The sequence below is a fragment of the Streptomyces sp. NPDC055815 genome, assembly GCF_053616475.1.
The window spans coordinates 1-53,799 of the sequence record NZ_JBSHDU010000010.1 but is presented as its reverse complement, the minus strand read 5'-3'; the positions used below and the strand labels follow the sequence as shown (position 1 = coordinate 53,799).

Sequence of the window (53,799 nt, the reverse complement as noted above, 5' to 3'; positions counted from 1 at the left end):
CGACGTGCCCATCGAGCACGAGACGATCCTCGCCTCCCGGACGGTGCTCCTGGAGCACGCGCGCGCGGCCGCCCAGGAGCTCTCCCGGCTCTTCCGGGACGAGGTGTGGAGCCCGTACCGGGAGAGCGGGGAGGACCCGGACCACCTGAGCGCGATGAAGTCGCTCTCGGCGCACATGCAGCCGATGGTGGTCCAGGCCCTCCTCACCGCTTTTCAGCGCTCGCTGAGCGAGGAGCTGAGGACCGCCTTCAGGAGTCGGTGAAGGTCTCCCCGCGGTCGGCCTTCTCCACCAGGAGGGCCGGCGGGGCGAAGCGCTCGCCGTACGTCTCCGCCAGCTCGCGCGCGCGGGCGACGAAGCCGGCGACCCCGCCCTCGTAACCGTTGATGTACTGCAGGATGCCGCCGGTCCAGGCCGGGAAGCCGATGCCCATGATGGAGCCGATGTTGGCGTCGGCGACCGAGGTCAGGACGCCCTCCTCCAGGAGCCGGACGGTGTCCAGGGCCTCGGAGAACAGCATCCGCTCCTGCATGTCGCGGAACGGGATCTCGTACCCCGGCTTGGCGAAGTGCTCGCGCAGCCCCGGCCAGAGCTTGCCCCGCTTGCCGTCCTCGCCGTACTCGTAGAAGCCCGCGCCACCGCTGCGGCCGGGGCGGCCGAACTCGTCGACCATGCGGTCGATGACGGCCTCGCCCGGGTGCGTGACCCAGGTGCCGCCCTCCTCCTCGACCGCCTTCTTCGTCTCGTTGCGGATCTTGCGCGGGAGGGTGAGGGTCAGCTCGTCCATGAGGGAGAGGACCTTCGCCGGGTAACCGGCCTGGGCGGCGGCCTGCTCGATCGAGGCGGGCTCGATGCCCTCGCCGACCATGGCGACGCCCTCGTTGATGAAGTGGCCGATCACCCGGGAGGTGAAGAAGCCGCGCGAGTCGTTGACGACGATCGGCGTCTTGTTGATCTGCCGGACCAGGTCGAACGCGCGGGCCAGGGCCTCGTCGCCGGTCCGCTCGCCCTTGATGATCTCGACGAGCGGCATCTTGTCGACGGGCGAGAAGAAGTGCAGCCCGATGAAGTCGGTCTGCCGCTCGACGCCCTCGGCGAGGACGGAGATCGGGAGGGTGGAGGTGTTGGAGCAGAGCAGGGCGTCGGGGGCGACGACGTGCTGGATCTCCTGGAAGACCTTGTGCTTGAGCGCCGTGTCCTCGAAGACCGCCTCGATGACCGCGTCGCAGCCGGCCAGGTCCGCCACGTCGGCGGTGGGCGTGATGCGGGCGAGGAGGGCGTCGGCCTTCTCCTGCGTCGTACGGCCGCGGGAGACGGCCTTGGCGCAGAGCTTCTCGGAGTACGCCTTGCCCTTCGCGGCGGACTCGGCGGACACGTCCTTGAGGACGACCTCGATGCCGGCGCGGGCGCAGGAGTACGCGATGCCGGCGCCCATCATGCCGGCGCCGAGGACGGCGACCTTGCGGACCTGCTTCTTCTCCACGCCCTTCGGGCGGCTCGCGCCCGAGTTGACGGCCTGGAGGTCGAAGAAGAACGCCTGGATCATGTTCTTCGCGGTCTGGCCGATGACCAGCTCGGTGAAGTAGCGGGACTCGATGGTGAGCGCGGTCTCGAAGTCGACCTGGGAGCCCTCGACGGCGGCGGCCATGATGGCCTTCGGCGCCGGGTAGGGCGCGCCGTTCAGCTGCTTGCGCAGGTTGGCCGGGAAGGCGGGCAGGTTGGCGGCGAACTTCGGGTTCGACGGGGTGCCGCCGGGGATCCGGTAGCCCGGGACGTCCCAGGGCTGGTGGGACTCGGGGTGCGCGTCGATGAAGGCGATGGCCTTGGCCATCATCTCCTCGGCGGTGGCGGCCACCTCGTGCACGAGGCCGTTGTCCAGGGCGCGCTTCGGGGCGTACTGGGTGCCCTGGAGCAGCACCTTGAGGAGGGCGTCGGTGATGCCCATGAGGCGGACGGTGCGGGCGACGCCGCCACCGCCCGGCAGCAGGCCGAGGGTGACCTCGGGCAGGCCGATCTTGGAGCCGGGGGCGTCGAGGGCGACGCGGTGGTGGGAGGCGAGGGCGATCTCGTAGCCGCCGCCGAGCGCGGCGCCGTTGATCGCGGCGACGACGGGCTTGCCGAGGGTCTCGATCCGGCGCAGCGCGTTCTTGATCTCGATGGCGCTGTCGAAGATGGCCTGGGCGTGTTCGGGGCCCGCCTTGATCATGTCCTTGAGGTCGCCGCCGGCGAAGAAGGTCTTCTTCGCGGAGGTGTAGATGATGCCGCGGATGGAGTCCTTCTCGGCCTCCACGCGGTCGGCGATCGCCTTGATCGAGGCCCGGAAGGCCTGGTTCATGGTGTTGGCGGACTGGTTGGGGTCGTCGAGGACGAGGGTGACGATCCCGGTCTCGTCCTGCTCCCAGCGGATGGTGGTGCTCTCGCTCATGACTGCTGCTTCTCCGTAAGAGGGGTGCGGACGGGACGGTCAGACGCGCTCGACGACGGTGGCGATGCCCATGCCGCCGCCCACGCAGAGGGTGGCGAGGCCGTAGCGCTTGTCCTGGCGCTCCAGCTCGTCGACGAGGGTGCCGAGGATCATCGCGCCGGTGGCGCCGAGCGGGTGGCCGAGCGCGATGGCGCCGCCGTTGACGTTGACCTTGTCCAGGGAGATGCCCATGTCCTTGACGAAGCGCAGGACGACGGCGGCGAAGGCCTCGTTGATCTCGACCAGGTCGATGTCGTCGATGGTGAGGCCGGCCTTGGCGAGGGCCTTGCGGGTGGCCGGGGCGGGACCGGTGAGCATGATGGTCGGCTCGGAGCCGGAGACCGCGGCCGAGACGATCCGGGCGCGGGGCGTGAGCCCGTACCGCTCGCCGACCTCCTTGGAGCCGATGGCGACGAGGGAGGCGCCGTCGACGATGCCGGAGGAGTTGCCCGCGTGGTGGACGTGGTCGATCTCCTCGACCCAGTGGTACTTCTGCAGGGCGACCGCGTCGAAGCCGCCGAGCTCGCCGATGTCCTTGAAGGAGGGCTTGAGGCGGGCGAGGGTGTCGGCGGTGGTGCCGGGGCGCAGGAACTCGTCGTGGTCGAGGACGGTGAGTCCGGCGCGGTCCCTGACGGGGACGATCGAGCGGTCGAAGCGGCCGTCCTTGACGGCGGCGGCGGCGCGCTCCTGGGAGAGGGCGGCGTACTCGTCGACGTCGCGGCGGCTGAAGCCCTCGATGGTGGCGATGAGGTCGGCGCCGATGCCCTGGGGGACGAAGTTGGTCGCCAGGTTGGTCATCGGGTCGGCGAACCAGGCACCGCCGTCGGAGGCCATCGGGACGCGGGACATGGACTCGACGCCGCCGGCGAGGACGAGGTCCTCCCAGCCGGAGCGGACCTTCATGGCGGCCATGTTGACCGCTTCGAGGCCGGAGGCGCAGAAGCGGTTCTCCTGGACGCCGGCGACGGTGTCGGGGAGTCCGGCGGCGATGGCGGCGATCCGGGCGATGTCGGAGCCCTGGTCGCCGACCGGGCCGACGACGCCGAGGACGATGTCGTCGATGGCGGCCGGGTCGAGTCCGGGGTGGCGGGCCTGGATCTCCCGGATGAGTCCGACGACCAGGTCGATGGGCTTGGTGCCGTGCAGGGAGCCGTTGGCCTTGCCGCGTCCGCGCGGGGTGCGGATCGCGTCGTACACGTACGCTTCGGTGCTCACGGGAAGCCTTTCGCGGTGAGGGTTCTTCGAGGGGTGCGGGACGGGGTCAGCCGAGGAGGGAGCGGCCGATGATCTCCTTCATGATCTCGGTCGTCCCGCCGTAGATGGTCTGGATCCGGCCGTCGGTGAAGGCACGGGCGACCGGGAATTCGCTCATGTAGCCGTACCCGCCGTGCAGTTGCAGACAGCGGTCGGCGACCCGCTTCTGGAGTTCGGTCGCCCACCACTTGGCCATGGAGGCGTTGACGGGGTCGAGCCCGAGGCCGGTCGGGTCGGCGTGCTCGGCGATGCAGCGGTCGACAAAGGTACGCGTGACGGCGCACTCGGTGGCCATCTCCGCGATCTCGAAGCGCACGTGCTGGAGCTTGGCGAGCGGCCGGCCGAAGGCCTCGCGCTCCTTGACGTAGGCGGTGGTGAGCTCCAGGAGGTGCTCGGCCCCGGCGATGCCGGCGACGGCGATGGCGAGGCGCTCCTGCGCGAGGTTGGTCATGAGGTGGACGAAGGCGCCGTTGAGCTCGCCGAGCAGGTTCTCCTTGGGGACGCGGACGTCCGTGAAGAAGAGTTCGGCGGTGTCCTGGGACTTCTGGCCGATCTTGTCGAGGTTGCGGCCGCGCTCGAAGCCCGCCATGCCGCGCTCCACGACGAGGAGGGAGAGGCCGTGGGCGCCGCCCTCGGGGGTGGTCTTCGCGACGACGATCACCAGGTCGGCGAGGATGCCGTTGGAGATGAAGGTCTTGGAGCCGTTGAGAATCCAGTGGTCGCCGTGGTCCTCGGCGGTGGTGCGGATGCCCTGGAGGTCGGAGCCGGCGCCGGGTTCGGTCATGGCGATGGCGGTGATGATCTCGCCGGAGCAGAAGCCGGGCAGCCAGCGGCGGCGCTGCTCGTCGGTGGCGAGCTTGGTGAGGTACGGGCCGATGATGTCGTTGTGCAGGCCGATGGCGAGTCCGGGGGCGGCCGCCCTGGTGAACTCCTCGGCGAGGACGGAGGCGTACCGGAAGTCGGGGTTGCCGCCGCCTCCGTACTCCTCCTCGACGGCGAGCCCGAGCAGCCCCTGCCGGCCGGCGGCGAGCCAGGCCTCGCGGGAGACGATGCCGTCCTTCTCCCACTGCGCGTAGTGGGGCAGCACCTCCTTCTCCAGGAAGGTGCGGACGACCGCCCGGAAGGCCTCGTGGTCCTCGGTGTAGAGCTGGCGCTTCATGCTTCGGGCTCCTGGGTCTTCAGGGTGGGTACGGCCCAGTCGCGGGCGACCTCTGCGGTGTCGGCACCGGGCAGGGCGGGGCCCGTGCGGAGGGTGCCGGGGGTGACGGAGAAGCGGGGCGCCGGGGCGGGCTGGGCGATCCCGTCCCGCTCGGCGAAGGTGGCGCGGGCCACGAGGTGCGGGTGGGCGGGTGCCTCACGGAGAGAGAGGACAGGAGCGACACAGGCGTCGGAGCCCTCGAAGACGGACCTCCACTCCTCGCGGGTACGGCTCCGGAAGCGGTCGGCGACGGCCTTGCGCAGCTCGGGCCAGCGGGCGAGGTCACGGCGGGCGGGGGCCACGTCCTCGACGCCGAGGAGGCGGACGAACTCCGCGTAGAACTGCTCCTCCAGGGCGCCGACCGCCATGTGGCCGCCGTCGGAGGTCTCGTACACGCCGTAGAAGGGGCAGCCGCCGTCGAGCAGGTTCACACCCCGGCGGTCCTGCCAGCCGCCGGCCGCGAGCATGCCGTGGATCATGGTGGTGAGGTGGGCGGTGCCGTCGACGATGGCGGCGTCGACGACCTGGCCCTCGCCGTGCGTCCGGGCGTGCTGGAGGGCGGCGAGGACGCCGATGACGAGGTAGAGGGAGCCGCCCGCGTAGTCGCCGACGAGGTTGGCGGGGATCGTCGGCGGGCCGTCCGGGTCGGGGCCGATCATGCCGAGGGCACCGGTGATCGCGATGTACCCGATGTCGTGTCCCGCGGTGGGGGCGAGCGGCCCGTCCTGGCCCCAGCCGGTCATCCGGCCGTAGACGAGGCGCGGGTTCCGGGCGAGGCAGGCCTCGGGGCCGACGCCGAGGCGTTCGGCGACGCCGGGCCGGTAGCCCTCGACCAGGATGTCGGCCCGCTCGACGAGGTCGAGCACGGTGGCGGGGCCGTCCTCGGCCTTGAGGTCGACGAGGACGGAGCGCTTGTTCCGGTTGGTGAGGTCGCGGGCGGGGTCGATGCCGAGGCCGGCGCCGCCGGGGCGGTCGACGCGGACGACGTCGGCGCCGAGGTCGGCGAGGAGCATGGCGGCGAAGGGGCCGGGGCCGATCCCGGCGAGTTCGACCACGCGCACGCCCGTCAGCGGGCCGTTGCGGGCGGTGTGCGTCGTGCTCATCGAGCCCCCAGGAGTGTGTGACACCAATGATGTAACACCGGAGATGCTAGGAACGTGTTCCACTCGGCACAAGCCCCCCGGCCGAGCAAGCGCTTGGAAAATGCGCGGGGGCGGACTTCCGCTATCCTCCGCCGACGACAACCGCGCGCGGCGGCGCGGTACGGCCGAGACGAGGGGCTTGATGGAGACAGGGGCGGGCGTGGGACGCGAGACCGGGGCCAGACCGTACGACGTGGTGCTCTTCGGGGCGACCGGCTTCGTGGGCGAGCTCACCGCGGAGTACCTGGCGGAGCACGCCCCGGCGGACTGCCGCTGGGCGCTCGCCGGGCGCAGCCCCGGCAAGCTGGAGGCCCTGCGGAAGCGGCTCGCCGCCGGCCGGCCGCACCTCGCCGAGCTTCCTCTGGTCGTCGCGGACTCGGACGACCCCGGCTCGCTGCGCGCACTGGCCGAATCCGCGCGAGTGGTGGCCACGACCGTCGGCCCGTACGTCTGGTACGGCGAGGGTCTGGTCGCGGCCTGCGCGGAGGCGGGCACGGACTATCTGGACCTGACGGGCGAGGCCGAGTTCGTGGACCTCATGTTCGTACGGCACGACGCGCGGGCCCGCGAGACCGGCGCCCGCATCGTGCACGCCTGCGGCTTCGACTCCGTCCCGCACGACCTGGGCGTGTACTTCACCGTCCGCCAGCTGCCGGAGGACGTACCGCTGCGCGTCGACGGCTTCGTCCGGGCCGGGGCCGCCTTCTCCGGCGGCACCTTCGCCTCGGCGCTGACCGCGTTCGGCCGGGGCCGTCAGATACTGCGGGCCGCGCACGAACGGCGGCTGCACGAACCGCGGTTGGTGGGCCGCCGGGCCCGCGCGCCGCTCGGCGGGCCCCGGTTCAGCCGGGAGACGGGCACCTGGGCCCTGCCGCTGCCGACGCTCGACCCGCAGGTCGTGGCCCGCTCGGCGGCGGCCCTCGAACGCTACGGGCCGGACTTCCGCTACCGGCACTACGCCTCCGTGAAGACCCTCCCGATGGCACTCGGGGGCACGGCCGTCGTCGGCGCGGGCGTCGCCGCGGCCCAACTCCCGCCGGTCCGCTCCTGGCTGATGGAGCGTTGCTCCGCGGGCGAGGGCCCGTCGGCCGAGCGGCGCGCCCGCAGCTGGTTCTCGGTCCGCTTCGTCGGCGAGGGCGGCGGACGGCGGGTCTTCACCGAGGTGTCGGGCGGCGACCCGGGCTACGACGAGACGGCGAGGATGCTCGCCGAGTCAGCCCTCTGCCTCGCCTTCGACCCCCTGCCGAAGACGGCGGGCCAGGTGACGACGGCGGCGGCGATGGGCGACGCCCTGACGAAGCGCCTGCAGGCGGCGGGCATCCGCTTCCGGGTGGCGCACCGGGGCTAGGCGTCAACAGGCTTGAGCAATCCCGATCTGCGGGCCATGGGCGCGCATTTATTGCAATGGACCTGTCGGTGAATGCAATCGTGCACGGCAAACGGCGCGCGTTTCCGGGCTGTGCATTCACCGGCATTCCCATTGCAGCAATTCAATGGCTCCGACCTGGGGATTCGGCCCATTGCGGCCTCGACTTGATTGACCCCTACATGAGCGAAACATAGCCTTCCCCACGTCAAGACGGCGGGTGGTGCAGTCGAGAAGCGGCTCCTCACCCCCGCGCGTCCACCTTTGTGGCGGCCGCAGCACCCTGCCGCGTCACCTACAGACCAGGGGTTTTCGTGATTGTTGTGACGGGTGCAACCGGGAATGTCGGCAAGGAACTCGTACGGATCCTCGTCGGAGCCGGCGAGCGGGTGACGGCGGTCTCCCGTCGCCGGGCCCAACTGCCGGACGGTGTACGTCATGTGGCGGCGGACCTCGCCGATCCGCCGAGCCTTGCCTCCGCCCTCGAAGGGGCCGAGGCGCTGTTCCTGCTCGTCGCGGGAGAGGACCCGGAGGGCATCCTCGGCCTCGCCGAGGCGGCCGGAGTGCGGCGCGTCGTCCTGCTGTCCTCCCAGGGGGCCGGGACGCGGCCGGGGGTCTACCGACACCCCGTGGCGTTCGAGGACGCCGTGCGCCGCTCGGGCCTCGAATGGACGGTTCTGCGCTCCGGAGGGCTGAACTCGAACGCCTTCGCCTGGGCCGAGTCCATCCGTGCGGAGCGCACGGCCGCGGCGCCGTTCGGCGAAGTCGGGCTGCCCACCGTCGACCCGGCGGACGTCGCCGAGGTCGCGGCCGTGGTCCTGCGCGAGGGCGGCCACGCGGGCCGTACGTACGACCTCACCGGACCGGCCCCGGTCACCCCGCGCGAGCGGGCCGAGGCGATCGGCGACGCCCTGGGCGCCGCGGTGCGGTTCGTCGAGCAGACCCGCGAGGAGGCCCGCGCGCAGATGCTGGCCTTCATGCCCGAGCCGGTGGTGGAGGGCACCCTCGCCATCCTCGGCGAGCCACTGCCCGCCGAACAGGGGACGAGCCCCGACGTCGAGCGCGTCCTCGGCCGGGCGCCGCGCGCCTTCGCCGACTGGGCCGCCCGCACCGCCCCCGCGTTCCGGTGAACTCCCGCCGGCATTCGCACCTGTGGCGGGACGTCCTCCCCGCCGTCGGCGAACCGGGCCGGCTGCTGGCCCCGGACCTGATCGGCATGGGCGAGTCGGGTTCGAAGACCCCGAGACTGCTGCGAGGAGAAAACTCATGACCGCACAGCGCAAGATCACGACCGGGCTGTTCATCTCGCTGGACGGCGTCGTGGAGGCGCCCGACACCTGGCACTTCCCGTACCTGAACGACGAGATGGAAGCCGCCGTCGGTGAGATGTTCGCCGGGGCCGACACGCTGCTGCTGGGCCGGAGGACCTACGAGTCGTTCGCCGCGGTCTGGCCGCAGCGGAGCGGCGAGATGGCCGATGCCATCAACGGCATCCGCAAGCTGGTCGCCTCCACCACACTGACCCGGACCGACTGGAACAACTCCACCCTCATCGAGGGCGATGTCGTCACCGCGGTCAAGGACCTCAAGCAGCAGCCGGGCGGCACCATCAGCCTGAGCGGCAGCATCGCCCTGACCCGCACCCTGCTGGTGGCCGGGCTCGTCGACGAACTGCGGCTGCTGGTCCACCCGATCGTGCTCGGCACCGGGCTGCGCCTGTTCCCGGAAGGTACCGCCCGGGTGCCGCTCCGGCTCGCCCGCTCGGCCACCTTCTCCACCGGCGTACTGGACCTCACCTACCAGCCGGCCTGACTCCCCTGGAGAGGGCCCTCCGAAGAAGACCTGACCGACTGCGAGGAAGCGTGCGAGACGCGATAGCCGGACCGGGCGATGCCCGGATCCGTTGGGTGGAGATCGGCGGAGAGGAACCGGCCCGGGTGTGCGTCCACGGCGCCGGCGGACAGGCGGCGGCGTACTTCACCCATGCGATGACCCTGCCCCCGCTGGCCGGACGGCGCACGCTGATGACGGATCTCCTGGGGTTCGGGCTCAGTGACCGGCCCGCGGACTTCGGCTACCGGCTGGAGGACCACGCCGACGCCCTGGCCCGCGCGCTGGACGCGGCCGGTGTCGTGGGCGCCGAGGTCGTCGCCCACAGCATGGGCGGCGCCGTGGCGATCGTGCTGGCCGGCCGGCGGCCGGACCTGGTCTCCCGGCTGGTCCTGGCCGAGCCCGCCCTCGATCCGGTCCCCCCGCCGGCGCGCGGCACCGTCGGTGTCACGACCTTCACCGAAGCCGAGTTCGCCGACGGCGGGATGGCCCGATTCCTGGAGCGGGTCGAGCCGTTGTGGGCGGCGACGATGCGTCTGGCCGACCCCGTCGCGTTGCACCGCAGCGCGTTCGGTCTGCGCGCGGGGGCGACCCCGTCGGCCCGCACCCTGCTCGCGGAGCTGACGATCCCGCGGACGCTGCTCATCGGGGCGCACTCGCAGCCGCCGACGGGTACGGCGGAGCTGGCAGCCGCCGGCGTCCGGGTCGTCACCGTCCCGGACGCCGGACACAACATCATGCTCGACAACCCGCAGGCGTTCGCCGAGCACGTCGCCTCCGCCTGAACCAGCACCCGGCCGACGGACCGCCGCCCCGCAGGGGGTTGACGGTCCGTCGGCCAGAGTCGTGCTGTTCAGGGGCGCGGCACTCAGGCGAACAGCTCGGCGAGCAGCTCGGGGCCGAGGGCGATGGGGGCGGGGCGGTAGGCCGGGGGCTGGGTGCCCATCAGCTCGCGGACCAGGAAGTCCCAGCTGCGCTTGCGGACGTAGGCGATGCAGTCGATGAGCGTGTGCTCGGCGCCGGGGACGAGGAGCAGCTCGAAGTCCTTGTCGGCGGCGACGAGGCGGTCGGCCAGCCGCAGGGTGTGGTGCGGGTGGACCTGGTCGTCCATCTCGCCGTGGACGAGCAGCAGCTTGCCCTCGAGCCGGTCCGCGAGGTCCACGTTGGACGTGCGGGCCCATGCCTCGGGGTTGTCCGCCCCGTCGTAGGTCTCCACGAAGCCGAGGTTGAAGTGGGGGGCGTCGTGCGAGCCGGAGAGGGCGACGCCGGCCTTGAACACCTCGGGGAAGTCCAGCATCGCCCGCGCCGCGGCGAACCCGCCGCCGGAGTGGCCGAACACGCCGGTCCGGTCCAGGTCCATCCACGGCCGGGTCTCGGCCAGTTGCCGCAGCGCCGCGACGTGGTCGGCCAGGTTGCCCGCGTCGGCCAGGTGGCCGTAGGAGGCGTCGTGGAAGGCCTTGCTCCGTCCCGGGGTGCCGCGGCCGTCCAGCGCCACCACCACGAAGCCAAGGGCCGCGAGGGGTTCGGCGTCCATGCCCATGCCGCCGGGGTCGAAGCACGGGGCGACCCGGTTGACCTGGGGGCCGGGGTAGACGTTGTCCACCACGGCGTAGCGGTGGGCGGGGTCGAACCCGCGCGGCCGGTACAGCACGCCGTAGATGTCCGTCACCCCGTCGGCCGCCTTGACGCGGAACCGCTCCGGCGGCGTCCAGCCGGTGGCGGTGAGCTTGTCGATGTCGGCGCGCTCCAGCTCGACGAGCACGCGCCCGGTCCAGTCGCGGACGCGGGTCACCGGCGGGGTGTCGACGGTGGACGCGGAGTCGATGAAGTACTCCTGGCCGTCCGCCGGGGTGACGACGTGGTCCAGCTCGTCGTCCGTCAGCTTGGCGAAGCCGGCGCCGTCCAGGCCGACCCGGCACACCGTGCGGCGGTACGGGTCCTCGTCGACCAGCCCGGAGGCGGTGAAGTACACGACCCGCTCGGCCTCGTCGACGCGCAGGATCTGCCGCACCGCCCACGGCCCGGAGGTGACCTGCCCGAGCAGCTCTCCGGTGTGCAGGTCGTACCGGTAGAGGTGGCCCCAGCCGTCCCGCTGTGAATACCAGAGCACCTCGTCGGCGAGCACCCGGACGATCGGCGGCTCGTACAGCCACTGGTTGGGCTCGACCCGGGTGTCGCCGCTCTCGCTGAGCACGGTGGTGACCTCGCCGGTCGCCGGGTCGAGGCGGTGCAGGGAGAGCGTGCGCAGGTCGCGGGGGCGGGCCAGGTAGTACACCGCCGAGCCGTCCTGGGCCCACCACGCCCACTTGATGGCGATCGGCGACATCTGCGGCATGAGCAGCGGCTCGGCCTGCGCGCGGACCACCCTGCCCGAGGCGACGTCCAGCACGACCAGTTCGGCCTGCGGCATGGTCTCGTCCCCGGCGTAGGCGTACCGCTGGGTGTGCAGCACGGGGGCCGTGCCGTCGGCGGGCCGCGCCTCCACCAGGTGGGTCTCCCGGACTTCGCGCTCGTCGGTCCGGTGCGCCAGCACCTTCGTCGAGTCGGGCGACCAGGCCACCGCGGGCGGCATGTGCGGCAGGCCGATCTTCCGGAGCAGGGTGCCGTTCGCCGTGCAGTCCGGGCCGGTGCCGTACTGGTGGTCGGGCGCGCCGTCGGTGGTCAGCGCCCACTCGCGGCCGTCGGACAGTGAGCGCGCCCACAGGTCGTGTCCCCGCCGGGAGACCGCGACCTTGCCGTCGGGAGACGGCACCTCCAGCGGGCTGCCCGGCGGTGTGAACTCGGCCGGCTCACAGGTGTAGTCGTCGAGGCTGCAGCGCCAGTACGCACCGAGGGCGGCGAACTCCACGGCGTTCGCGGTCGGTTCGATGGCCATGAGCGGCAGGGCCTCGGGGTCGACCTGCTGCCCGGAGGCGGTGGCCAGTGCCGCGGCGAGCCTGGCGTGGTCGAAGGCCGGCTCGCGCGTGCCCGCCGCCGGGTCGACCAGGACGAACCGTCTGCCGACGCCGTTGCTCACCGCGTACCAGAACCGGGCGCCGCCGTCGATCCACTGCGGCCTGACCTTGTCGCCGACGACGAGCTCGCCGGGGCGGGCGGGACGGTGGAGGAGCTGCTCCGCCGCCTGGTAGTCCTGGGTGGTGCTCATTCTTGTTGTCCTTCCTGGGTGCCGTTTCCGGGTGTGGCGACGCCACGGTGGAGCCGGTGCGGCGGGGGGTGAGGGGGCGATGAGGGCCTGGGGTAGACGCCGGTCGCCCGGCGAGCCGTGCGCGGACGTGATGGGGCGTCAGAGGCTGCGGGCGGTGATGTCGCCGTGGGCGGTGGTGGCGTGGATGGTCAGGGCGGGGGTGCCGTCGGCGTTCTGAAGGGTGTTGTGGATCCGGCCCAGCGTGGTGCCGGCGTCGAGGGCGGCGGAGACTCCGTGGGCGGCGCCGATGGTCAGGTCGCCGGACACGGTGCGCAGCGTCACCACGCCGTGCACGGCTTCGGTGACGTGGATGTCGCCCTTCTCGGTGCTGATCTCGCCGGGGCCGCCGAGGCGACCGACCCTGATGTCGCCGGCGAGGAGGGTGAGGTGGGCGCTCGCGGTCTCGTCGAGCTTGACGGCGCCGTTCGCGCTCTCGAAGGTGACGTCGCCGAGCCGTCCGTCGCCGAGGAGTTCGGCGTCGGCCGCCGTCGCCCGGACGCTGGAGCCGGCGGGCAGCTGGACGGTCACCTCGACCGAACCGGAGCTGCCGAGGACCCGGTTCTTCGCCTCCGGCGCCTCGATCCGCAGGACGCCGTCGGCGTAGGCGATCTCGGTCTGCTCCGCCGCCTTCACGTCGCGGCTCTTCGAGGCGTCCAGGGGCAGGACCTCGACCGTGGTGTCGGTGCGGTCGGCGGCGGTGAACCGGAGCCGCCCGGCGGGGATGTCGAGGATGACGGAGACCGGGGCGGGGGTGTCGAACTTCTGCATGGTGCTCTCCTGTGCGTCGTTGTTTCTGATGACAGAAACGCTACGTTGCCTTTACTGATTCCGCAATATCAAGTTTGCCAACTAGGCATATCTCTGCAGGTAGATGCCCATTATTCGTTGCAACGGATTGAAACCTAATGCAACGAAGGCAGTGCCGCTCGTTGCATTGAGTGGACAGTGAACGCTAGGTTCGATGCCTCAGGGAACGTGAAGGGAGACCCCGGTGCCAGGAGGCAGGCTCACTCAGCAGGAACGTCGGCGGATCGCGCTGGGGCTGGCCGACGGCCTCGCCTACGCGGAGATCGCCAGGCGTCTCGACCGTCCGGCCTCGACCATCACGCGGGAGGTGATGCGCAACGGTGGTCCCACCGCCTACCGCGCCGACCTGGCCCACCGCGCCACCGAACGCCGGGCCAGCCGCCGAAGGCGGAGCACTCCCCGAGGCCCGCAGGCGCGCCCGCCCGCCCGCGGAGGCGACATCGACGCCGTGCGGGAGTACGAGGAGACGCTCACCGGCGTCCTCGTGGCCACGGGCCTGCCCGCGATGATGGCCCGCGTCATGGCCTGCCTCACCCTCGCCGAGGCCGGCAGCCTCACCGCAGCCGAACTCGCCCGACACCTCCAGGTCAGCCCGGCATCCGTCTCCAAGGCGGTCGCGTTCCTCGACAGCCAGGGCCTCATCCGCCGGGAACGTGGTGAACGCGGCCGCGAGCGCTACACCGTCGACGACGAGGTCTGGTACCGGACGATGATGGCGGCCGCCCGCTCCACCGCCCATCTCGTCGAGACCGCGCGGCAGGGCATCGGTGTCCTCGGGCCCCACAGCGCCGCCGCCGCGCGCCTCGGGAACATCGTTCGCGTCCTCGACTTCGTCTCCGAGTGCGGGCGGACCGCGATGCAGGCCCGTGAGATCCTCCGCGCGCATACCGAAGCGATCTCGGGCGGCACGTGACGATCGGCGCCACGGAACGACCGCGCGACGGAAGGTCAGGTGCCGGCGGGGGGAATCCACTCCGCGAGCTGGATCACGATGCCGTTGGGGTCGGTGAGCTCCAACAGGTGCTCGCCCCAGGGCTCGTGGTGCAGCGGGGCGGTGATGTGGGCGCCTTCCCGCCGCAGCCGCTCGTACTCGGCGGCGACGTCGGTCACGGAGAAGGACACCAGCACCCCGACCGGCCCGGGGCCGGGAGGCAGTTCGAGGTCGCGCTGCCGTAACAGCACGTCCGGCGCCGCGTCGTCGCGGCCGAGGACCACGTACTCCTCGTCCGCCAGCACCTCCCGGTAACCGAGGTGCGTGGTGAAGAAGCGACCGGAGGCGGCCGGATCCGCGACGCTCAGCGTCACGGTGGAAGCGACGATGTTCATCGCGGTCGGTACTCCCCGACGGTGGGAACGGGCATGTCGGCGTTGCTCTTTCGCCTGCTTGCTCTGGGAACGGATCAAGCTTCACGTCACCGTGACGAGGGATCAACAGCCGAACGTGCAACGGTTGTTAACCCAGGAGTTGACGAACCCGCCCTCAGGGCAGCCCTCCGAACTGGGAACCTCTCGCCACAACGGCGTCCCACGAAGATCGTTTTCGCATTGCGAGGGGTGCCCTGGTGTGCCACGCTGACTGCCGCTCGGACGGGGCCGAGCCGCTGGTCAACGGGGTGGGGACGCGTGGAACTGCGGGACATCGAGATATTCCTGACGCTCGCCGAGGAGCTCCACTTCGGCCGTACGGCCGAGCGGCTGCGCGTCTCGGTGGCCCGGGTCAGCCAGGCCATCAAGAAGCAGGAGCGCGGCATCGGCGCGGAGCTGTTCCTGCGCGACAGTCGCAACGTACAGCTCACGTCCGCCGGCGCCCAGCTGCGGATGGACCTCGCTCCGATCTACCGGGGACTGCAGGAGAGTTTGGAGCGCGCCAGGCTCGCGGCCCAGGGCAAGATCGACGTGCTGCGGATCGGCATGATCCCCGGCAACGCCTACGACCTCCGCCCCTACTGGGAGACCTTCCGCAGCCGCCACCCGCAGTGGGGGCTGAGAATCCGTCACGCGCCGTTCTACGAGCCCTTCGCCGGCCTGCGCCGGGGTGACATGGACATCCTGGTCGCCTGGCTCCCCGTCCTGGAACCCGACCTGGTCGCCGGCCCCGCGTTGTTCACCGACACCAGGTTGCTGGCCGTCGGGCTCGACCACGAACTCGCCGGACGGTCCTCGGCGGTCCTGGAGATGCTCGGCGACTTCCCGCACGTCATGGCCCCCGACCTCCCCGACTACTGGGCCGACGCCTACACCCCGCCGCACACTCCCAAGGGGCGCACCATCGTGCGCGCCCCCGAGGTCGAAACCACCGACGACATCTTCGGGGTGGTCACCAGCGGCGAGGCGGTCATCGCCTTCCCCGCCCACGTGCGCCGCTTCTGGGCCCGCCCGGACGTCTCGTGGCTGCCCATCCCCGACATGCACGCGCTGACCTACGGCCTCGTCTGGCGCGGCGAGACCGAGAACGACATGATCCGCGCCTTCGCCACCGTCGTCCGCGATCTCGGCGAGTTCCGGCAGGAAGCACCTTGACCACCGGGATCCACCTCGCCGCGGACAGGGGGTCCGGGCAGGCCCCGGCCCCACCGGTCCCGCCGGTCCGCCGGTCCCGCCGGTCCCGCTGTTCCGCCGGCCCCACCGGTCCCGCCGTTCCGCCGACCGCGCCGGTCCCGCTGTTCCGCCGACCGCGCCGGTCAGGGCCGTACGAGCCTGAACGGGTGGCCCGCCGGGTCCGCGTAGACGCGCCAGAGGGCCTCGCCGGTCTCCCCGTCGAGCGGTACGGCTCCGAGGGCGACGACGGCCTCGTGCGCGGCGGCCAGGTCGTCGACCCGCACGTCGAGGAGGAACTGCTGCTCGGGCGCTCCCCACACGGGCGGACGGTGGTCGGCGACGCCCTGGAAGGCGAGGACCGGGCCGTCCGCGCCGCGCAGGACGGCGGAGCCTTCGCCGACGGCCCAGCGGGGATCGGGGCTCTCGACCTCGCCGCCGATCAACTTCCGGTAGAACGCGGCGAGTTCGAGGGCGTCGGGGCAGTCGAGGACGACGCACCGCAGCCGCCCGATCACCCGAGCGTCCAGCTGGTGAGGACGTACAGGATGGCGCAGGTCCAGGCCAGGGCGAGCACTCCGGCGGTGGCGAGGACCAGGGTCAGGCCGCGCCCGGTCGAACGCGGCGGAGCGGAAAGGGGAGTTGTCATGAACCCCACTCTGCCGGGCCGGGCGGCGAACGGGAATCCGTACGCGTACTCAGACGGACCCGAGTGCCTCCTTGAGTGCCCGGCGGCAGAGCGAGTCGGCGTGCCGGGTGGTCTCCGGGATCCGGTAGCGCGGCGCGAGGTGGAGGGTGTGGGCGCAGGCGTTGGCGAGGGAGACGCGATGGCCGACCGACACGAACACCGGCTTCACCCGGGACTGGGTGCGCAGGGCCCGGCCCACCTCCTCTCCCCCGGCCAGGAGCGGGGCGGCGTCGCCGCGGGTGGGGCCGGGCTGCTCGTAGGTGAAGGTGAAGGGGTTCTTGGCGACGCCGATGGACGCCCGTCCGGTGAGCACCCCGAGGTGGCTGGCGAGTCCGAAGCGGCGGGGGTGGGCGAGGCCGTAGCCGTCGCAGACGAGGAGGCCCGGGTCGGCGGTGAGGGTGTCGAGCGCGGCGAGCACGGTCGGGATCTCGCGGAAGGCGAGGAGCCCGGGGACGTACGGGAAGGAGACCCGGCCGACCGCCGTGGCCTCCTCCACCACGTCCAGGGTTCGCGCGTCGAGCACGACGGCCGCGGCGGCGACGAGGTCCCGCTCGTCGTCGTAGGCCACGTCGAGGCCGGTGACATGGCCCTCGCCGACCGCGGGCCCCTCCTCGTCGCGCACGAGCCGCCCGCGCAGCTCCTGCTGGACGGCGCGCGCGGCAGCTTCGTCTGCGGGCCAGCCCGCCGGAATCTCGATGATCGTCATGATGCGGGTCACCCTAGGACCTCTTCCGGTCCCGCATCACGGGGAGGCCTGGGGTCACCGGCCTCCAGGGCCTCCTGTCGGACCCCGCTGTTACGTTGAGGCGAGGATCTTGGCCTCGACCTCTGGAGAGGACGCATGGACGACGCACGGCTCGCCGAGTTCTCCCGCGAGCGGCTGGACGGCCGACCGATACCCGACGATCTGCGCGTGCTGCTGGTGGCCCAGTGGGAAGGCCGCACCGACTTCACCCGCCTCCTCGGCCTCGAATTCTTCGAGGCGGGAGAGGTCCACCCGCTCCTGGACACCAGCTGTCTGAGCGAAGAGGAACTCGCGGACCCGGAGATGCAGGCGGTGAACGCCGGAGCCGCGGAGATGGCCAGGCACGTCAAGCTCGTGGCGAAGGGCGGAAAGGGGTGGATCGGCTACTGGCTGCACCCCGACGAACCCTCGGAGCGCGCCTGGCGCCTCATAGAACTGGACACCGAGTTCACGTTCTGGGGCATGGCCGGCCGCACCCTGGCCGAGGGGGCCGCCGCCGAGCGGGCGAGGTACGAGGACGAGCGCGACGCGTTCGGACGGCTCGCCGCCGAACTCGCCGCGCTCGGCCTGCCACTGGGCGCCCGGGACCACGACTCCCTCGATGACACCGCGTACACGGTGGACCCGGAGGACCTCATGGAGGAACTGGTCGAGGCCGAACGCGAGAAGCGTGGTCTTCGCTGAGCGAAGCCCCTGACACCCCCGGACGGGAGGTGGTGGCCGCCCTGGCCACCCCGTGGGTCAGTGGCTGATGGCCGCGATGCCCGCCGCCGCGTACTGCTCGTCCAAGAGGCCGCTCGGGGCTCCCGCGACGCCGATGCCGGCGATCGGGGCGCCGTGGTAGTGGATCGGGAGGCCGCCGGCGAGGAAGAGGGTGCCCGGGATGTCGGCCAGGGTCGGGTTCTGCTGGAGGCGGCCGACCAGGACGGAGGTCGGGGCGTTGAAGGAGGCGGCGGTGTACGCCTTGCGCCGGGCCGACTCGAAGGTGTGCGGGCCCGAGCCGTCGCCGCGCAGGTGGACGATGGTGTTGCCGTCGCGGTCCACGACGGCGACGCTGACGTGCTGACCGTCGCCCTCGGCCGCGGCGAGCGCGACCCGGGCGGCCTTGAGGGCGGCCTCTTCGGTGAGGTGCGCGGTCTGGACGACGTTCTTGTCCTTCACCTCGCCCGGACCCGACACCGCGGTCGCGGGCGCGGCCGTGGCCGCGCCCAGGCCGAGGACGATCAGGGAGGCGCCGACGACGACGCGCGTGCGCAGGGAGGAGGAACGCTTCACAGGGGCTCCTGGGCAGGAGGGGGCCCCGGGGGATCCGGAGCGCCGGTGCCGCTCATTGGAACAGCGTCGTCGGGGGTTCCCGGGGCGGCGGCGCGCCCGGTCGCCCGATACGGGAACAGTCGTACGCCGAACGGGCGCCCGGGGTGGCGGCGGGTAGCCTGGCGATCATGTTCGTACTGGAATTGACCTACACCGCGCCCGTCGAGCGGGTGGACGCCCTGATGGACGCGCACGTCGAGTGGCTGGACGCGCGCTACGCCGAGGGCGTGTTCCTGGCGTCGGGCCGTAAGAACCCGCGGGACGGCGGGGTCATCCTGGCCGCCGGGGTCGACCGCGCGGAGATCGAGAGGATCACGGCGGCCGACCCGTTCAGCGTCGAGGGCGTGTGCGCGTACCGGATCACGGAGTTCTACGCGACCAAGACGGCCGACGGAATCGCCGCGTACCGGGAGCAGCTGCCCTCCTAGGCGCTGAGCGCGGACGGCCGGTGCCGCCCAGACAGCAGCAGCCCTCACGATCCGGCTCCGCCCATGGCCGGCCGGAGGGGTTTCAGGCGGCCACCTGGAGGACGATCTTGCCCTGCAGGTGGCCCTGTTCGGCGCGTGTGTGGGCCTGCGCCGCCGCGCTCAGCGGGAAGACGCTGTCGATGCCGACTCGTAGCCGGCCGACATCGATCAAGCGTGCCAGCTCGGCCAGGTGCTCCCCGTGGGAGCGCACCTGCCATCCACCCACCGTGATGCCGAGCTGCGCGGCGCGCTCGCGGTGGTACTCCCCGAGGTAGACGGGGGCGATGAAGCCGCCCTGCCGCACCACCGGCAGGAAGCGGTGGCCGTCCGGGCCGCCGACGGTGTCGATCAGTACGTCCACCTCCCGTACGACGTCCTCGACCGCGGCCCGGGTGTAGTCCACGAACCGGTCGGCGCCCAAGTCCTTCAGAAACGCCTCGTGACGTCCAGAGGCCACGGCGATCACCTGCGCGGCGCCCGCGGCCTTGGCCAACTGCACGGCGAAGTGGCCCACTCCTCCACCCGCGCCGTTGACCAGGACCGTGCTGCCCGGTGTGAGGCGCAGGTGCTCGACGATGAACTGGTAGGCGGTGAGACCTGCCATCGGTACGGCCGCGGCCTCCACATGCCCCAGCGCGGCCGGCTTGCGCGCGAGGTGCGCGGCGGGCGAGGTCGTGAACTCGGCGTACCCCGAGGCCCGGCCGGGGAAGTTCACCAGTCCGAACACCTCGTCGCCGACCTGCCACTCCGTGACCCCTGCGCCCACGCCCGCGATCACACCGGAGATGTCGGAGCCCGGTGTGAACGGCAGCGGCCACACCGGACGCATCGCCTCCGGGATGTTCGCGAAGCCCCGGCGCGCGTACCAGTCGGGCGGGTTGACGCCGGCCGCATGGACCCGTACCAGCACCTCGCCCGGCCCTGCCACAGGCCGCGGCACCTCCTCGTACACCAACTGCCCGGGCTCGCCGAAGGCGTGCACCCGCACGGCCCACATCGTCGCTGTCCCCATGCCGTTCCCCCAGACGCCGAATGACGCACCCCGTCCAGATAGAATCCGGAGCACTGCTCCGCATAGTAACCGGAGCAGTGCTCCGGTTGTCAATGTCAGGAATTCCCATGCCAGATGGACCCGCCCCGCAGGGGCAGCGCGCCGACGCACACCGCAACCGCGAGCGCATCCTCAAAGCCGCAGGTGAGGTCGTCAGCGAAGAGGGCACCCAGGCCTCGCTACGGGACGTCGCCCGCAGGGCCGGGGTCGGACTGGGCACGCTCTACCGGCACTTCCCGACCCGCGACGCCCTGCTGGAAACCCTGCTGCGCACCGGCTTCGACCAGCTGACCGAGGAGGCCGGCCGACTGCTTGACGCGTCCCCGCCGCCGGAGCGGGCACTGGCCGAATGGCTCGGCGAGTTCACCTTCCGCGCCGGCGCCTTCCGAGGACTGCCGGCTTCGCTGATGGCCACGCTCGACGACCCGGACTCGGCCCTGCACGCCTCGTGCGTGGCCATGCGCGAGGCCGGCGGCCGACTGCTGCGGGCGGCCCAGCAAACCGGGCGGATCCGCCCCGATGTGGACGGCACCGACCTGTTCGCCCTGGCCAACGCCCTCAGCTGGATCGCCGACCAGGCGCCTTCGATCGCCGCCCGCCGCGACCACCTGCTCACCCTGATCATGGACGGGCTCGCGCACCCCGGCGCCAGGTGACCCGTGCCAGGTCCTGTCCGGGCCCACCTGGATCGCCCGGACAGGACCCAGTGCCCTTAGGGGGTCAGTCGGGCGATGCGGCCCTTCTCGCCGGAGGCCCAGCAGGAGCCGTCCGGGGTGCAGTCGACCGTGTCGTACGAGCCGGTGTCGACCGTGCGCCAGGTGCGGCCGCCGTCGGTGGTGAGGTCGGTGCCGGTCGGGCCGACGGCGAGCGCGGCGGTCCTGCTGTGCGGGAGCCAGGCGACGCCGGAGCGGTAGGCGGGCGGCGGCGTGGCCGAGGCGAGCCAGCTCCGGCCGCCGTCGGCGGAGACCGCGCCGGCCTGCGGGGACGGCTGGTCCTTGCGGTAGTCACCGCCGACGGCGATGCCGTGGGTACGGTCACGGAAGGCGAGCCCGAAGACGCCGCGGGCCGGGTCTCCGGCCGGGATCGGCGTGTCCGTGGCGGTCCAGGTCAGTCCGCGGTCCGCGGAGTGGAGCACGCGCGCGGTGGCCCCGCCGCCCGTCGCGAGCCACACGTCGCGCGGTCCGGCCGACACGAGGCACTGGCCGCTCGCGGCGAAGCCGGCCTCGCCGGGCAGCGCGTCGGGCATCCCGGCGGTCGGCAGGACCTGCCAGGAGCGGCCGCCGTCGCGGGTGGACAGGATGCGGTACTTGCCGTCGACCGGATCGCTCATCGCGAGCCCGTGCCGGTGGTCGAAGAAGGTCATGCAGTCGTAGAAGGCCCGCGCGTCGGTGTTGCGGAAGGACTCGGTCCAGGTGGCGCCGCCGTCCTCGGTGCGCAGCACCCGGGAAGCCTCGCCCTCCCCGATGGCGAGGACGACGGCCCGGCGGGCGTCGAAGGCCTCGACGTCGCGGAACTCCAGGTCGCCCGCGCCGGCCGGCGACACGTTGCGCCAGCTGCGGCCGCCGTCGGTGGTGCGCAGCACCGTGCCCTTCGAGCCGGCGGCCCACGCGGTCCTGCGGTCGACCGGCGCGAGGCCCCGGAAGCGGGCGTCGGTACCGGTCGGTGTCAGCTGCCAGCCGGCCGCTGCCGTGGGGGTCTCCCCGGCCCGCGCCGGGGCGGCCAGGGTCAGCGCGAGCGCCGCCCCGATCAGCCCCACCGACATCATTCGTCTCGTCTTCCCCATGGACGTCATGGCGCCGGAAGCTAGTGCCCCGGGCCGCTCCCCGTCCAGGGTGCGTCCCGGGCCGGTGGTTCCTAGGCTGGGTCGCATGACGGAAGGTGAAGGGACGACGGAGGAACGGCCCCGCCTCAAGGAGTACGAGGGCGAGGGCATCACCGTCACGTTCGAGCCGCGGCGCTGCCTCCACGCGGCCGAGTGCGTCCACGGCCTGCCGGAGGTCTTCGACCTGTCGCGGCGCCCGTGGGTGCTGCCCGACGCCGCCGAGGCGGACCGGGTCGCCGAGGTCGTCCGGCGCTGCCCCTCCGGGGCGCTCCAGTACCACCACCGCCCCGAGGACGCCGTGCCCGAGCCCCCGGACTCCCCCACCACGGTCCGCCGCACGCCCTCCGGCCAGCTGGTGGTCCGGGGCGACCTGGTCGTGACCGGCGCCCACGGCGACCGCCACGAGACCCGGGTGATGCTCTGTGGTTGCGGGGCCTCGGGGAACCAGCCGTACTGCGACCACTCGGGCCCCTGCGCGGAACCGGACGACGACGACGTCCCCGAACAACGCTGACCCCGGCCCCACCACGAACACGCACCAACCCCACCCCAGCCACACGCGCAAACACGCCCGACGGCACCAGCCGAAGACCACCCTCGCGCCGGACGACCCAAGAGACCGCGCCGGACGACCCAAGAGACCGCGCCGGACGCGATTCAGAGACCCCGGTGACGCAGGTCACGTGGGGGCCGAGTGCACGTTCCCGGCGCTTCGCTCGTCTAGAGGGGTGTCAGGTGCCCTGGTGTCGGGGAGACGCACAGGATCCGAAGCCCGCGTGAGAGGAGCCGGTCTTGTCCGCCGTCATCGAGCAGGCCGTGCAAGCCCGTCTGGTCGCATCCGCTCCCCGGATGGAGACCGTCCCCGCCACCCTCCGGTACGACCGGGAGGATCCGTACGCCGTGAGCATGGCCTTCCCGCCGCCCGCGACCCTGGAGGGCGTCGAGGTCTCCTGGGCCTTCGCGCGCGAGCTCCTCGTCCAGGGGGTCGAGCGCCCGGCCGGCGTCGGGGACGTGCGCCTGCGTCCGTACGGCTACGACCGCACCGTCGTCGAGTTCCACGCCCCGGAAGGCGTCGCGATGGTCCACGTCCGGACCTCAGAGCTGCGCCGTTTCCTGGAGCGCTCGCAGCACCTCGTCCCGGCCGGGCGCGAGCACCAGTACCTGGACTGGGACCAGGACCTGGCGGAGCTGTTCCGCGAACGCCCCTGACCGGGGCCGCGTTAAATCGATTGCCGCCCCTCCGCTCCCCGGCGTACGGTCGGTCCTGACCTTGTCGTCACCCGATCGGAGAAGGACGTTGCTCGTCTGAGGTTGCGAGACACCGAGCCGCGCGTGCCCCCTGTGCCGCGTGTGCCGTTCTCGACCTCGGCGTACGAGCCGTTCTCCACACTGCCCGCGCCCCGGTGTCTCTCGCGTTGCCCCCTTTTCCCTGCGTACGCGACCGGGAGGCCTCCATGGCGCATCACCCCACTTTCCTCACCTGCACCTCGCTCTCCTTCTCCTGGCCGGACGGCACCGAGGTCTTCGACGACTTCCGGCTCACCGTCGGCCCCGGCCGCACCGGCCTCGTCGGGCTCAACGGCTCCGGCAAGTCCACGCTCCTGAGGCTGCTCGCGGGCGAGCTGACACCGCAGGACGGCACCGTCCGGGCCAACGGCGAGCTCGGCTACCTCCCGCAGAACCTGGTCCTGGACACCGGGCGCCGGGTGGACGAGATCCTCGGCATCGCCGACAGGCGGGCCGCCCTGCACGCCATCGAGGCGGGCGACCCCGCCGAGGAGCACTTCACGACGATCGGCGACGACTGGGACGTGGAGGAGCGGGCCCGGGCCGTCCTCGACCAGCTCGGGCTCGACCACGTCGGCCTGGACCGGACCGTGGGCGAGATCTCGGGCGGCGAGTCCGTGCTGCTGCGCCTCGCCGCGCTGCTGCTCGCCCGACCTGACGTACTCCTGCTCGACGAGCCCACCAACAATCTGGATCTGCACGCCCGCGCCCGGCTGTACGAGGCGGTGGAGAAGTGGTCCGGGGTCCTGGTCGTGGTCAGCCACGACCGTGAACTCCTGGAGCGCGTCGACCAGATCGCCGATCTCCGGGACGGAGAGGTCGCCTGGTACGGCGGCAACTGGTCCGCCTACGAGACGGCGCTCGCCGCCGAACAGGAGGCGGCGGAGCGGATGGTGCGGGTCGCCGAGGCCGACGTACAGCGTCAGAAGCGCGAACTGTCCGAGACGCACATGAAGTTGGCGCGTCGCAGGCGGTACGGGCAGAAGAGCTTCGAGAACAAGGTCGTCCCCAAGATCGTGGCGAACGGCCGCAAGCGTGACGCCCAGGTCTCGGCCGGCAAGCAGCGCACGCTGCACGCGGAGCGCCTCTCGGAGGCGAAGGAGCGGCTCGACGCGGCCGTGGAGGCGGTACGGGACGACGACGAGATCAGGGTCGAGCTGCCGCGCACCTCGGTGCCGCCGGGCCGCGAGGTGCTGCACCTGCGGGATCTCGAGCTGCGGTACGGGGCCAGGGTCGGCGGCGCGTTCGAGCTGCGCGGCCCGGAGCGGATCGCGCTGGTCGGCCGGAACGGCGCCGGGAAGACGACGCTGCTCCGGACGATCGCCGGTGAGCTGGAGCCGCTGGCGGGCGAGACGGACGCGCGGGTGCCGCTCCGCTTCCTGCCGCAGCGGCTCGACGTGCTCGACGACGGGCTGAGCGTGGTGGAGAACGTGGCCCGCTTCGCGCCGACGGCGACGCCGAACACGATCAGGGCCCGGCTCGCGCGGTTCCTGTTCCGGGGGGCGCGGGCGGATCAGCCCGTCGGCACCCTGTCGGGCGGGGAGCGGTTCCGGGCGACGCTGGCCGCGCTGCTCCTCGCGGATCCGGCTCCGCAGCTGCTGATGCTGGACGAGCCGACGAACAATCTGGACATGGCGTCGGTGCGGAAGCTGACGGCGGCCCTCGACGCCTACGAGGGGGCGCTGATCGTGGCGAGCCACGACGTGGCGTTCCTGGAGTCCCTGGGGATCACGCGCTGGCTGCTGCTCGACGGTGAGCTGCGGCCGACGACGGCGGAGGAGGTCAGGGGGACGGCCCCGAGCCCTCGCCGGAGTGATGCCGGAGTCTAGGTGTCTGGTTCTAGCGGTGGAGTAAGGCCCAGGACTTGGTGCCTCCGCCGGGTGTGAGGACGGGGGCGAGTCCCCAGTCCCCGCCGTGCGCGTCGACCGCCGCGGCCAGCAGCCACATGCTGCGGCTGCGGCGGTCGCGGCATTCCTCGGCCGCGTGCGGTGAGGCATGGGCAGGGTGCTGGTCGTAGAGGACGATCCGCAGCGCCTCGAACTGCCAGCGGACGCGCAGGACCATCTCCCGGTCGGGGGTGAACCGGTAGGCGGCGGAGACGAGTTCGGAGGCGGCGAGGGTGGCGGTCTCGCAGAGTTCGGACAGACCGTGCCGGGTGAGGAGCGAGCGGACCGCCTCCCGCGCGAGTCCCGCGCAGTAGGCGCCGCCGGGGAGCAGCATCGAGTAGCTGAGGTTCTCCGTGGCGGGAGGTATGGGCCCGGCCGGGACGGCGGTCGGGAGGCAACGCAGGGCGCCCTTCATCGGTTTGCTCACATTTCCTGGTGCATGGGGGGTACACGCACACGGGAACGGTAGCCCCGTGTGAGACTTGCGCTACCGACCGTAGCGCACGACCGGAGCACGGTGCTACTACTTGCGGGTAGTCGTTCCATTCCGGCCGAAATGGACGCCCCACCCGCGCCGCGGCGTCACGGAACGAAAGGGAGTCAGAGCGTGCCACCCAGGAGCAGTCCGACCGCGCGACAGCAGCGCCTCGGGAGCGAACTGCGCAGGCTGCGCGAACAGTCGGGGATGTCGGCCCAGCAGGCCGCCGCCCTCCTGGGCGTCGACCGCACCCGCATCCCGAACATCGAGTCGGGCCGCTTCGGGATCAGCGCCGAGCGCGTCCGCACCCTCGCCTTCAACTACGGCTGCCCGGACACCGGACTCGTCGACCTCCTCGCCGGCATGGCCCAGGAGCGGGACCGGGGCTGGTGGGAGGAGCACCGCGGACTGCTGCCGCCCGCCCTCCTCGACATCGCCGAACTGGAGTTCCACGCCTCCGAGTTGGAGACCTCCGTCACCACGCACATCCCGGGCCTCCTGCAGACCGAGGAGCACGCCCGGGCGGTCTTCGACACCGCCGTCCCCCCGCTGCCGGAACCCGACCTGGAGGCCCGGCTCGCCCTGCGGCTGCGCCGCCAGGAGGTCCTGGACCGGGACCGGCCGGTGCGGTACGAGGCGGTGATCCACGAGGCGGCGCTGCGCATGCAGTTCGGCGGACCGAAGGTCGCGCGGGCCCAGCTGGAGCACATCCTGAACCACACCGAGCGGGACACCGTCTCCGTACGCGTGATCCCTTTCGCCGCAGGGGGTTTCCCGGGGGCGGGCCAGTCGTTCACCTACGTGGCCGCGCCGGTGCCGCAGCTCGACACCGTGCAGCTCGACTCCTCCCACGGGTCGCTCCTGCTGGACACCGACATGCAACTCCGTCGGTACCGCGGCCTGCTGGACCGGCTGCGCGGGCTCGCGCTGTCCGCGACCGAATCGCGCGCCTTCGTCCGCGCCATATCCCAGGATCTGTGAAGGACCTCCACACCATGAACGTCACGACCCCCGCCCCCGCCGCCCCCGCCGCCGCCGCGATCGACTGGAACGAGGCCTTCTGCAGCGAGGGCGCCAACTGCTTCCGCTTCGGCCTCGACGGCGCCGGGCGGGCCTACATCGGCTCGACGCTCTCCCCCGACGCGTACGTCAGCGACTCCGTCGAGGCGCTGCGGGCGCTCATCTCGGCGGTGAAGGCCGGCGCGGCCGATCATCTGCTCTGAGCCCGCCGATCATCTGCTTCGAGCCCGCCGGGGCACCTGCGCCGAGCCGCCGGGACGTCTGCGCCGAGCCGCCGAGCGCGTCTGCTCCGAGCCGCCGATCATCTGCTCTGAGCCGCCGGGCGTCTGCGCTGCGTAGTCGGCCACGGGACCCCCGAAGGCCGATCCGGACGTGACCTGCGTCTCCGGCACCCCGCCGGAGCAGCGTACATAACGGAACGTAACCGGACATCGCCGGGACGGGCTTGGCCGACGCCTTACGGAGGCTTAACCTACGGTCTCGTAACCTACGAATCCGTAGGTATGCCCGTATGCCCCCCTCTCCGTCCCCAGGAGTTCCCGTGACGCTCACCTCTCCCTCCCTCGGCAGCTCGGCAGGGTGGACCGACGCACGGCTGCTCTACGCGCTGGAAGAGGTCGTGGAGAAGGAGCTCAACCGGCACCTGAAGGTCACCAAGGACTGGATGCCGCACGAGTACGTGCCCTGGTCCGACGGCCGCAACTTCCCCGGCTTCTTCGAGGACGGCGAGGCCTGGGAGCCGTCGCAGTCCAAGGTCACCGACATCGGCAAGATCGCCCTCGTCGTCAACCTGCTCACCGAGGACAACCTCCCGAGCTACCACCACGAGATCGCCAGCCTCTTCGGCCGCGACGGCGCCTGGGGCACCTGGGTGCACCGCTGGACCGCCGAGGAGGGCCGCCACGGCATCGTGATGCGCGACTACCTGCTGGCCTCGCGCGCCGTCGACCCGGACAAGCTGGAGCAGTTCCGGATGGCGCACATGAGCGAGGGCTTCGAGTCCGACAACCGGCACTCGATGCTGCACTCCGTCGCGTACGTGGCCTTCCAGGAGCTCGCCACCCGCATCTCGCACCGCAACACCGGCCACCAGTCCGGCGACCCGGTCTGCGACCGGATGCTGAGCCGCATCGCGCTCGACGAGAACCTGCACATGATCTTCTACCGCAACCTGCTCGGCGCGGCCTTCGAGATCGCCCCCGACCTGACCATGCAGGCGGTGCGGGACGTCGTGGTCAACTTCCGGATGCCCGGACACGGCATGCCGGGCTTCGAGCGGGCGGCCGCGCAGATGGCGATCGGCGAGATCTACAACATGCGCATCCACCACGACGACGTCCTCCAGCCCGTCCTGCGCTTCCTCAAGGTCCTCCAGATCGAGGGCCTCGGCCCGGACGGCCTGCGCGCCCAGGAGGAGCTGGGGCTCTACATGAACGGCCTGGACAGCGAGGCCAGCAAGTTCGACGAGAAGCTCGCGGCCCGCAAGGCCCGGATGGCCTCCCGCGCCGCCGGCTGAGCGAGGCCCCTCGCGGGGGTGGCTCAGCGGCCCTGCCGCTTGAGCCGCCCCCGCTCCTTCTCGGAGAGCCCGCCCCACACCCCGAACCTCTCGTCGTGGGTCAACGCGTACTCCAGGCACGCCAGGCGCCCCTCGCACGCGCCGCACAACTGCTTCGCCTCCCGCGTCGAGGAGCCGGGGGCCGGGAAGAAGAACTCCGGTCCGGCCTGGGCGCACAGGGCGTTCTCGCGCCAGGAGAGGTCGGGGGCGGTCAGCACGTCGGTATCCGTCTGCATGACCGACAGCTTGCCGGGGCACCGTAAACACGCCATCAACGTTCGATCAATGGCGGATACCCAGCGCCGGGAGCACCGTCTCGGCCACCCGGTACGCCTCCTCCAGGAGCGGGTTCCCGGACAGGATGAACGTGTCCACTCCGAGCTCCTGGTACTCCTTGAGCCGCTCCACGACCTGGGCCGTGGAGCCCACGACCGCCGTGCCGGGGCCGGGCCGGAAGAGGCTCATGCCGGGCCACAGGTTCGGGTGGGTCTCCAGTTCACGGGCCCGGGCAGGGACCCGGCCGCCGTGCTGGCGGAACTGGCGCTGCCAGCCGACGCCGTCCTCGCCCGCGCGCTCCCCGAGCTGCCGGGCGTACGTCGCCTCGCTGGTGACGTCAAGGAGCCGGTCGGCCGCGGCCCAGGCCTCGTCCTCGGTGTCCCGGACGATCAGGTGGAGCCGCAGCCCGATGCGGAGGGTACGGCCGTGGGCGGCGGCCCGCGCCCGTACGTGATCCAGTTTCTCCTTCAGCAGCTCCGGGGGTTCGCCCCAGGTGAGGTAGACGTCGACGTGCTCGGCGGCCATCTCGATGCCGGGCGCCGAGGAGCCGCCGAACCAGAGCGGGACGTGCGGCGCCTGCACGGGGCGCAGGTCACGGAAGGACGCTCCGGCGTTCCTGAGGTCGTAGAACCTCCCCTTGTGGTCGAAGACCTCGCCGGCCGTGAGCCGCTTCACGATCGACCAGTACTCGGCGCTCAGTTCGTACCGCTCGTCGTGCTCGACGTGCAGTCCGTACTCCCGCAGCGCGTTCGTCGACCCGTTGACGACGTTGAACCGGAGCCTGCCGCCGAAGAGGTTGTCGAAGCTCAGCGCCATCTTGGCCAGCAGAGTGGGGGAGATCAGCCCCGGGTGGACGGCGAGCAGCGGCTTGAACCGGGTGCTGGTGGAGGCCGCGAGCGCGGAGCCGAGCGGCCACACGTCGTACAGGTCGGTGGCGAGCAGCGCGCCGGTGAAACCGAGGCGTTCGACCGTCCCGGCGAGCCGGGTGAGATAGCCGAGGTCGACGGGCCGGCGGCCCTCCGGCTCCCACGGGTAGGCGCCTTCGCGCGGGATGATGTACCAGAGGACCTCGGGGGCGGGGGTCGTCATCGGCTCAGGCCTTCCGGGGCAGGGCGTCGGCGACGGTGATCGCGCGGTCGACGAAGCCGGTGCGGTGGAAGATGTCCGCCGCCCGCTGCTGCTCGGCGATGAACTCCTCGCCGACCTCCTCGATCGTCCAGGGCAGGGCGCGCAGCGCGGTCTCCCAGTCCTCGACCGTGCCGCCCTGGTCGGCGGCGGCGATCTCGGCGGCCTCGCGCGGGTGCGCGGCGGCCCACGCGTCGGCCCGCCGCAGCGCGCGGGTGAGCGCCTCGACGAGCTCGGGCCGCTGCTCGGCCAGGTCGCGGCGGGTGAAGAAGACGGACCGGTCGCTGATGACCTCGCCGGTACGGATCAGGGTGCGCAGACCGCCCCTGCGGCGGGCCGCCGCGAGCTCGGCCCCCTGCGCGACCCAGGCGGTGATCTCGCCGGCCCGCAGCTTCGCCTCGCTGCCGGAGTCGCCGCGTACGGGGGTGATGTCGGTGGCGTACGAGAGTCCGGCGTCGTCCAGGGCCTTGGCCACGAGATGCGTCTGCCAGGAGCCGACGGCGAGGTGCACGGTGCCGCCCTTGAGGTCGGCGACGGTACGGACCGGGCTGTCCTCGGGGACGAGGAGGGCGCCGTGGTCGGGGCGGGGCGCGGAGACCGCCGTGTAGACGATGTCGTGCCCGGCGGCCTGCGCGGTGACCGGCGGGGTGGAGCCGGTGCCGCCGAAGTCGATGGTGCCGTCGGCGAGGTGGGCGCCGGTGCGGACCCCGTCGGTGTACGGGTGCCAGGTCACGGTCTCGCCGAGAGCGGCGAGCTCCTCCTCCGCGTAGCCGAGGCGGGAGAGGTGGTAGAGGGAGGGGTTGCTGCGGTGGACGCCGATGACGACGGTCATGCGGAGACTCCTTCGAGAGATCCTTCGAGAGGGGAGGCGGTGGGTGCTTCCTCGGGCGTGTGGACGCCGAGGTCGGCGAGGAGGCGGCGGCGCAGGGCCACGAAGGCCGGGTCGCCGGGGTCGCGGGGGCGGGGGACGGTCACGGGCTCGTCGGTGACGAGCCGGCCGTCGCGCAGGACGGCGACCCGGTCGGCGAGGCGTACGGCCTCGTCGACGTCGTGGGTGACGAGCAGGACGGCCGGCCGGTGGATCCGGCGCAGTTCGCCCACCAGGTCCTGCATGCGGAGCCGGGTCAGCGCGTCGAGCGCGGCGAACGGCTCGTCGAGCAGGAGGAGTTCGGGCTCGCGGACCAGCGCCCTGGCCAGGGCGACGCGCTGGGCCTCGCCGCCGGACAGGGTGGCCGGCCAGGCGTCGGCGTGCCGCTCCAGACCGACCTCCGCGAGCGCCCGCAGTCCCGTCGTCCGGGTCTCCGCGCCGCGCGGCAGCCCGACGGTGACGTTGGCGAGGACCTTCTTGGAGGGGATGAGGCGCGGCTCCTGGAACACGATGGTGCGGGCGGCCGGCACGAGGGCCTCTCCCCCGTCGGCTCCGTCGAGGGCGCCGAGGATGCGCAGCAGCGTGGTCTTGCCGCTGCCGCTGGCACCGAGCAGGGCGACGAACTCGCCGCGCCCGATGGTGAGGTCGAGGCCGTCGATGACGGCACGGTCGCCGAAGACCCGGCGCAGTCCCCTGACCCGTACGGCGGTCATGTCGTCCCTCCCGGTCCGGCGGTGCGCCAGGGCATGAGCGTCCGCTCCAGGCCGCGGACGAACACGTCGGCGGCGAGGCCGAGGAGTCCGTAGACGAGGATGCAGACGGCGAGGATGTCGGTGCGGGCGTAGCTCTGGGCCTGGGACATCAGATAGCCGATGCCCTCGGTGGCGTTGATCTCCTCGGCGGCGATCAGCGCGATGACGCTCAGTGTCATGGAGAGCCGCAGTCCGGCGAGGAGCGGGGGCAGCGCGCCGGGGAGCACGACCTGGCGGACGATCGCGAGCCGGCCGAGCCCGAAGCTGCGCATGGCCTCGACGAGTTTGCGGTCGGTGTTGCGGACGCCGCCGGTGGTGGAGACGTACATCGGGAAGGTGGTGGCGACGGCGATGAGCAGGATCTTCGCGGTCTCGTTGATCCCGAACCAGACCATGAAGAGGGGGACGAGGGAGAGGAAGGGGATGGTGCGGAGGGTCTGCAGGGAGGAGTCGAGGAGTTCGTCGCCGAGCCGGGTGAAGCCGGTGGTGATGCCGAGGGTCAGTCCGGCGGCGAGGCCGATGACCAGGCCGAGGCCCGAGCGGGTGAGGGAGGTGGCGAGCGCGTCGGGCAGCTGCCCGTTCCCCCACAACTCCGCTACGGCATCGATGACTTGGGTGGGAGAGGCGAGGACGTCGGGGGTGAGGAGGCCGGTGGCGGAGGAGACCCACCAGAGGGCGAGCAGGGCGAACGGGCCGAGCGCGCGGACGATGACGGCGTAGGGGCGGGAGCGGGCACGGCGGACGGGCGGACGCGGCGCGACGAGCCCTTCCGTCCGCTCCTGCTCCTGCTCCTGCTCCTGCTCCTGCTCCTGCTCCTCGGTGACGGCCGTCATGACAGCTTCTCGACGTCGAGGAGGTGGGCGGCGATGTCGACCTTGTGCGGGGTGACCTTCTGGTCGGCGTAGAACCGCGCCACGGTCTCGAAGCGCTTGATGTCCTCGGGGCCGATCGGGTCGACCGTGCCGCCCTTCGCGGTGAAGGCGATCTGGACGTCCTTGGCCTTGCCGTTGACGGCCGTGGGGCCGGCGTCGGTGAAGACGTTGACGTAGGCGCTGGGGTCCTTCTTCTCCTTGGCGCTGTGCTCGTGGAGGTAGGCGTAGAGCGCCTTGACGATCTCGGGGTGCTGCTTGGCGAAGTCCGAACGGACGGCGTTGAGGCTGTAGTTGTCGGAGCCGATGGCGGCTCCGTCCGCGACGAAGTGGGCCTTGCCGGTGCCGATCTCGGCGACGGCGTACGTGGACCAGACGGCCCAGGCGTCGACCTGTCCGGCATTGAAGACGGCGGCGGTCTGGTCGGGGCGGAGATAGACGCGCTCGACCTTGTCGGCGGGGATCCCGGCCTTGGCGAGGGCCTTGAGGAGCAGGTACTCGCCGGTGCCGCCCTTGTTGACGGCGACCTTGCGCCCGACGAGGTCCTGGACGGAGGTGATGTCCGAGCCCTCACGGACGAGGATGCCCTCGCCGACGGGGTCGGGGTCGGTGGCCGTGAAGAAGGCGAAGCCGGGGCTCTGCGCGAGGGAGGTGATGCCGGAGGTGATGGAGCCGGTCGCGATGTCCAGCTGGTCGGCGTTCATCGCCTGGGCGGCCGGGGCGAAGGGTCCGGCGCTGCCGGTCCAGGCGACCTTGGCGCCGACGGCGGCGAGGGCCTTGTCGAGGCTGCCGTCCTTCTTGCCGCGGGCGAGGACGCCGGCGTTGCCGGGGTCGGGGATGCGCACGGTGACCGTCGCCTCCCCGCCCTTCTTCCCCTTCGCGTCGCCGCCGTCGTCCGCGGCGCCGCAGGCGGTGACGGTGGAGAGGACGGCGAGGGCCGCCAGGGCGGCGAGGGGGGTGAGTGGGCGCATGACGGACTTCCTTCGGGGCGGGGGCGGGTGGGGCGGGGGGTGTGGGGCGGGTGTTACGGGACGGGGTGGGCGGTCCGTGGCGGCGCGGCCGGTTCCGGGGTGGCCGCCGCGATCCGGTGGGCACGGCGCAGGGGTTCCGGGTCGGCCCAGGCCCGTACGTCCACGGCCTCGGGCAGGAAGCCGTGGGCGCGCAGGGCCTCCTCCTGCCGGGCGAGCAGGTCGAGCCGGGTGCCGGACAGGTCCGGGTGGAGGGTGCGGTGGGTGCCGGGCCGGTAGGCGCCCGCGACGCCCTCGGCGCCCGCCCCGGTCTCGGCGCCGAGGATGCGGGCGACCTCGTCGGGCTCGCCCGCGGCCCAGTCGGCGGCGCGGAGCAGTACGGCGAGAAAGCGCGCCACGAGCTCGGGGTGTTCGTCCAGGAGGTCCTGGTGGACGGTGAGCGGGCGCGGGGTGCCGTTGTTGACGCGGTGCGCGGGGTCGGGCAGTTCGTCGAGCTCGACGGCCACCTCGGCGCCGGCGCGGCGGGCCGCCTCGACGGCGAGGGCGCCCTTCACGTAGACGGCGTCGACCTCGCCCCGGCGCAGCGCGTCGAGCTCCGCGGCCCACTGGCCCTGATGGCCGTCGGCCGGTACGTCGACGAGGACGGCGTCACCGAGTCCGTACCCCGCCGATTCGAGCACGCCCTCGAAGCCGCGCAGGGCCATCGCCCGCCAGAAGTCGATGGGCACGGAGTGGCGCGGCACGGCGAGCCGCAGTCCCCGCAGGGCGGCGGCCCCGCGCACCGGGGAGCCGGGGGCGACCAGCACCACCTGGCGCTCCTCGATCCAGGTGAGCCCGACGAGCCGGGTGCGCTCGCCGCGCGAACGGGCCCACAGCGCGGGCACGTTGCCGCCTTCGCGGAAGAGGCCGGGCAGGGCGTGGGTGAAGTGGGCGGCGCGGTCGGCGCCGGGTTCGGTGTCCTGGAGCGAGCGGACGGCGATGCCGTCGGGGGCGAACTCCCCGGCCAGCCAGCCGCGGTCGGCGGCGACGCCGGTGGCGGTGGGGACGGGGCAGCGGGTGAACCAGAGCGTGTCGGGCACGCGGGCGTACGTCATGGAGGGCATCCCGGGGTGTGGTGGATCGGGAGAGTCGGGCGGGGCACGGCCGGGGGTTCTTCCGAGGAGGCGGGCGGCCACGTCCTGTGGACCGGCTGGACGCCGGCGGACGTGGGCACGCGGTGCCCTCGGCGTGTTCGGCCCCTACGGCATGGCTCGAACGCCACGGCCCGACGCGCGGGCGATGACGGCGAGCCGGCCAGGGCCGGACGTCAGGCCAGGCAGGACGTCAGGTCAGGCAGGACGTCAGGTCAGGCAGGACGTCAGGGCAGGCAGGACGTCAGGCCAGGGCTGGTGTCGAGCGGGAGCCGGGGATCGAGCCGGAGCCGAGATCGAGCTGGAACCAGGTCGGGCTGGAGCCGAGATCCAGCCGGAGCCAGGGTGCGGCTGGACGCCGGGTTCGGCTGGGCGCCGGGTCCGGCCGGGGCGGGTGTCAGCGACAGCCTGTGCCGGTGACGCGTGCCAGGTCGATGTGGCGGCGCCGGGTGAGGGCGAGCGGTACGTGTCGTGCGTTCATCGCGGGCCTGCTCCTTCCGGCTCGGTGCCGCCGTGGTGTGTTGGCCGGAACCTTGCCACGGTTGTTCCGCCGCCCACAACTCGTCTCCCACGATGTGGGATTGCGTATGAACGGAGTGTTTCCGACCTCGCCCGGGGCCTGATTCGGCTCCCGCCATGTGGGAGCGTGGGAGCCCGATCACCCACGGGGAGCGAACCCTATGACGACCGAGGCCGGCATCGTCCGACCCCCGGCGGGCGCCCAGGCGGTCCGCCGCGCACTGGACGTGCTGCACTGTTTCCACGACAACGGGCCCGACCTGAGCGCCTCCGACCTCGCGCGCCGGCTCGGGCTCTCCACCTCGACGGCGCACCGGCTGGCCCGCACCCTGCTCGGCGCGGGCTTCCTGGAGCAGGACGCCCGGACCGCGCGCTACCGTCTCGGTCCGGCGATGACCGAGCTGGGCCGCCTCTCGTACCACCAGCGGGGACTGCACCTGGCCGCGCCCGAGCTGTCGGATCTGGCCGAACGGACGGGTGCGACGGCCGACTTGGCGCTGCGGAGCGGTCCGCATGCCGTGATCGTGGCGGGCGGTTCGGTGACGCCGAAGGTGGGTCTGCGTCGGCCGCTGCACTCGACGGCGCTCGGGAAGGTGCTCCTCGCCTGGCCCCGGGCGGGCGAGGCCGGCCCGCGCTCGCTGCCGCCGCTGTACGCGTTCACGGAGCGGACGATCGTCGAACCGCCCGCGCTGGCGGCCGAGTTGGCGCGCGTACGGGAGGCGGGGTACGCCCTCAACGACGGCGAGTCGGCCCACGGGGTGCGGACGGTGGCCGTGCCGGTCCTGGAGCGCACGGGTCACGCCCGGTTCGCGCTCGCGGTCCGCGCGACGCCCGAGCTGATCACCGACGCGCGGCTCGACTGGTACCTGGCGCAGGCGCGGGCCTGCGCGCGGGCCCTGGAGGTGCTGCTGCTCGCCCCGGCGGAGCGGCGGGACCCGGGCGAGCGGGCGGGGTAGCCCCCGGAGCGCGGAGATTTCCGCACGGTCGTGCGTTCAGTACGATGGGGTCATGAGCGGCAGCACCGGAAGCGGCACCGGCACCAAGCCCGACGGACGCGTCGAGCGGGGCAACCAGACCCGGCGGCTCGTCCTCGGCCGGACGATGGACATCGCCTCGGTCGAGGGCCTCGAAGGCCTGTCCCTGGGACGCATCGCGACCGAGCTGGAGCTGAGCAAGAGCGGTGTCTTCGCCCTCTTCGGCTCCAAGGAGGAGCTTCAGCTGGCGACCGTGAGGGCCGCCGTCGCCGTCTTCGCCGACCGGGTCGTCACGCCGCTGAAGGACCTGCCGCCGGGCGCGCGCCGGGTCCGCGAGCTGTGCCGGAACTGGCTCGCGTACTCCTCGGAGCGGGTCTTCGCGGGCGGCTGCTTCTTCTACGCGGTCTCGGCCGAGTTCGACGCCCGTACGGGCCCGGTCCACGACGCCGTCGCCGGGACCCGCCGCGACTGGACCGCGTACATGGAGGGGGCCCTGACGGAGGCGCGTGCCGTCGGGGACTTCACCGAGGACGTGGACGTGGAGCAGCTGGCCTTCGAGGTGATCGCCCTCATGGAGGCGGCCAACGCGCAGTCCGTCCTGTTCGGCGACCCCGGCTCGTACGCCCGCGCCGAACGCGGCATCACGGCCCGGCTGCTCGCCTCGGCGACGGACCGGGGCCGGGCGGCGCTCACCGCGGAGGCCTGAGCCGAGCGGGGCCCGCAAGGCCGACCCGAGCCCGTGACGCCGAGCCCACCAGGCCGACCCGGGCCCGTGACGCCGAGCCCACCAGGCCGATCCGATCCGGTCCCGTCGCGCCAGGCCCGCCACGCCGAGCCCGCGTGCCCGACCCGACCCGACCGGCGCCGGGCCAAGGCTCCTTCCTCTCACGTCCCCGTGCCCGCCGCACGCCGGGCCGCCCGCCCGGCTACGGCGCACTCGCTGATCGAGTGAAGGCCAGGTGTCGCTCGTCCGCACGCTCCCGGGCGCGCCCGCATGGTGAGCGGGTCGGCCGGAACCGCCGGCACTCCCGCCCGCGGTCCGGTCCGCCTGCTGAGAGGAGCGCGCATGTCCGTTCCGCACACCCTGCCCGGCGCCCGCCGCAGACCACGCCCGCGAAGACGGCTCGCCGTCGTGGCCGCCCTGGCCGCCGCCCTGCTGCTGCCCGGCCCCGGCCTGTCCGCCCCGTCCCCCGCGTACGCCGACAGCGCGGGGGCGCGGGACATCCGTACGGCCCCGCCGGGCACCGTCCTCACCTGGGGGAGCAACCTGCGGGGCGAGCTCGGCGACGGCAGCACCACGGGTGCGCAACTCGTCCCCGGGCGCGCCTGCGGGAACGCCGTCTGCACCACGCCGCTCGACCGGATCGTGCAGGTCGCGGGCGCCGACGGGCACAGCATCGCCCTGCGCGAGGACGGCACGGTCGTCGCCTGGGGGGCCAATTCCGGCGGTCAGCTCGGCGACGGCACCAGGACCGACCGGGACACCCCCGTCCAGGTCTGCGCCGTCGGCGAGCCCGCGCCGTGCGCGTCCTTCCTGAAGGGTGTCGCCGCCGTCGCCGCCGGCGACCACCACAGCATCGCCCTGCTCGCCGACGGGACGGTCGTGGCCTGGGGCACGGGCGGCCTGCTCGGCGACGGCACGGTCGCGGACGGGCTGACGCCCGTCCGGGTCTGCGCCGTGGGGAGCGCCGCTCCCTGCACCTCGTACCTGACGGGCATCACCCGCATCGCCGCCGGCTATCAGCACACCCTCGCGCTGCGCTCCGACGGCTACATCATCGCCTGGGGCCACAACGGCAACGGCCAGCTCGGCGACGGCACGACCACACCGCGCCCCGCCCCGGTGTTCGTCAACGGCGTGTTCGACGCCGTCTCGGTGGCGGCCGGGATCTACCACAGCGTCGCGGCGCTCTCCACCGGCTCGGTCATGGCCTGGGGCTACGGCGACGCGCTCGGCAACGGCACCGGCGGCCAGGCCACCGGCCCCGCGCCGGTCTGCGCGATCGGTCAGACCGCGCCGTGCACCTCGTACCTGACGGGCGTGACGTCCGTGGCCGCGGGCGCGTTCCACACCCTGGCCGTCCGCACCGACGGCACCGCCCTGGCCTGGGGCAACAACATCTACGGCCAGCTCGGCGACGGCACCACCACCGACCGGCGGGCCCCGGTCCGGGTCTGCGCGCCGGGCGGCTGCTCGGGCTACCTGTCCGGGGTCTCCGCCGTCGTCGGCGGCGTCTCGGGCTACCACAGCCTCGCGCTGCGCACCGACGGCTCCGTCCGCGCCTGGGGTGCCAACCACTACGGCCAGCTCGGCGACGGCACCAAGCTGACGCGCCACACGCCCTTCCGGGTCTGCGCCGTCGGCCAGAGCTCACCCTGCCTCCGGTACCTCGAAGGCGTCACGTCGCTCTCCTCCGGCGAAGCGCACAGCATCGCCGTGTCCCGGCCGCTCGCCGATCTGGCCACGTCCCTCGCGGCGAGCCCGGAGCCGGTGTCCAACGGCGGCACGCTCACCTACACGATCCGTGTCCGCAACCACGGCCCGACCGCGGCGGAGGACGTGGTCCTCACCGACAACCTCCCCGCCACCGTCCGCTTCACCTCGGCCACCCCGTCCTCGGGCACGTGCGACACCCCGGCGGTGGGCAGTACGGACACGGTGACCTGCCGTTTCGACACCCTGGCCGCGGGAGGGACGGCGACCCTCACGCTCAAGGTGCTGGTGCGCTCGACGGCGGCCGTCACCGACGGGGCCTCCGCGACCTCCTCCACGCCCGATCCCCGGACGGGCAACAACGCGGCGACGATCACGACGCCGTTGAGCTGACTCCCTCGCGTGTCGTGCCCGCCGGTTCCGCGACGGATCCTGCGGTCACGAACTCCACCGCCTCGGCCACGACGTCCGGATCCGTGAGGATCCGCCGGTGGCCGAGGCCGCGGGTGACGACGAGCCGGGCCCGATCGCCGTGGGCCCGGGCGAGGAACCGCGCCTGGGCCAGGGGCACCATGTCGTCGCCCTCGTCGTGGAACAGCAGGACGGGCGCGCCGAGTTCCTCCGGCGCGTGGTCGGCGCCGAAGCGGTCCCAGATGCCCGGTTCGCCGGGGGCGACGTGCCCCTCGACGTATCCGCGCATGGCCCGCACCACCCGCTGGTCCAGGCCGAGTCCGGCCCGGAAGCCCTCCATGAGCATCGCGAACGAACCGACGCCGCCGAGGCCCACGAAGCGGGCCGTGCGGACGCCGTCGCGGAGGGCGAAGAGCGAGGCGAGGACACCGAAGGAGTGGGCGACGACCGCCTCGAAGTCGCCGTGCCGGGCGTGCAGTTCGCGGATGATCTCCCGGTATTCGACGATGTTGGTGGCCCGGCCGGAGGACTCCCCGTGACCGGGTCCGTCGAAGGCGACCGGGCTGTACCCGCGCGCGAGCAGCTCCTCGGCGAAGGCGCCGAGCCGCGAGGCGCGGGAGGACCAGCCGTGGACGAGGAGGACGGGCCGCCGGCCGTCGCCCCAGGCGTACGTGACGACCTCCTTGCCCCGGACGTGGAGGGTGGTGGTGCGGGCGGCGGCGAGGAGCGCCTGTTCCTCCGGCCTCACCTTCGCCCGGCCGAGCGGGCGGACGAAGAGGCGGAAGGCCCAGCGGCCCGCCGGGCCGGGGGCGACGCGTGCGGTGGCGTTCAGGGCCGTGCGGATGAGCGGAGCCATCGGGTACATGCCGGATCTCCTCGGTCGTCCTGGGTGTGGAAAAATGCTAGCACGACCGTTCGTGTTGTTTTAGGGTGAGCGGCGAGGGCCGGTGACGCCCACCCGGAAGCGCCGCCGGCCCTCACTCCTCCGTGGGCCGCTTCTTCGCCCGGCTCGGCTGCACCCGCTTCGGCTCGCCCGGCATCTTCGGGTACTCCGGCGGGTACGGCAGGTCGCCCAGACCGTGCTCCGCCTCGTCCCGCCGGGCCAGTTCGAGCAGCGACTCCAGGCTGAACCGCTCGTCATCCATGTCCGCGTGGACGTCGCCGAACTCCGCGTACCGGCCCGGCATCGTCCTGATGTCGAAGTCCCGCGGCACGGCCTCGTCGATCTCCTCCCACCGCAGCGGCGCCGACACCGGGGCGTGCGGGCGGGGGCGTACGGAGTAGGCGGAGGCGATCGTGCGGTCACGGGCCGTCTGGTTGTAGTCGACGAAGATCCGCTCGCCGCGCTCCTCCTTCCACCACTTGATCGTGACCCGCTCCGGCATCCGCCGCTCCAGCTCCCGGCCGCAGGCGATCGCGGCCCGTCTGACCTGGGTGAACGTCCACTCGGGGAGGATCGGCACGAAGACGTGCAGGCCCCGGCCCCCCGAGGTCTTCGGCCAGCCGCGCAGTCCGTGCTCGTCGAGGACCGCGCGCAGCTCGTGCGCGGCACGGACGGCGTCGGCGTAGTCCGTGCCGGGCTGCGGGTCGAGGTCGATGCGCAGTTCGTCGGGGTGGTCGGTGTCCTCGCGGCGTACCGGCCAGGGGTGGAAGGTGACGGCGCCGAGGTTGGCCGCCCAGAGCACGGCGGCCGGCTCGGTGGGGCACATCTCGTCGGCGGAACGGCCGCTGGGGAAGGTGATGTGGGCGGTGGGGATCCAGTCGGGCAGGTACTTCGGGGCGCGCTTCTGGAAGAAGGACTCGCCGGTCACCCCGTCGGGGTAGCGCTCCAGGGTGGTGGGCCGGTTCCGCAGGGCGCGGGTGACGCCGTCGCCGACGGCCAGGTAGTACTGGACGAGGTCCATCTTGGTGTAGCCGGGTTCGGGGAAGTACACCTTGTCGGGGTTGGAGACCCGTACGGTCCGGTCGCCGACCTCGAGTTCCACCGCTGCCGCCTTGCCTGCCATGCCCGTCAGCCTAGGGCTCGCCGACAACTCCCGCATACCGGACAATCGGCGCATGGATCTTCCGGTGATGCCGCCCGTGAAACCGATGCTCGCGAAGTCCGTGAAGCGGATCCCGCCCGGGATGCAGTACGAGGCCAAGTGGGACGGCTTCCGCGCGATCGTGCACCGGGACGGGCCGGAGCTGGTCATCGGCAGCCGTACGGGCAAGCCGCTCACCCGCTACTTCCCCGAGCTGGTCGAGGCGCTCGCGGCCCGGCTGCCGGAGCGCTGCGTGGTCGACGGGGAGATCGTGATCGAGCACGAGGGGCGGCTCGACTTCGACCGGCTCTCCGAGCGGATCCATCCGGCGGACTCCCGGGTCCGGATGCTCGCGGAGACGACCCCGGCCCGGTTCATCGCCTTCGACCTGCTCGCCCTCGGGGACGAGGCGCTGCTCGACACCCCGCTGAGCGAGCGCCGCGAGGCCCTGGAGCGGATCCTCGACGGGGTCGACGCGCCGGTCCATCTGGCGCCGGCGACCCGGGACCCCGAGCTCGCCGCGCGTTGGTTCGAGCAGTACGAGGGCGCCGGGCTCGACGGGGTGATCGCCAAGCCGCTCGACCTGCCGTACCGGCCGGACGCCCGCCTCATGTACAAGATCAAGCACGAGCGGACGGCCGATGTCGTCGTGGCCGGATACCGCTTCCACAAGAGCGGTCCTGTGGTCGGCTCGCTGCTGCTCGGCCTGTACGACGACCGGGGCGTCCTCCAGCACGTCGGCGTGTGCGCGGCCTTCACCGCCGCCCGCCGCGCCGAGCTCGTCGAGGAACTGGAGCCGCTCCGGATGGACCCCCCGGACGGGCACCCGTGGGCGGCCTGGACGGACGAGACCGCGCACGAGGGGGCCCGGCTGCCGGGGGCGCCGAGCCGGTGGTCGGGCAAGAAGGACCTGTCGTGGGTGGCGCTGCGGCCGGAGCGGGTCTGCGAGGTCGGCTACGACCACATGGAGGGGGACCGCTTCCGCCACACCGCACAGTTCAAGCGATGGCGCCCGGACCGGACGCCGGAGTCCTGCGGCTACGGACAGCTGGACGAGCCGGTCTCGTACGACCTGGCCGAAATCCTCACGTAGGGCACCCCCGTCCTCGTACGGAACGGCCGAGATCCGCACGGAGGGCTCCCCCATCCCGTACGAGGTGGGCCAAGATCCTCACGGAGCCGTCCCCCGTCCTCGTACGACCTGGCCGACCCTCACGGAGACCTCCCCGTCCCGTACGGGCTCCCCGGCGAGTTCACGTAGGTGTCCCCCGTCCCGAGAGGCGGCCGCGGCGCAACGTGAGATGCCACACATTCGGCATGCCCGAACCGCCCGCGCCCGGACCCGGTTTCGGGGTGGTGTGCGGAGGCCGTGCGCCGGACGGCGACCGCGGCCCTGCCCCGTACCTGCGGGAACGCCGCGAGGGCCGGCCACGGCGCAACAGCGTTCGAGCGGCCCGCTCGTCCGGCGGCCCGTGCCGCCGTTGCGCGGTCGCGACATCGCCGTACCGGAACCCGTACCGCGATCCGGTACGTATGGAGTGGAGACCCTTCCGTACCCTCCCCGGACCGACTAGGACTGACCCGTGATCACCTCGCCCTCGCGCCTCGTTCCCGTACCGATCCCCGACAGCGTGGCCGCGATGATCGGCGCCTGCCTGCCGATCCACGTCCTCCAGGCGGAGGTCGACGCGGACTGCGCGGCGCGCGAGGTGTACCGCTTCCGGGGGCCGCTGTGCGCGGAGGACCGGGCGGACCGCGAGCACGCCCTCGCCGCCCTCGCGCGGGCGAACAAGATCCTCGCCAAGCACCACCCCAAGCTCCCCGTCACCCCCTGACGGGTTACGCCTGTTCGGCCGTCCCCCGCATGCGTGAGGGCGGTGGCGGTGTGACGCTGCGAGAGTGACCACGACCAGCGACGCAGCGCCCGCGCCCTCGGCCGCCACCGAGCCACCCGTGCTCGACAGCCGCCGCCGCAACATCGTCTTCGGCACGATCATGCTGGGCGTCCTTCTCGCCGCCCTCGACCAGACGATCGTCGGCACCGCGCTGCCCACGATCGTCTCGGACCTGGGCGGCGCCGCCCACATGTCGTGGGTGGTCACCTCGTACCTCCTCGCCGAGACGGTCGCGACCGTCCTCGTCGGCAAGTTCGGCGACCTGTTCGGCCGCAAGGTGATCTTCCAGATCTCCGCGGTCGTCTTCATCACCGGCTCGTTCCTGTGCGGGCTCGCCACGAACATGACGCTGCTCATCGTGTGGCGCGGCCTCCAGGGCATCGGCGCCGGCGGTCTCATGGTCACCTCGATGGCGCTGATCGCCGATGTGATCCCGCTGCGCGAACGCGGCAAGTACCAGGGCGCGATCGGCGCCGTGTTCGGTGTCTCGACCGTGATCGGCCCGCTCCTCGGCGGGCTGTTCACCGACCACGCGAGCTGGCGCTGGGCGTTCTACGTGAACGTGCCGATCGCGATCCTGGTCGTGATCGCCGCCGCCCGGACGATCCCCTCGGTGCGCTCGGCGAGCCGGCCGGTCATCGACTACCTCGGCATCGCCCTGGTGGCGATCGGCTCCAGCGCCCTGATCCTGGCGACCAGTTGGGGCGGCAACGAGTACGCCTGGGGCTCCGGCGTCATCATCGGGCTCTTCGCGGGCGGTCTCGTCGCGCTGGCGCTGTTCTGCTGGGCGGAGACCCGGGCGGCCGAACCCATGCTGCCCATGCGGCTCTTCGGGAACCCCGTCTTCACGGTCTGCTCCGTGCTCAGCTTCGTCGTCGGCTTCGCCATGCTCGGCGCCATGACCTTCCTGCCGACATATCTGCAGTACGTCGACGGGGAATCGGCCACGATGTCCGGGATCCGCACGCTGCCCATGGTCATCGGCCTGCTGATCGCCTCCATCTTCAGCGGCAACGTCGTCAGCAAGACCGGCCACTACCGGGTCTTCCCCATCGTCGGCTGTCTGGTGATGGGCGTCGGCCTCTTCCTGCTCTCCCTCATGGGGCCCGACACCGGCACCTGGCTGGAGTCGCTGTACATGTTCGTGCTCGGCGTCGGCATCGGCCTGTGCATGCAGGTCCTGACGATCGCCGTGCAGAACACCGTCGACTACGCCGACCTCGGCACCGCCACCTCCGGCGTCACCTTCTTCCGCACCCTCGGCAGCTCCTTCGGCACCGCCGTCTTCGGCACGATCTACGCCAACTCCCTCAAGCCCAACCTCGCGTCGGGCATCGTCGAGGCCGGCACGATCGCCAGGAGCCTCGGCGTGAACCCGGCCGTGATCCCGCAGGCCGCGCAGAGCCCCGCCGGCCTGCACAGACTCCCGGACCGGATCGCCGAGCCGATCGTCCAGGCGTACGCGGACACCCTGCACACCGTCTTCCTCTGGACGGTGCCGGTCGCGGCCGTCGGCTTCGTCGTCGCCCTCTTCCTCAAGCAGGTGGAGCTGCGCGACTCGGCCCGCTCCGCCGCCCCCGACATGGGCGAGGGCTTCGGCTCCCCCACCATGTCCGGCGACTCGGAGAAGCTCCTCGAACTGGCCGTCGGCCGCATCCTGCGCCGCACCGACTACGACACGGCCCGGACGATCGTCGCCGCGTCCGACACCCGGCTCGACACGGCGGGCGCCTGGGCGGTGATGCAGGTCGAACTCTTCACCCGGACCGTCGGGCACGCCAGCCTCGGCCTGATCTCGGCCGGCCGCCGGGTGCCGCCCGAGGTGCTCCTCCCGGTCTTCGACCGGATGGTCGACGAGGGCTACCTCACCCGCGACGGCAACCTTCTCTCCCACACGACGGCCGGCAAGCGCGAGGCGGAGGTCATCACCCACGCCTGGGGCGAGTGGCTCTCCGACGTCGTCGCCCAGGAACGCGGCCGCCCCACCGGCCCCGAGCTGCGGGTGGCGACGGACGCCATCGCCAAGAAGATCGTCGCCGAGGACCTGGCGAGCGGGCTTCCCCGGGGGCGCGTGACGGCAGGCGTGGGCGCGCGCTGAGCCGGCCGCTACTCGATGAAGTCGCCGTCCACGTACACCCAGGCGCCCTCGTGGCGGGCGAAGCGGCTTCGTTCGTGGAGGGTGCCGGGTTCGCCGTCGTGGACGTAGCGGGCCGTGAAGGTGACGGTGCCGTGCTGGTGGAAGGCGGTGCCCTGGCCGGTCTCCTCGATCTCCAGGCCGGACCAGCGCATCCCCGGGTCGAAGTCGACCTCGCCCGGCCGGGTCTCCGGCGCCCAGGTGCGCAGCAGATACGCCTCGTCGCGGACGACGAAGGCGCTGTAGCGCGAGCGCATGAGGAGCTCGGCGGTGGGTGCCGTGGCGGTGCCCGCGTGGAACCGGCCGCAGCACGCGCCGTACGCGGCGTCGAGTCCGCAGGGGCAGGGGGAGGCCGCGGTCACGGCGGGGGCGGGTGCGGCCGGGGACGTACGGGGGCGGGTCTTGCGTCGGGACATGGCGCCATTGTCCCCCACCCCCGGCGGGGCGGGGACGCCCGGCATGTGGACGCCGCCGTGGACGGCGGTCCGGAATCCCCCTGCTCAGCGGGCCCGCCCGAGTAGCGTACGCACATGAAACTGACGATTCTCGGAGGCGGCGGATTCCGGGTGCCGCTGGTGTACGGCGCGCTCCTCGGCGACCACGCCGAGGGGCGGGTCACCCACGTCACCCTGTACGACCTCGACGAGGGCCGGCTCTCGGCCATCGCGCGGGTCCTCGCCGACCAGGCGGAGGGGGTGCCGCACGCGCCGGCGGTGACGGCGACGACGGACCTGGACGAGGCGTTGCGCGGGGCGGACTTCGTGTTCTCCGCGATCCGGGTCGGCGGTCTGGAGGGCCGCGCGGCCGACGAGCGGATCGCGCTCGCCGAGGGCGTGCTCGGCCAGGAGACGGTGGGCGCGGGCGGCATCGCGTACGGCCTTCGGACCGTGCCCGTGGCCGTACGCATCGCCCGGAGGATCGCCGAACTCGCCCCCGACGCCTGGGTCATCAACTTCACCAACCCGGCGGGCCTCGTCACGGAGGCGATGTCCCGGGTGCTCGGCGGCCGGGTCGTCGGCATCTGCGACTCCCCCGTGGGCCTCGGCCGCCGGGTCGCCCGCGTCCTGGGCGCGCACCCGGACGAGGCCTGGATCGACTACGTGGGCCTCAACCACCTGGGCTGGCTGCGCGGGCTGCGGGTCGGCGGACAGGACGTGCTGCCGCGGCTGCTCGCCGACGAGGAGAAGCTCGGCTCCTTCGAGGAGGGCCGGCTGTTCGGCCCGGAGTGGCTGCGCTCGCTGGGCGCGATCCCCAACGAGTACCTGCACTACTACTACTTCAACCGGGAGGCGGTGCACGCCTACCGGACGGCCGAGCGGACGCGCGGGGCGTATCTGCGCGACCAACAGGGCGCCTTCTACGAGGAGATGAGCAAGCCGGCCCCTCCCGGCACCACCGCCCTCGACACCTGGCACCGTACGCTCGCCGACCGCGAGGCCACCTACATGGCCGCCAACCGGGACGCCGCCGGGATCGGGGAACGCGACGAGGAGGACCTGGAGTCGGGCGGCTACGAGAAGGTGGCGCTCGCGCTCATGCGGGCGATCGCCCGGGACGAGCGGACCACCCTCATCCTCAACGTCCGCAACGGCTCGACGCTCTCCGTGCTCGACGCGGACGCGGTGATCGAGGTGCCGTGCCTCGTGGACGCGAACGGCGCCCACCCGGTGTCGGTGGCCCCCCTCCCGTACCACGCCGTCGGCCTGGTCACCGCGGTGAAGGCGGTGGAGCGCGAGGTCCTCGCCGCCGTGGACAGCGGCTCGCGGGCCACGGCCGTCAAGGCCTTCGCCCTGCACCCCCTGGTGGACTCGGTGGCGGTGGCGCGCCGCCTCGTGGAGGGCTACACGGCGGAGCATCCGGGCCTGTCCTGGCTCCGAAGCTGAGACGACCGGGCGGCGAACAGACGACTGACGAACATCTTTACGAGGCAGGGGGCGCGGCCTAGGCTCGCGCCCCATGACCTCACAGCGCAAGGGAGTTCGACGTGCTGCGGCGCGCCTCGCCGCGGTCTGTCTGCTGGCCGCCGGCCTGCTGGGAACAGCCCCGGCGGCCGCCGGGACACCCACGCCCGGTGAGGGGCCGGCGGTCGTCCCCGTGCAGACCACCGGGCCCGCCGACCGCCGGTTCAACCTGGTGTTCCTGGGCGACGGCTACACCGCCGCCGAGATGCCGGCCTTCCGCGCGGACCTGGAACGGCACCTGAACACCCTGTGGAGCATCGAGCCCTTCGCCTCCTACCGCTCGTACATCAACGTGTGGGCGGTGGAGGCACCTTCGGCGGAGTCCGGCGTCGACTGCGACCCGGGCCTCACCGCACCCGCCCGCGACACCGCCCTCGACATGGGCTTCTGGGGCGGCTGCGACCCGGACAGCGTGCAGCGGCTGCTCACCGTCGACAGCCGGAAGGCCGCCGCGCTCGCCGACCTCGTCCCCGGCACGAGCCGCGCCAACCGTCAGATCGTCGCCCTCGCCCACAGCTCCACCTACGGCGGCGCGGGCGGGAGTTACGCCACGGCCTCCGGCGGCAACGCCCTCTCCTCGCTCATCACCCCGCACGAGATAGGGCATTCGCTCGGCGGCCTCCAGGACGAGTACGACTACTACGCGCGCGGCGTCCCGGGCGCGGCCTACGAAGGCCCCGAGCCCTCCTCCGTACACCACACGCTCCTGACGGAACGCCAGATGCGGGAGCAGCGGGCCAAGTGGTGGCGCTGGCTCGGCGAGACCAGCGAGTCCGGCGGGGTCATCGGCCGCCACGAGGGCGGCATGTACAGCACGAAGGGCGTCTGGCGCCCGAGCCGCCACTCCCTCATGAAGACCCTCGGCTACGCCTTCGACCAGGTGGAACGCGAGGTGATGGTCCGGGCGATCTCCGCGAAGGTGAACCTCGTGCAGGACCACACCCCGAACACGGCGCCGATCGGGGCGGACCGCGCGGTGTGGGTGGACACCCTGCACCCGGTGGGCGGCGCGCTCGCCGTCACCTGGAAGCTGGACGGTCAGGCCCTCGACACCGGCGGCGCCCGCACCGTCGACCTGCGGCCCCTGCGGGTCTCCCCCGGCCCGCACACCCTGACGGCGACGGTCACCGACCCGACGCCCTTCGTCCGCGACCCGGCGGTCCGCGGCTCGGCGGCACTCACCCGGACGGTGACGTGGACGGTGGACCCCGCGCTGACCACGGTGCGGGGCCCGGAGGAGCCCGTATTCACCGGGCACACCCCGACCGGCTCACCCGTCGGCGCCCGCGGCGTCGTCCACGCGGACACCACCCACACAACCGACGGCACCCCCGGCGTGCGCTGGCGCCTGGACGGGCGGCCGGTCTCCACGTACGGCCGCAACGACCGTGATCTGAACCTGGGCGCGCTCCCCGTCACCCCCGGCACGCACACGCTGACCGCGCGCATCCCGGGCACGGACGAGGAGTTGAGCTGGACGGTGGACGCCCTCCCCGCCACCGCCAAGTACGAACTGTCCGAGCCGCTGCGCACGGTCCGGCGTCCCGGACGGCCGGTGGAGTACGTCTACGACGACGCGTTCACGATGCGGCTGACCGCGCGGGACGACCGGGACGGAGCCGTCGTCAGCCAGTTCCGGGTCGACGGCGACGGCTGGTACACGTACTACGGCTGGCCGACGGACGCCGGCGCACCGTTCCGCTTCTCGCCGGGCGGCACGGTGATCGACGACCTCGTGTACGGGAAGCTGGGGCGGAGCCGGGCGGTGCCGTGGGACGACGCGACCCCCGACTACGGCACGCACACCGTCGAGTACCGCACGATCGACGCGGCCGGGAACACCGGCCGAGCACGGAGCTTCCTGGTGACGCTGGTGGAGCCGTAGCCGTCCCAAGAAGAGGGGCCCGCCGACGGTGTCGACGGGCCCCTCTCGTACGCGGATCGGGTCAGGGCTTGCGGGCCACCGCGGCCCACCCCGGGATGGGGTCGTCGCCCTGGACCGGGACGGGCTCGCCCAGCTCCGGATGCCATTCGGCGGTGAGCGAGACCCCGGGCTCGACGAACTCCAGGCCCTCGAAGAACGCGGCCAGCTCGTCGCGCGAGCGGGGCCGCAGGGTCAGCCCGCGCGCCTTGTACATGGCGCTCGCCTTCGCCGCGCCCTCGGGGTCGAAGTCCCCGGTGACATGGGAGAGGACGAGGTAGCTGCCCGGCGCGAGCTTGTCGACGATCTTGGAGACCAGTTCGTACGCGCCGTCCTCGTCCCCCACGAAGTGCAGCAGGGCGAGCATCGACAGCGCGATGGGCTGGTCGAAATCAAGGACCTTTCCGGCCCTTTCGAGGATGATCTCGGGCTCGCGGGCGTCCGCCTGGATGTACTCGGTGGCCCCCTCCGGGGTCGAGCGCAGCAGGGCGGCCGCGTGCGCGAGCACGATCGGGTCGTTGTCGCAGTAGACGATGCGGGACTCCGGCGCGGCCTCCTGCGCGATCTGGTGCAGGTTGGGCTCGGTCGGGATGCCCGTGCCGACGTCCAGGTACTGGCGGACGCCGTGGGCGCTGAGCCAGCGGATGGCCCGGTGCATGAAGGCCCGGTTGACCCGGGCCATGTCCCGGCCCCGGGCGTCGACGGTGAGCAGCTGGCGTGCCATCGCCTCGTCGACCGGGTAGTTGTCCTTGCCGCCCAGGAACCAGTCGTACATCCGCGCGGGATGCGGCTTGCTGGTGTCGATCCTCACGGATGCGGGGTCCTGGGTCATCGGCTCTCCTGGTCGGGTCGAACGGGTGGCACTACAACAAGAGTTACGCGATGGTAGGGGTGGGACGGAAGAGGTCAGGTGAGCAGAAAGTCAGCCTGGCCGGATTTGGCGCCCTGGATGAAAGCGGCGATCTCCCCGTGGGTGTAGATGAGCGCTGGTCCTTCAGGGTCTGCGGACTGTCGCACGGCGACTCTGCCGTCGGCCAGCTTCATGGCCTCCACGCAGTTGCCCCCGTTCCCGCCGCTCCAGGGCTTGTGCCAACCCTCGGCACCGAGCTCAGCGGCGGGCATGCCGTTGTATATGCGATCCATTCACAGCTCCTTGCGGAGATTCCGGAGAATCTCCTTCGTGCGTTGTGCAGTCGCGGCCTGCGCCGCCATGCGGTCCATGACCTCCAGGTGGGATGCCACCTCGGGACGCGCGTCGAGGTAGACGGCGCCGGTCAGGTACTCGCTGTAGACCATGTCCGGGAGTTCGGGCATGGCGAAGCGGAAGAGGACGAACGGCCCGTAGGTGCCGGGATGGTGGCCGGACGCGAACTCCGCGATCTGCAGGGTGACGTTCGGCAGCTCTGACGCTTCGAGCAGCCGGTCGAGCTGGTCGCGCATCACCTCGGGCCCGTCGCCGACCGGCCGGCGGAACACCGTCTCGTCCATGATCACCCAGAACTTCGGGGCGTCGTCCCTGGTCAGCAGGGACTGGCGCTCCATCCGCAGGGCTACATGGCGCTCGGCGTCCTCGTCCTTGCCGGCATCGCTGCCGGCACCGACCGCCCCGCTGCGCAGAATGGCGCGGGCGTACTCCTCGGTCTGGAGCAGACCGGGGACGAACTGGGGTTCATAGGCCCGGATGAGGCTCGCGGCCCCCTCCAGGCTGACGTACATGGAGAACCAGCCGGGCAGCACGTCGTGGAACCGCTGCCACCAGCCGGGGAGGTTGGCCTCCTCCGCGAGGGCGACGAAGCCCTCGGCCTCGGAGTCCGTGATCCCGTACTCCTTCAACAGGAGCTGCACGTACGGAATCTTCAGCGCGACCTCGGCGGTCTCCATCCGCCGGACGGTGGCCGGGGCCACCCGCAGGATCTTCGCCGCCTCTTCCCGCTTCATGCCGGCCCGCTCGCGCAGGTCCTGCAGACGCCTTCCGAGAACGACCTGTCCCACCGTCGGGGCGGACCGCGGCTCGCTCACTCTCAGACCTCCCCGACGCACTGTTTCGACGAGTGTGCCACGAGACCGGGCCAGAGAGAACACAGCACTCTGCAATTTCCAGAGTGCCACTTGCCAAGTGTCCGACTCAGGAGGACAGTGTTCCGGTGAACCAGTACACGCTGCCGCCGTGCGCCACCGCGCCACGGCGACAGCGCCGTACGGCAGCCCTGCCCACTGTTGTGAGGAACCGGTCGTGGCTTCTGGTAACGCGCAGCCCTCAGGTCTCATGAGCCCTCGAGCCCCTCGGGTCATGGCCCAGCGCCCACAGCAGCACACCGATCCCGTCCGCCGCTTCGCCTTCGAGCTCCCGGCCCTCACCTCCTCCGTCGCCCGCGCCCGCAGACTCGCCGAGGAACGACTCATCCTCTGGGGCTGCGGCCCCGACATACGCGACACCGTCGCCCTCGTCGTCTCCGAACTCGTCACCAACGCCGTCGTGCACACCGCGAGCGACCGCATCGTCTGCGAACTCCGCGAAGGCGAGGAGACCCTGCGCATAGCCGTACGGGACGAGGGCGGCCCCGCCGACCCCCGCATACGCGACTGCGGCGAGGAGGAACGCGGCCGCGGACTCCTCATCGTCGACGCGCTCTGCAGCGCCTGGGGCGCCGACCGCACCGGCCACGGCACCGCACAGATCGTCTGGGCGGAACTCGCCCACGGCATGGGGGAACCGTGCTGAGGTCCCTCCGCATCATCCCGCGCAGCCTCAGGTCCCCCGACCCCACCGGCCGCCCGGCCCTCCGCTCCGGCGACACCGCCGTCCCGGCCCAACGCCGCTCACCGGAATCCCTCCGCACCCGCACCCGGGCAGGAGAACTCGGCGCCACCCGCCTCACCGTCCCCGCCGGACTCCACACCGGCCTCGGCTGCGACGCCGTCGGCGTCCCCGCCCGCTTCGGCTTCAAGATCCTCTCCCGGCTCCCCGCCAAGGGCTGCATCTACGCCGACTCCGACTGGTGGTGGTGGCTCGTCCCCGCCGGCTCCGACCACGACCTCACCTGGCCCCTGCCCGCCTGCTACGCCCCCGGCGCCGAGATCCCGGACCGCGGCCCCCGCCTCATCCACCACCCCGACGGCACCTCCCCCTACACCCCGCCGATCCCCCTCTACCTCCTCGTCTGCCAGCTGACGGGCACCGCCCCCTCGTGGCCGGCCCCACCGGTACGCAGCGCACTCTGACCCCTACGGTGCGTGGCCGCACCAGGCATCACCCGACAGAGGCGTCTTCGCCCCGAGCCCCCGCGTGACCGGCGGGAAACCCCTAGGCTCGATGCCATGTTCACCCCGCAGGGTCCCAGCCTCCGCGAGCTGACCGTCCAGGCCCTCTCCTCGGTCGAGCACGGCTACGACCTGCTCGCGAGCAAGTTCGACGCGACCCCGTTCCGCACCTCCGACCGGCTCCTCACCGCCGTCGCCGACACCCTGGAAACCCTCGGTCCCTTCGACTCCGGCCTCGACGTCTGCTGCGGAACCGGCGCCGGCCTCGACGTCCTCCGCTCCGTCTGCGCGGGCCGCGTCACGGGCGTCGACTTCAGTACGGGCATGCTCACCCGGGCCCGGAACACCCACCCGACCGCCGACCTGATCCGCGCCGACGCCCTGGCGCTCCCCTTCGCCCCGGTCTTCGACCTGGCGGTCAGCTTCGGCGCCTTCGGCCACTTCCTCCCGACCGCCCAGCGCACCCTCTTCACCCAGGTCCACGCCGCCCTCCGCCCCGGCGGCACCTTCGCCTTCCCCCTCCCCGCCCCACCCCCGGTGGGCTCCCGCCTCTACTGGACCCTGTGGGGCTTCGACACGGCGATGCGCCTGAGAAACGCCGTCTGGCGCCCCCCGTTCGTCATGTACTACCGCACCTTCCGCCTCCCGGACGTCCGCACCCGCCTGGAAGCCTCGGGCTTCGAGGTCACCCACACCCCCCTGGAACCCCTGGGCCGCCGGGAGGACGGCAGCCCACACTGCAGGCTGGTGGTGGCGCGGAAGGCGTAGGGGCGTCACGTCGGGGAATCCGACCACTCCACGAGGCGGAAAGGCGGCACGTCGGGGAATCGGACCGCTCCACGAGGCGGAATCGCGTCACGTCAGGGGATCCGACCGCTCCAGAAGGCGGAGGGTCTGCCGTCGGAACCGATGCCGACCTCCATGTCGACCTCCATCGCCGCACCGGGCGGCAGGTCGAAGCCGTACCCGCCGACAGCCTTGCGCCCGGCAAGCAGGGTGCCGTGCAGCCCGAGCACGGGCGGCGGCTCGGCGTCGAAGACGCGCGCGAGCTCCCGGCCCTCCGCGTCCCGCCCTGTCACCACGAGGTTCCCGAGGTCGATCCGCTCGCCGGTGCCGTTCCGTACGGCCACGTCCACCACCACGGCCGTGTACCCCGCCTTGTGCCCCGATGCACCCTGCGAAGGCGAGAAGGTCCTCGGCGCGGACACCGTCACCTCGACCCCGTCCGCGTACTTCTGCGTCTCGCCGAAGGCGTGCGCACGGTCGACGGAGGTCAGAGCTGTCGGAGCTGTCGGTGCGGGAGGTGGAGTGGTCCCGGTACTCCGCGATGCGGGCGTCGAGGGTGACGCCGGTCCCGGGGTCTCCCCCGCGGCCCGCCCACCGCCGTCGAAGACCCCCGCACCCATGAGGATGCCGACCAGGCCCACGATGAAGCCGATCCCGCCGATCAGTACGGCAAGGAGGGGCCACCTCCCCGAGGACCTCCGCGGGGGCGGGCCGCTCAGGGGCCCGGAGGGTGGACCGGAAGGGGGAGGTCCTGAGGGGGTGCTGCCGTCGGTGCCGTCGGCCATGGGATGCCTCCGCCGCTCGGTGGGCGACGCACGATCACCTCAGCGTAGGACGGCGGCGGGCCCCCCGCGCGGTGAGTGCGACCGAGGACGGCGGGGGCGCGTCAGGCCTTCTTGACCACACTCGACTTGAGCTGCATCGCACCGAAGCCGTCGATGCGGCAGTCGATGTCGTGGCCGTCGACGCCGTCGACCAGGCGGATGTTGCGGACCTTGGTGCCGGCCTTGATGCCGGACGGGTTGCCCTTGACCTTGAGTGCCTTGACGACGGTCACGGTGTCGCCGTCGCTGAGCACGTTGCCGACGGCGTCCTTGATCACGCGCTCACCGGGGGCGTCGGCGGAGCCGGTGGTGTCCTCGGCGGCGGGGACCCACTCGTGGCCGCACTCCGGGCACACCACCAGATTGTTCATCTCGTACGTGTACTCGCTGGAGCACTGGGGGCAAGGGGGAATGTTCTCGTTCACTCCCCCAGGATAGGTGCCGTCCGCCCCTCTGATCTCGGACGAATCCCTATCTGTGGATAACGCGAAAGTGCCGGTCGATTCGAGATCGACCGGCACTTTCGTGTGGTGTCCGAGGGGGGGCTTGAACCCCCCCGCCCCATAAAGGGCACAA

The 53,799-nt window shown here is 72.4% G+C and carries 56 protein-coding genes (1 of these 56 only partly in view); 27 read left to right on the top strand and 29 right to left on the bottom strand.

Annotation, left to right across the window (positions count from 1 at the left end; all coding sequences use genetic code 11):
• On the top strand, positions 1–262 hold the 3' portion of the coding sequence (locus ACWGN5_RS09765) for a MerR family transcriptional regulator (RefSeq protein WP_453512992.1). It extends 476 nt beyond the left edge of the window; only the last 262 of its 738 coding nucleotides appear in the window; its start codon lies off the left edge, out of view; the stop codon is at positions 260–262.
• Here the strand turns inward: ACWGN5_RS09765 and ACWGN5_RS09760 are convergent.
• From ACWGN5_RS09760 to ACWGN5_RS09745, 4 genes are read right to left on the bottom strand one after another with little or no spacing between them, the layout of a single operon-like run.
• Complete coding sequence (locus ACWGN5_RS09760; RefSeq protein ID WP_453512989.1) at positions 249–2,423, bottom strand: 3-hydroxyacyl-CoA dehydrogenase NAD-binding domain-containing protein; 2,175 nt, start codon at positions 2,421–2,423, stop codon at positions 249–251. The two genes, ACWGN5_RS09765 and ACWGN5_RS09760, sit on opposite strands and share 14 nt — an antisense overlap.
• A gap of 39 nt (positions 2,424–2,462) precedes the next feature.
• Positions 2,463–3,677 carry an acetyl-CoA C-acetyltransferase gene (locus ACWGN5_RS09755; RefSeq protein ID WP_453512986.1) on the bottom strand — a complete coding sequence of 405 codons (1,215 nt, stop codon included), beginning with the start codon at positions 3,675–3,677 and terminating at the stop codon, positions 2,463–2,465.
• Between the two features lie 46 nt (positions 3,678–3,723).
• Positions 3,724–4,875, bottom strand: a complete 1,152-nt coding sequence (locus ACWGN5_RS09750; protein ID WP_453512984.1) for an acyl-CoA dehydrogenase family protein — start codon at positions 4,873–4,875, stop codon at positions 3,724–3,726.
• The gene (locus ACWGN5_RS09745; protein ID WP_453512983.1) at positions 4,872–6,017 is read right to left on the bottom strand and encodes a CaiB/BaiF CoA transferase family protein; all 1,146 of its coding nucleotides are present in this window, start codon (positions 6,015–6,017) and stop codon (positions 4,872–4,874) included. The genes ACWGN5_RS09750 and ACWGN5_RS09745 overlap by 4 nt, the downstream gene beginning before the upstream one ends.
• A gap of 199 nt (positions 6,018–6,216) precedes the next feature.
• Here ACWGN5_RS09745 and ACWGN5_RS09740 point away from each other — a divergent pair, with 199 nt between their 5' ends.
• The 4 genes from ACWGN5_RS09740 (at position 6,217) to ACWGN5_RS09725 (ending at position 10,037) form a co-directional block, all read left to right on the top strand.
• Positions 6,217–7,404: a saccharopine dehydrogenase family protein gene (locus tag ACWGN5_RS09740; protein ID WP_453512980.1), complete on the top strand. Its 1,188-nt coding sequence runs from the start codon at positions 6,217–6,219 to the stop codon at positions 7,402–7,404.
• A 332-nt stretch (positions 7,405–7,736) separates the two neighbouring features.
• Positions 7,737–8,552 (top strand): NAD(P)H-binding protein, encoded by an 816-nt coding sequence (locus tag ACWGN5_RS09735; protein WP_453512977.1) that lies wholly within the window; start codon positions 7,737–7,739, stop codon positions 8,550–8,552.
• Positions 8,553–8,688: 136 nt separating this feature from the next.
• Positions 8,689–9,234, top strand: coding sequence for a dihydrofolate reductase family protein (locus ACWGN5_RS09730; protein WP_453512976.1), 546 nt, complete (start codon positions 8,689–8,691; stop codon positions 9,232–9,234).
• A gap of 50 nt (positions 9,235–9,284) precedes the next feature.
• Positions 9,285–10,037 carry an alpha/beta fold hydrolase gene (locus tag ACWGN5_RS09725; RefSeq protein ID WP_453512975.1) on the top strand — a complete coding sequence of 251 codons (753 nt, stop codon included), beginning with the start codon at positions 9,285–9,287 and terminating at the stop codon, positions 10,035–10,037.
• A gap of 83 nt (positions 10,038–10,120) precedes the next feature.
• On the opposite strand, the gene ACWGN5_RS09720 is transcribed toward ACWGN5_RS09725, so the two are convergent.
• Together ACWGN5_RS09720 and ACWGN5_RS09715 are read right to left on the bottom strand one after the other, a co-directional pair.
• Positions 10,121–12,397, bottom strand: a complete 2,277-nt coding sequence (locus ACWGN5_RS09720; RefSeq protein WP_453512973.1) for a DPP IV N-terminal domain-containing protein — start codon at positions 12,395–12,397, stop codon at positions 10,121–10,123.
• Between the two features lie 138 nt (positions 12,398–12,535).
• On the bottom strand, positions 12,536–13,204 hold the full coding sequence (locus ACWGN5_RS09715) for a DUF4097 family beta strand repeat-containing protein (protein ID WP_453512970.1): 669 nt from the start codon (positions 13,202–13,204) through the stop codon (positions 12,536–12,538).
• 223 nt (positions 13,205–13,427) lie between these two features.
• Between ACWGN5_RS09715 and ACWGN5_RS09710 the strand changes: the two genes are divergently transcribed.
• Positions 13,428–14,156, top strand: a complete 729-nt coding sequence (locus ACWGN5_RS09710; protein WP_453512968.1) for a helix-turn-helix domain-containing protein — start codon at positions 13,428–13,430, stop codon at positions 14,154–14,156.
• Positions 14,157–14,191: 35 nt separating this feature from the next.
• Here the strand turns inward: ACWGN5_RS09710 and ACWGN5_RS09705 are convergent, their stop codons facing one another.
• Positions 14,192–14,569 carry a VOC family protein gene (locus ACWGN5_RS09705; RefSeq protein WP_453512967.1) on the bottom strand — a complete coding sequence of 126 codons (378 nt, stop codon included), beginning with the start codon at positions 14,567–14,569 and terminating at the stop codon, positions 14,192–14,194.
• Positions 14,570–14,866: 297 nt separating this feature from the next.
• On the opposite strand from ACWGN5_RS09705, the gene ACWGN5_RS09700 reads away from it, so the two are divergent.
• Complete coding sequence (locus ACWGN5_RS09700; RefSeq protein WP_453512965.1) at positions 14,867–15,763, top strand: LysR family transcriptional regulator; 897 nt, start codon at positions 14,867–14,869, stop codon at positions 15,761–15,763.
• Between the two features lie 161 nt (positions 15,764–15,924).
• Here ACWGN5_RS09700 and ACWGN5_RS09695 read toward each other — a convergent pair whose 3' ends face one another.
• Genes ACWGN5_RS09695 through ACWGN5_RS09685 form a run of 3 tightly spaced genes read right to left on the bottom strand, consistent with a single transcriptional unit; the run spans position 15,925 to position 17,172 of the window.
• Positions 15,925–16,296: a VOC family protein gene (locus tag ACWGN5_RS09695; protein ID WP_453512964.1), complete on the bottom strand. Its 372-nt coding sequence runs from the start codon at positions 16,294–16,296 to the stop codon at positions 15,925–15,927.
• A complete protein-coding gene (mmpA, locus tag ACWGN5_RS09690) occupies positions 16,293–16,427 on the bottom strand; it encodes a morphogenic membrane protein MmpA (protein WP_281192586.1) in 135 nt (44 codons plus the stop codon). Before mmpA ends, ACWGN5_RS09695 begins: the two co-directional genes overlap by 4 nt.
• 49 nt (positions 16,428–16,476) lie before the next feature.
• Positions 16,477–17,172: an endonuclease V gene (locus ACWGN5_RS09685; RefSeq protein ID WP_453512961.1), complete on the bottom strand. Its 696-nt coding sequence runs from the start codon at positions 17,170–17,172 to the stop codon at positions 16,477–16,479.
• A 135-nt stretch (positions 17,173–17,307) separates the two neighbouring features.
• On the opposite strand from ACWGN5_RS09685, the gene ACWGN5_RS09680 reads away from it, so the two are divergent.
• Positions 17,308–17,895 (top strand): hypothetical protein, encoded by a 588-nt coding sequence (locus ACWGN5_RS09680; RefSeq protein WP_453512959.1) that lies wholly within the window; start codon positions 17,308–17,310, stop codon positions 17,893–17,895.
• A 57-nt stretch (positions 17,896–17,952) separates the two neighbouring features.
• Here the strand turns inward: ACWGN5_RS09680 and ACWGN5_RS09675 are convergent, their stop codons facing one another.
• Positions 17,953–18,486: a GlcG/HbpS family heme-binding protein gene (locus tag ACWGN5_RS09675; protein WP_453512957.1), complete on the bottom strand. Its 534-nt coding sequence runs from the start codon at positions 18,484–18,486 to the stop codon at positions 17,953–17,955.
• A gap of 167 nt (positions 18,487–18,653) precedes the next feature.
• Between ACWGN5_RS09675 and ACWGN5_RS09670 the strand changes: the two genes are divergently transcribed.
• Positions 18,654–18,953 carry a YciI family protein gene (locus ACWGN5_RS09670; RefSeq protein WP_453512954.1) on the top strand — a complete coding sequence of 100 codons (300 nt, stop codon included), beginning with the start codon at positions 18,654–18,656 and terminating at the stop codon, positions 18,951–18,953.
• An 82-nt stretch (positions 18,954–19,035) separates the two neighbouring features.
• Here the strand turns inward: ACWGN5_RS09670 and ACWGN5_RS09665 are convergent, their stop codons facing one another.
• On the bottom strand, positions 19,036–20,004 hold the full coding sequence (locus ACWGN5_RS09665) for an NADP-dependent oxidoreductase (protein WP_453512952.1): 969 nt from the start codon (positions 20,002–20,004) through the stop codon (positions 19,036–19,038).
• Positions 20,005–20,111: 107 nt separating this feature from the next.
• On the opposite strand from ACWGN5_RS09665, the gene ACWGN5_RS09660 reads away from it, so the two are divergent.
• Positions 20,112–20,699: a TetR/AcrR family transcriptional regulator gene (locus ACWGN5_RS09660; RefSeq protein ID WP_453512949.1), complete on the top strand. Its 588-nt coding sequence runs from the start codon at positions 20,112–20,114 to the stop codon at positions 20,697–20,699.
• A 56-nt stretch (positions 20,700–20,755) separates the two neighbouring features.
• On the opposite strand, the gene ACWGN5_RS09655 is transcribed toward ACWGN5_RS09660, so the two are convergent.
• Positions 20,756–21,835: a WD40/YVTN/BNR-like repeat-containing protein gene (locus tag ACWGN5_RS09655; RefSeq protein WP_453512947.1), complete on the bottom strand. Its 1,080-nt coding sequence runs from the start codon at positions 21,833–21,835 to the stop codon at positions 20,756–20,758.
• A gap of 76 nt (positions 21,836–21,911) precedes the next feature.
• Between ACWGN5_RS09655 and ACWGN5_RS09650 the strand changes: the two genes are divergently transcribed.
• The 3 genes from ACWGN5_RS09650 to ACWGN5_RS09640 all read left to right on the top strand — a co-directional run bounded on the left by ACWGN5_RS09650 (position 21,912) and on the right by ACWGN5_RS09640 (position 24,981).
• Positions 21,912–22,379 carry a (4Fe-4S)-binding protein gene (locus ACWGN5_RS09650; protein ID WP_453512944.1) on the top strand — a complete coding sequence of 156 codons (468 nt, stop codon included), beginning with the start codon at positions 21,912–21,914 and terminating at the stop codon, positions 22,377–22,379.
• A gap of 278 nt (positions 22,380–22,657) precedes the next feature.
• Positions 22,658–23,074 carry an SsgA family sporulation/cell division regulator gene (locus ACWGN5_RS09645; protein WP_453512941.1) on the top strand — a complete coding sequence of 139 codons (417 nt, stop codon included), beginning with the start codon at positions 22,658–22,660 and terminating at the stop codon, positions 23,072–23,074.
• Positions 23,075–23,319: 245 nt separating this feature from the next.
• Positions 23,320–24,981 (top strand): ABC-F family ATP-binding cassette domain-containing protein, encoded by a 1,662-nt coding sequence (locus tag ACWGN5_RS09640; RefSeq protein WP_453512938.1) that lies wholly within the window; start codon positions 23,320–23,322, stop codon positions 24,979–24,981.
• Positions 24,982–24,991: 10 nt separating this feature from the next.
• Here ACWGN5_RS09640 and ACWGN5_RS09635 read toward each other — a convergent pair whose 3' ends face one another.
• Positions 24,992–25,465 (bottom strand): ATP-binding protein, encoded by a 474-nt coding sequence (locus ACWGN5_RS09635; RefSeq protein ID WP_453512936.1) that lies wholly within the window; start codon positions 25,463–25,465, stop codon positions 24,992–24,994.
• Positions 25,466–25,645: 180 nt separating this feature from the next.
• On the opposite strand from ACWGN5_RS09635, the gene ACWGN5_RS09630 reads away from it, so the two are divergent.
• The 3 genes from ACWGN5_RS09630 (at position 25,646) to ACWGN5_RS09620 (ending at position 28,052) form a co-directional block, all read left to right on the top strand.
• Positions 25,646–26,497 carry a helix-turn-helix domain-containing protein gene (locus ACWGN5_RS09630; RefSeq protein WP_453512933.1) on the top strand — a complete coding sequence of 284 codons (852 nt, stop codon included), beginning with the start codon at positions 25,646–25,648 and terminating at the stop codon, positions 26,495–26,497.
• A 14-nt stretch (positions 26,498–26,511) separates the two neighbouring features.
• Complete coding sequence (locus ACWGN5_RS09625; RefSeq protein ID WP_453512932.1) at positions 26,512–26,739, top strand: hypothetical protein; 228 nt, start codon at positions 26,512–26,514, stop codon at positions 26,737–26,739.
• Between the two features lie 338 nt (positions 26,740–27,077).
• A complete protein-coding gene (locus ACWGN5_RS09620; RefSeq protein ID WP_453512930.1) occupies positions 27,078–28,052 on the top strand; it encodes an acyl-ACP desaturase in 975 nt (324 codons plus the stop codon).
• Between the two features lie 23 nt (positions 28,053–28,075).
• Here the strand turns inward: ACWGN5_RS09620 and ACWGN5_RS09615 are convergent, their stop codons facing one another.
• From ACWGN5_RS09615 to ACWGN5_RS09585, 7 genes are read right to left on the bottom strand one after another with little or no spacing between them, the layout of a single operon-like run.
• Positions 28,076–28,327, bottom strand: coding sequence for a WhiB family transcriptional regulator (locus tag ACWGN5_RS09615; RefSeq protein WP_453512929.1), 252 nt, complete (start codon positions 28,325–28,327; stop codon positions 28,076–28,078).
• Positions 28,328–28,373: 46 nt separating this feature from the next.
• Positions 28,374–29,456 (bottom strand): LLM class flavin-dependent oxidoreductase, encoded by a 1,083-nt coding sequence (locus tag ACWGN5_RS09610; protein ID WP_453512927.1) that lies wholly within the window; start codon positions 29,454–29,456, stop codon positions 28,374–28,376.
• 4 nt (positions 29,457–29,460) lie between these two features.
• Positions 29,461–30,324 (bottom strand): ABC transporter substrate-binding protein, encoded by an 864-nt coding sequence (locus ACWGN5_RS09605; protein WP_453512925.1) that lies wholly within the window; start codon positions 30,322–30,324, stop codon positions 29,461–29,463.
• A complete protein-coding gene (locus ACWGN5_RS09600; protein ID WP_453512922.1) occupies positions 30,321–31,073 on the bottom strand; it encodes an ABC transporter ATP-binding protein in 753 nt (250 codons plus the stop codon). The genes ACWGN5_RS09605 and ACWGN5_RS09600 overlap by 4 nt, the downstream gene beginning before the upstream one ends.
• Entirely contained in the window at positions 31,070–31,945 is an 876-nt protein-coding gene (locus ACWGN5_RS09595; protein ID WP_453512921.1) for an ABC transporter permease, read from the bottom strand. Before ACWGN5_RS09595 ends, ACWGN5_RS09600 begins: the two co-directional genes overlap by 4 nt.
• Complete coding sequence (locus ACWGN5_RS09590; RefSeq protein ID WP_453512919.1) at positions 31,942–32,952, bottom strand: ABC transporter substrate-binding protein; 1,011 nt, start codon at positions 32,950–32,952, stop codon at positions 31,942–31,944. The genes ACWGN5_RS09595 and ACWGN5_RS09590 overlap by 4 nt, the downstream gene beginning before the upstream one ends.
• Positions 32,953–33,005: 53 nt before the next feature.
• Complete coding sequence (locus tag ACWGN5_RS09585; RefSeq protein WP_453512916.1) at positions 33,006–34,043, bottom strand: ABC transporter substrate-binding protein; 1,038 nt, start codon at positions 34,041–34,043, stop codon at positions 33,006–33,008.
• Positions 34,044–34,759: 716 nt separating this feature from the next.
• Between ACWGN5_RS09585 and ACWGN5_RS09580 the strand changes: the two genes are divergently transcribed.
• The 3 genes from ACWGN5_RS09580 to ACWGN5_RS09570 all read left to right on the top strand — a co-directional run bounded on the left by ACWGN5_RS09580 (position 34,760) and on the right by ACWGN5_RS09570 (position 38,399).
• Entirely contained in the window at positions 34,760–35,554 is a 795-nt protein-coding gene (locus ACWGN5_RS09580; RefSeq protein ID WP_392156165.1) for an IclR family transcriptional regulator, read from the top strand.
• A 52-nt stretch (positions 35,555–35,606) separates the two neighbouring features.
• Positions 35,607–36,278 (top strand): TetR/AcrR family transcriptional regulator, encoded by a 672-nt coding sequence (locus ACWGN5_RS09575; RefSeq protein ID WP_453512912.1) that lies wholly within the window; start codon positions 35,607–35,609, stop codon positions 36,276–36,278.
• A gap of 360 nt (positions 36,279–36,638) precedes the next feature.
• Positions 36,639–38,399 carry an RCC1 domain-containing protein gene (locus ACWGN5_RS09570; RefSeq protein WP_453512909.1) on the top strand — a complete coding sequence of 587 codons (1,761 nt, stop codon included), beginning with the start codon at positions 36,639–36,641 and terminating at the stop codon, positions 38,397–38,399.
• Here the strand turns inward: ACWGN5_RS09570 and ACWGN5_RS09565 are convergent.
• Together ACWGN5_RS09565 and ligD are read right to left on the bottom strand one after the other, a co-directional pair.
• The gene (locus ACWGN5_RS09565) at positions 38,380–39,282 is read right to left on the bottom strand and encodes an alpha/beta fold hydrolase (RefSeq protein WP_453512906.1); all 903 of its coding nucleotides are present in this window, start codon (positions 39,280–39,282) and stop codon (positions 38,380–38,382) included. The two genes, ACWGN5_RS09570 and ACWGN5_RS09565, sit on opposite strands and share 20 nt — an antisense overlap.
• Positions 39,283–39,394: 112 nt before the next feature.
• Positions 39,395–40,423: a non-homologous end-joining DNA ligase gene (gene ligD / locus ACWGN5_RS09560; protein WP_453512904.1), complete on the bottom strand. Its 1,029-nt coding sequence runs from the start codon at positions 40,421–40,423 to the stop codon at positions 39,395–39,397.
• A 52-nt stretch (positions 40,424–40,475) separates the two neighbouring features.
• On the opposite strand from ligD, the gene ACWGN5_RS09555 reads away from it, so the two are divergent.
• The 3 genes from ACWGN5_RS09555 (at position 40,476) to ACWGN5_RS09545 (ending at position 44,434) form a co-directional block, all read left to right on the top strand.
• Positions 40,476–41,534 carry an ATP-dependent DNA ligase gene (locus ACWGN5_RS09555; protein ID WP_453512901.1) on the top strand — a complete coding sequence of 353 codons (1,059 nt, stop codon included), beginning with the start codon at positions 40,476–40,478 and terminating at the stop codon, positions 41,532–41,534.
• A gap of 547 nt (positions 41,535–42,081) precedes the next feature.
• Positions 42,082–42,276 carry a hypothetical protein gene (locus ACWGN5_RS09550; protein ID WP_453513147.1) on the top strand — a complete coding sequence of 65 codons (195 nt, stop codon included), beginning with the start codon at positions 42,082–42,084 and terminating at the stop codon, positions 42,274–42,276.
• A 64-nt stretch (positions 42,277–42,340) separates the two neighbouring features.
• Positions 42,341–44,434 (top strand): MDR family MFS transporter, encoded by a 2,094-nt coding sequence (locus ACWGN5_RS09545; protein WP_453512898.1) that lies wholly within the window; start codon positions 42,341–42,343, stop codon positions 44,432–44,434.
• Between the two features lie 8 nt (positions 44,435–44,442).
• Here the strand turns inward: ACWGN5_RS09545 and ACWGN5_RS09540 are convergent, their stop codons facing one another.
• On the bottom strand, positions 44,443–44,886 hold the full coding sequence (locus ACWGN5_RS09540; protein WP_453512895.1) for a YchJ family protein: 444 nt from the start codon (positions 44,884–44,886) through the stop codon (positions 44,443–44,445).
• 114 nt (positions 44,887–45,000) lie between these two features.
• Here ACWGN5_RS09540 and ACWGN5_RS09535 point away from each other — a divergent pair, with 114 nt between their 5' ends.
• Together ACWGN5_RS09535 and ACWGN5_RS09530 are read left to right on the top strand one after the other, a co-directional pair.
• On the top strand, positions 45,001–46,353 hold the full coding sequence (locus tag ACWGN5_RS09535; protein ID WP_453512893.1) for a 6-phospho-beta-glucosidase: 1,353 nt from the start codon (positions 45,001–45,003) through the stop codon (positions 46,351–46,353).
• A gap of 73 nt (positions 46,354–46,426) precedes the next feature.
• Positions 46,427–48,316 carry a M64 family metallopeptidase gene (locus ACWGN5_RS09530; RefSeq protein WP_453512891.1) on the top strand — a complete coding sequence of 630 codons (1,890 nt, stop codon included), beginning with the start codon at positions 46,427–46,429 and terminating at the stop codon, positions 48,314–48,316.
• Between the two features lie 61 nt (positions 48,317–48,377).
• Here the strand turns inward: ACWGN5_RS09530 and ACWGN5_RS09525 are convergent, their stop codons facing one another.
• The 3 genes from ACWGN5_RS09525 to ACWGN5_RS09515 all read right to left on the bottom strand — a co-directional run bounded on the left by ACWGN5_RS09525 (position 48,378) and on the right by ACWGN5_RS09515 (position 50,371).
• Positions 48,378–49,184 (bottom strand): SAM-dependent methyltransferase, encoded by an 807-nt coding sequence (locus tag ACWGN5_RS09525; RefSeq protein ID WP_453512889.1) that lies wholly within the window; start codon positions 49,182–49,184, stop codon positions 48,378–48,380.
• Positions 49,185–49,258: 74 nt separating this feature from the next.
• Entirely contained in the window at positions 49,259–49,495 is a 237-nt protein-coding gene (locus tag ACWGN5_RS09520; protein WP_015037566.1) for a DUF397 domain-containing protein, read from the bottom strand.
• Complete coding sequence (locus ACWGN5_RS09515; RefSeq protein WP_453512887.1) at positions 49,496–50,371, bottom strand: helix-turn-helix domain-containing protein; 876 nt, start codon at positions 50,369–50,371, stop codon at positions 49,496–49,498. It abuts the gene before it with no gap.
• A gap of 271 nt (positions 50,372–50,642) precedes the next feature.
• Here ACWGN5_RS09515 and ACWGN5_RS09510 point away from each other — a divergent pair, with 271 nt between their 5' ends.
• The 3 genes from ACWGN5_RS09510 to ACWGN5_RS09500 all read left to right on the top strand — a co-directional run bounded on the left by ACWGN5_RS09510 (position 50,643) and on the right by ACWGN5_RS09500 (position 52,381).
• The gene (locus tag ACWGN5_RS09510; RefSeq protein ID WP_453512884.1) at positions 50,643–51,074 is read left to right on the top strand and encodes an ATP-binding protein; all 432 of its coding nucleotides are present in this window, start codon (positions 50,643–50,645) and stop codon (positions 51,072–51,074) included.
• Positions 51,068–51,574, top strand: a complete 507-nt coding sequence (locus tag ACWGN5_RS09505) for a hypothetical protein (protein ID WP_453512882.1) — start codon at positions 51,068–51,070, stop codon at positions 51,572–51,574. The genes ACWGN5_RS09510 and ACWGN5_RS09505 overlap by 7 nt, the downstream gene beginning before the upstream one ends.
• A gap of 96 nt (positions 51,575–51,670) precedes the next feature.
• A complete protein-coding gene (locus ACWGN5_RS09500) occupies positions 51,671–52,381 on the top strand; it encodes a class I SAM-dependent methyltransferase (protein WP_453512881.1) in 711 nt (236 codons plus the stop codon).
• A gap of 92 nt (positions 52,382–52,473) precedes the next feature.
• Here the strand turns inward: ACWGN5_RS09500 and ACWGN5_RS09495 are convergent, their stop codons facing one another.
• Entirely contained in the window at positions 52,474–53,184 is a 711-nt protein-coding gene (locus ACWGN5_RS09495; RefSeq protein ID WP_453512880.1) for a hypothetical protein, read from the bottom strand.
• A 101-nt stretch (positions 53,185–53,285) separates the two neighbouring features.
• Positions 53,286–53,648, bottom strand: a complete 363-nt coding sequence (locus ACWGN5_RS09490; RefSeq protein ID WP_453512879.1) for a zinc ribbon domain-containing protein YjdM — start codon at positions 53,646–53,648, stop codon at positions 53,286–53,288.
• Positions 53,649–53,799: the final 151 nt, after the last annotated feature.

What these genes read in the sequence shown, in the direction of transcription:
- ACWGN5_RS09625 (WP_453512932.1), top strand. Translation starts at nt 26,512, where the DNA reads ATGAACGTCACGACCCCCGCCCCCGCCGCCCCCGCCGCCGCCGCGATC.
- ACWGN5_RS09585 (WP_453512916.1), bottom strand. Translation starts at nt 34,043, where the DNA reads ATGACGTACGCCCGCGTGCCCGACACGCTCTGGTTCACCCGCTGCCCC.
- ACWGN5_RS09665 (WP_453512952.1), bottom strand. Translation starts at nt 20,004, where the DNA reads ATGGGGACAGCGACGATGTGGGCCGTGCGGGTGCACGCCTTCGGCGAG.
- ACWGN5_RS09660 (WP_453512949.1), top strand. Translation starts at nt 20,112, where the DNA reads ATGCCAGATGGACCCGCCCCGCAGGGGCAGCGCGCCGACGCACACCGC.
- ACWGN5_RS09655 (WP_453512947.1), bottom strand. Translation starts at nt 21,835, where the DNA reads ATGACGTCCATGGGGAAGACGAGACGAATGATGTCGGTGGGGCTGATC.
- ACWGN5_RS09640 (WP_453512938.1), top strand. Translation starts at nt 23,320, where the DNA reads ATGGCGCATCACCCCACTTTCCTCACCTGCACCTCGCTCTCCTTCTCC.
- ACWGN5_RS09535 (WP_453512893.1), top strand. Translation starts at nt 45,001, where the DNA reads ATGAAACTGACGATTCTCGGAGGCGGCGGATTCCGGGTGCCGCTGGTG.
- ACWGN5_RS09575 (WP_453512912.1), top strand. Translation starts at nt 35,607, where the DNA reads ATGAGCGGCAGCACCGGAAGCGGCACCGGCACCAAGCCCGACGGACGC.
- mmpA (WP_281192586.1), bottom strand. Translation starts at nt 16,427, where the DNA reads ATGACAACTCCCCTTTCCGCTCCGCCGCGTTCGACCGGGCGCGGCCTG.
- ACWGN5_RS09580 (WP_392156165.1), top strand. Translation starts at nt 34,760, where the DNA reads ATGACGACCGAGGCCGGCATCGTCCGACCCCCGGCGGGCGCCCAGGCG.
- ACWGN5_RS09510 (WP_453512884.1), top strand. Translation starts at nt 50,643, where the DNA reads ATGGCCCAGCGCCCACAGCAGCACACCGATCCCGTCCGCCGCTTCGCC.
- ACWGN5_RS09705 (WP_453512967.1), bottom strand. Translation starts at nt 14,569, where the DNA reads ATGAACATCGTCGCTTCCACCGTGACGCTGAGCGTCGCGGATCCGGCC.
- ACWGN5_RS09610 (WP_453512927.1), bottom strand. Translation starts at nt 29,456, where the DNA reads ATGACGACCCCCGCCCCCGAGGTCCTCTGGTACATCATCCCGCGCGAA.
- ACWGN5_RS09520 (WP_015037566.1), bottom strand. Translation starts at nt 49,495, where the DNA reads ATGGATCGCATATACAACGGCATGCCCGCCGCTGAGCTCGGTGCCGAG.
- ACWGN5_RS09590 (WP_453512919.1), bottom strand. Translation starts at nt 32,952, where the DNA reads ATGCGCCCACTCACCCCCCTCGCCGCCCTGGCGGCCCTCGCCGTCCTC.
- ACWGN5_RS09670 (WP_453512954.1), top strand. Translation starts at nt 18,654, where the DNA reads ATGTTCGTACTGGAATTGACCTACACCGCGCCCGTCGAGCGGGTGGAC.
- ACWGN5_RS09565 (WP_453512906.1), bottom strand. Translation starts at nt 39,282, where the DNA reads ATGTACCCGATGGCTCCGCTCATCCGCACGGCCCTGAACGCCACCGCA.
- ACWGN5_RS09540 (WP_453512895.1), bottom strand. Translation starts at nt 44,886, where the DNA reads ATGTCCCGACGCAAGACCCGCCCCCGTACGTCCCCGGCCGCACCCGCC.
- ACWGN5_RS09730 (WP_453512976.1), top strand. Translation starts at nt 8,689, where the DNA reads ATGACCGCACAGCGCAAGATCACGACCGGGCTGTTCATCTCGCTGGAC.
- ACWGN5_RS09680 (WP_453512959.1), top strand. Translation starts at nt 17,308, where the DNA reads ATGGACGACGCACGGCTCGCCGAGTTCTCCCGCGAGCGGCTGGACGGC.
- ACWGN5_RS09530 (WP_453512891.1), top strand. Translation starts at nt 46,427, where the DNA reads ATGACCTCACAGCGCAAGGGAGTTCGACGTGCTGCGGCGCGCCTCGCC.
- ACWGN5_RS09760 (WP_453512989.1), bottom strand. Translation starts at nt 2,423, where the DNA reads ATGAGCGAGAGCACCACCATCCGCTGGGAGCAGGACGAGACCGGGATC.
- ACWGN5_RS09495 (WP_453512880.1), bottom strand. Translation starts at nt 53,184, where the DNA reads ATGGCCGACGGCACCGACGGCAGCACCCCCTCAGGACCTCCCCCTTCC.
- ACWGN5_RS09715 (WP_453512970.1), bottom strand. Translation starts at nt 13,204, where the DNA reads ATGCAGAAGTTCGACACCCCCGCCCCGGTCTCCGTCATCCTCGACATC.
- ACWGN5_RS09525 (WP_453512889.1), bottom strand. Translation starts at nt 49,184, where the DNA reads ATGACCCAGGACCCCGCATCCGTGAGGATCGACACCAGCAAGCCGCAT.
- ACWGN5_RS09745 (WP_453512983.1), bottom strand. Translation starts at nt 6,017, where the DNA reads ATGAGCACGACGCACACCGCCCGCAACGGCCCGCTGACGGGCGTGCGC.
- ACWGN5_RS09595 (WP_453512921.1), bottom strand. Translation starts at nt 31,945, where the DNA reads ATGACGGCCGTCACCGAGGAGCAGGAGCAGGAGCAGGAGCAGGAGCAG.
- ACWGN5_RS09615 (WP_453512929.1), bottom strand. Translation starts at nt 28,327, where the DNA reads ATGCAGACGGATACCGACGTGCTGACCGCCCCCGACCTCTCCTGGCGC.
- ACWGN5_RS09555 (WP_453512901.1), top strand. Translation starts at nt 40,476, where the DNA reads ATGGATCTTCCGGTGATGCCGCCCGTGAAACCGATGCTCGCGAAGTCC.
- ACWGN5_RS09605 (WP_453512925.1), bottom strand. Translation starts at nt 30,324, where the DNA reads ATGACCGTCGTCATCGGCGTCCACCGCAGCAACCCCTCCCTCTACCAC.
- ACWGN5_RS09750 (WP_453512984.1), bottom strand. Translation starts at nt 4,875, where the DNA reads ATGAAGCGCCAGCTCTACACCGAGGACCACGAGGCCTTCCGGGCGGTC.
- ligD (WP_453512904.1), bottom strand. Translation starts at nt 40,423, where the DNA reads ATGGCAGGCAAGGCGGCAGCGGTGGAACTCGAGGTCGGCGACCGGACC.
- ACWGN5_RS09550 (WP_453513147.1), top strand. Translation starts at nt 42,082, where the DNA reads ATGATCGGCGCCTGCCTGCCGATCCACGTCCTCCAGGCGGAGGTCGAC.
- ACWGN5_RS09500 (WP_453512881.1), top strand. Translation starts at nt 51,671, where the DNA reads ATGTTCACCCCGCAGGGTCCCAGCCTCCGCGAGCTGACCGTCCAGGCC.
- ACWGN5_RS09685 (WP_453512961.1), bottom strand. Translation starts at nt 17,172, where the DNA reads ATGACGATCATCGAGATTCCGGCGGGCTGGCCCGCAGACGAAGCTGCC.
- ACWGN5_RS09570 (WP_453512909.1), top strand. Translation starts at nt 36,639, where the DNA reads ATGTCCGTTCCGCACACCCTGCCCGGCGCCCGCCGCAGACCACGCCCG.
- ACWGN5_RS09720 (WP_453512973.1), bottom strand. Translation starts at nt 12,397, where the DNA reads ATGAGCACCACCCAGGACTACCAGGCGGCGGAGCAGCTCCTCCACCGT.
- ACWGN5_RS09600 (WP_453512922.1), bottom strand. Translation starts at nt 31,073, where the DNA reads ATGACCGCCGTACGGGTCAGGGGACTGCGCCGGGTCTTCGGCGACCGT.
- ACWGN5_RS09650 (WP_453512944.1), top strand. Translation starts at nt 21,912, where the DNA reads ATGACGGAAGGTGAAGGGACGACGGAGGAACGGCCCCGCCTCAAGGAG.